General features: G+C 67.0%; 53 protein-coding genes (1 of these 53 only partly in view). 30 read left to right on the forward strand and 23 right to left on the reverse strand.

The window, feature by feature from the left end:
• Nucleotides 1–111: 111 nt before the first annotated feature.
• Nucleotides 112–534, reverse strand: coding sequence for a globin domain-containing protein (locus tag AC3WLC_RS18610; protein WP_493685411.1), 423 nt, complete (start codon nt 532–534; stop codon nt 112–114).
• 104 nt (nt 535–638) lie between these two features.
• A complete protein-coding gene (locus AC3WLC_RS18615; RefSeq protein WP_493685412.1) occupies nt 639–2,048 on the reverse strand; it encodes an MATE family efflux transporter in 1,410 nt (469 codons plus the stop codon).
• A gap of 185 nt (nt 2,049–2,233) precedes the next feature.
• On the opposite strand from AC3WLC_RS18615, the gene AC3WLC_RS18620 reads away from it, so the two are divergent.
• The 5 genes from AC3WLC_RS18620 to AC3WLC_RS18640 all read left to right on the forward strand — a co-directional run bounded on the left by AC3WLC_RS18620 (nt 2,234) and on the right by AC3WLC_RS18640 (nt 8,653).
• Nucleotides 2,234–3,463 carry a M20 family metallo-hydrolase gene (locus AC3WLC_RS18620; RefSeq protein WP_493685413.1) on the forward strand — a complete coding sequence of 410 codons (1,230 nt, stop codon included), beginning with the start codon at nt 2,234–2,236 and terminating at the stop codon, nt 3,461–3,463.
• A gap of 13 nt (nt 3,464–3,476) precedes the next feature.
• Nucleotides 3,477–4,889, forward strand: a complete 1,413-nt coding sequence (locus tag AC3WLC_RS18625; RefSeq protein WP_493685414.1) for an amidase — start codon at nt 3,477–3,479, stop codon at nt 4,887–4,889.
• A gap of 222 nt (nt 4,890–5,111) precedes the next feature.
• Nucleotides 5,112–6,710 (forward strand): ABC transporter substrate-binding protein, encoded by a 1,599-nt coding sequence (locus AC3WLC_RS18630; protein ID WP_493685415.1) that lies wholly within the window; start codon nt 5,112–5,114, stop codon nt 6,708–6,710.
• A gap of 120 nt (nt 6,711–6,830) precedes the next feature.
• Nucleotides 6,831–7,772 (forward strand): ABC transporter permease, encoded by a 942-nt coding sequence (locus tag AC3WLC_RS18635; protein WP_493685417.1) that lies wholly within the window; start codon nt 6,831–6,833, stop codon nt 7,770–7,772.
• 17 nt (nt 7,773–7,789) lie between these two features.
• Nucleotides 7,790–8,653: an ABC transporter permease gene (locus AC3WLC_RS18640; RefSeq protein ID WP_493686083.1), complete on the forward strand. Its 864-nt coding sequence runs from the start codon at nt 7,790–7,792 to the stop codon at nt 8,651–8,653.
• A 285-nt stretch (nt 8,654–8,938) separates the two neighbouring features.
• On the opposite strand, the gene AC3WLC_RS18645 is transcribed toward AC3WLC_RS18640, so the two are convergent.
• Complete coding sequence (locus tag AC3WLC_RS18645; protein ID WP_493685418.1) at nt 8,939–9,238, reverse strand: antibiotic biosynthesis monooxygenase; 300 nt, start codon at nt 9,236–9,238, stop codon at nt 8,939–8,941.
• A 179-nt stretch (nt 9,239–9,417) separates the two neighbouring features.
• On the opposite strand from AC3WLC_RS18645, the gene AC3WLC_RS18650 reads away from it, so the two are divergent.
• The 6 genes from AC3WLC_RS18650 (at nt 9,418) to AC3WLC_RS18675 (ending at nt 14,462) form a co-directional block, all read left to right on the forward strand.
• Nucleotides 9,418–10,350, forward strand: coding sequence for an N-carbamoyl-D-amino-acid hydrolase (locus tag AC3WLC_RS18650; protein WP_493685419.1), 933 nt, complete (start codon nt 9,418–9,420; stop codon nt 10,348–10,350).
• On the forward strand, nt 10,347–11,072 hold the full coding sequence (locus AC3WLC_RS18655; RefSeq protein WP_493685420.1) for a hypothetical protein: 726 nt from the start codon (nt 10,347–10,349) through the stop codon (nt 11,070–11,072). Before AC3WLC_RS18650 ends, AC3WLC_RS18655 begins: the two co-directional genes overlap by 4 nt.
• Before the next feature lie 40 nt (nt 11,073–11,112).
• Nucleotides 11,113–12,276: an amidohydrolase/deacetylase family metallohydrolase gene (locus tag AC3WLC_RS18660; RefSeq protein ID WP_493685421.1), complete on the forward strand. Its 1,164-nt coding sequence runs from the start codon at nt 11,113–11,115 to the stop codon at nt 12,274–12,276.
• Between the two features lie 160 nt (nt 12,277–12,436).
• Entirely contained in the window at nt 12,437–12,931 is a 495-nt protein-coding gene (locus AC3WLC_RS18665) for a GNAT family N-acetyltransferase (RefSeq protein ID WP_493685422.1), read from the forward strand.
• Nucleotides 12,928–13,386 carry a RidA family protein gene (locus tag AC3WLC_RS18670; protein ID WP_476814378.1) on the forward strand — a complete coding sequence of 153 codons (459 nt, stop codon included), beginning with the start codon at nt 12,928–12,930 and terminating at the stop codon, nt 13,384–13,386. Before AC3WLC_RS18665 ends, AC3WLC_RS18670 begins: the two co-directional genes overlap by 4 nt.
• Nucleotides 13,383–14,462, forward strand: coding sequence for an alanine racemase (locus AC3WLC_RS18675; RefSeq protein ID WP_493685423.1), 1,080 nt, complete (start codon nt 13,383–13,385; stop codon nt 14,460–14,462). The genes AC3WLC_RS18670 and AC3WLC_RS18675 overlap by 4 nt, the downstream gene beginning before the upstream one ends.
• A 286-nt stretch (nt 14,463–14,748) precedes the next feature.
• Here AC3WLC_RS18675 and AC3WLC_RS18680 read toward each other — a convergent pair whose 3' ends face one another.
• Nucleotides 14,749–15,714, reverse strand: coding sequence for a Bug family tripartite tricarboxylate transporter substrate binding protein (locus AC3WLC_RS18680; RefSeq protein WP_493685424.1), 966 nt, complete (start codon nt 15,712–15,714; stop codon nt 14,749–14,751).
• A 31-nt stretch (nt 15,715–15,745) separates the two neighbouring features.
• Nucleotides 15,746–16,411: a GntR family transcriptional regulator gene (locus AC3WLC_RS18685; protein WP_493685425.1), complete on the reverse strand. Its 666-nt coding sequence runs from the start codon at nt 16,409–16,411 to the stop codon at nt 15,746–15,748.
• An 86-nt stretch (nt 16,412–16,497) separates the two neighbouring features.
• Between AC3WLC_RS18685 and AC3WLC_RS18690 the strand changes: the two genes are divergently transcribed.
• From AC3WLC_RS18690 to AC3WLC_RS18705, 4 genes are all read left to right on the forward strand, one after another.
• Nucleotides 16,498–17,124 carry a TRAP transporter small permease gene (locus AC3WLC_RS18690; protein WP_493685426.1) on the forward strand — a complete coding sequence of 209 codons (627 nt, stop codon included), beginning with the start codon at nt 16,498–16,500 and terminating at the stop codon, nt 17,122–17,124.
• Nucleotide 17,125: 1 nt separating this feature from the next.
• The gene (locus tag AC3WLC_RS18695; protein WP_493685427.1) at nt 17,126–18,394 is read left to right on the forward strand and encodes a TRAP transporter large permease; all 1,269 of its coding nucleotides are present in this window, start codon (nt 17,126–17,128) and stop codon (nt 18,392–18,394) included.
• A 33-nt stretch (nt 18,395–18,427) separates the two neighbouring features.
• Nucleotides 18,428–19,417, forward strand: a complete 990-nt coding sequence (locus tag AC3WLC_RS18700) for a TRAP transporter substrate-binding protein (RefSeq protein ID WP_493685428.1) — start codon at nt 18,428–18,430, stop codon at nt 19,415–19,417.
• 73 nt (nt 19,418–19,490) lie between these two features.
• Nucleotides 19,491–20,447, forward strand: coding sequence for a dihydrodipicolinate synthase family protein (locus tag AC3WLC_RS18705; RefSeq protein WP_493685429.1), 957 nt, complete (start codon nt 19,491–19,493; stop codon nt 20,445–20,447).
• Nucleotides 20,448–20,582: 135 nt separating this feature from the next.
• Here the strand turns inward: AC3WLC_RS18705 and AC3WLC_RS18710 are convergent, their stop codons facing one another.
• From AC3WLC_RS18710 to AC3WLC_RS18740, 7 genes are all read right to left on the reverse strand, one after another.
• On the reverse strand, nt 20,583–21,347 hold the full coding sequence (locus AC3WLC_RS18710; RefSeq protein ID WP_493685430.1) for a DUF1028 domain-containing protein: 765 nt from the start codon (nt 21,345–21,347) through the stop codon (nt 20,583–20,585).
• 13 nt (nt 21,348–21,360) lie between these two features.
• Nucleotides 21,361–23,163: a gamma-glutamyltransferase family protein gene (locus AC3WLC_RS18715; RefSeq protein WP_493685431.1), complete on the reverse strand. Its 1,803-nt coding sequence runs from the start codon at nt 23,161–23,163 to the stop codon at nt 21,361–21,363.
• Nucleotides 23,164–23,186: 23 nt separating this feature from the next.
• Complete coding sequence (locus AC3WLC_RS18720; protein WP_493685432.1) at nt 23,187–24,056, reverse strand: ABC transporter permease; 870 nt, start codon at nt 24,054–24,056, stop codon at nt 23,187–23,189.
• Nucleotides 24,056–25,000 carry an ABC transporter permease gene (locus AC3WLC_RS18725; protein ID WP_493685433.1) on the reverse strand — a complete coding sequence of 315 codons (945 nt, stop codon included), beginning with the start codon at nt 24,998–25,000 and terminating at the stop codon, nt 24,056–24,058. The genes AC3WLC_RS18720 and AC3WLC_RS18725 overlap by 1 nt, the downstream gene beginning before the upstream one ends.
• A 208-nt stretch (nt 25,001–25,208) precedes the next feature.
• Nucleotides 25,209–26,714, reverse strand: a complete 1,506-nt coding sequence (locus tag AC3WLC_RS18730; RefSeq protein WP_493685434.1) for an ABC transporter substrate-binding protein — start codon at nt 26,712–26,714, stop codon at nt 25,209–25,211.
• Nucleotides 26,715–27,053: 339 nt separating this feature from the next.
• Nucleotides 27,054–28,073 carry a Gfo/Idh/MocA family protein gene (locus tag AC3WLC_RS18735; protein ID WP_493686084.1) on the reverse strand — a complete coding sequence of 340 codons (1,020 nt, stop codon included), beginning with the start codon at nt 28,071–28,073 and terminating at the stop codon, nt 27,054–27,056.
• Nucleotides 28,074–28,078: 5 nt separating this feature from the next.
• Nucleotides 28,079–28,891: an HpcH/HpaI aldolase family protein gene (locus tag AC3WLC_RS18740; protein WP_493685435.1), complete on the reverse strand. Its 813-nt coding sequence runs from the start codon at nt 28,889–28,891 to the stop codon at nt 28,079–28,081.
• A gap of 110 nt (nt 28,892–29,001) precedes the next feature.
• Between AC3WLC_RS18740 and AC3WLC_RS18745 the strand changes: the two genes are divergently transcribed.
• Entirely contained in the window at nt 29,002–30,135 is a 1,134-nt protein-coding gene (locus AC3WLC_RS18745; RefSeq protein ID WP_493685436.1) for a mandelate racemase/muconate lactonizing enzyme family protein, read from the forward strand.
• 8 nt (nt 30,136–30,143) lie between these two features.
• Here AC3WLC_RS18745 and AC3WLC_RS18750 read toward each other — a convergent pair whose 3' ends face one another.
• Both AC3WLC_RS18750 and araD read right to left on the reverse strand, forming a co-directional pair.
• Complete coding sequence (locus AC3WLC_RS18750; RefSeq protein ID WP_493685437.1) at nt 30,144–31,205, reverse strand: LacI family DNA-binding transcriptional regulator; 1,062 nt, start codon at nt 31,203–31,205, stop codon at nt 30,144–30,146.
• Nucleotides 31,205–32,935: an L-arabinonate dehydratase gene (gene araD, locus AC3WLC_RS18755; protein WP_493685438.1), complete on the reverse strand. Its 1,731-nt coding sequence runs from the start codon at nt 32,933–32,935 to the stop codon at nt 31,205–31,207. Before araD ends, AC3WLC_RS18750 begins: the two co-directional genes overlap by 1 nt.
• Before the next feature lie 199 nt (nt 32,936–33,134).
• Between araD and AC3WLC_RS18760 the strand changes: the two genes are divergently transcribed.
• Genes AC3WLC_RS18760 through AC3WLC_RS18780 form a run of 5 tightly spaced genes read left to right on the forward strand, consistent with a single transcriptional unit; the run spans nt 33,135 to nt 37,616 of the window.
• The gene (locus tag AC3WLC_RS18760) at nt 33,135–34,385 is read left to right on the forward strand and encodes an ABC transporter substrate-binding protein (RefSeq protein WP_493685439.1); all 1,251 of its coding nucleotides are present in this window, start codon (nt 33,135–33,137) and stop codon (nt 34,383–34,385) included.
• 25 nt (nt 34,386–34,410) lie between these two features.
• On the forward strand, nt 34,411–35,343 hold the full coding sequence (locus tag AC3WLC_RS18765; protein ID WP_493685440.1) for a carbohydrate ABC transporter permease: 933 nt from the start codon (nt 34,411–34,413) through the stop codon (nt 35,341–35,343).
• Entirely contained in the window at nt 35,343–36,155 is an 813-nt protein-coding gene (locus AC3WLC_RS18770; protein ID WP_159650145.1) for a carbohydrate ABC transporter permease, read from the forward strand. Before AC3WLC_RS18765 ends, AC3WLC_RS18770 begins: the two co-directional genes overlap by 1 nt.
• Nucleotides 36,156–36,158: 3 nt before the next feature.
• A complete protein-coding gene (locus AC3WLC_RS18775) occupies nt 36,159–36,566 on the forward strand; it encodes a carboxypeptidase-like regulatory domain-containing protein (protein ID WP_493685441.1) in 408 nt (135 codons plus the stop codon).
• Between the two features lie 3 nt (nt 36,567–36,569).
• On the forward strand, nt 36,570–37,616 hold the full coding sequence (locus tag AC3WLC_RS18780; protein WP_493685442.1) for a hydroxyacid dehydrogenase: 1,047 nt from the start codon (nt 36,570–36,572) through the stop codon (nt 37,614–37,616).
• A gap of 4 nt (nt 37,617–37,620) precedes the next feature.
• Here the strand turns inward: AC3WLC_RS18780 and AC3WLC_RS18785 are convergent, their stop codons facing one another.
• The 6 genes from AC3WLC_RS18785 to AC3WLC_RS18810 all read right to left on the reverse strand — a co-directional run bounded on the left by AC3WLC_RS18785 (nt 37,621) and on the right by AC3WLC_RS18810 (nt 43,502).
• Nucleotides 37,621–38,496 carry an SMP-30/gluconolactonase/LRE family protein gene (locus tag AC3WLC_RS18785; protein ID WP_493685443.1) on the reverse strand — a complete coding sequence of 292 codons (876 nt, stop codon included), beginning with the start codon at nt 38,494–38,496 and terminating at the stop codon, nt 37,621–37,623.
• 4 nt (nt 38,497–38,500) lie between these two features.
• Complete coding sequence (locus tag AC3WLC_RS18790) at nt 38,501–39,172, reverse strand: SDR family oxidoreductase (protein WP_493685444.1); 672 nt, start codon at nt 39,170–39,172, stop codon at nt 38,501–38,503.
• A 9-nt stretch (nt 39,173–39,181) separates the two neighbouring features.
• A complete protein-coding gene (locus tag AC3WLC_RS18795) occupies nt 39,182–40,372 on the reverse strand; it encodes a Gfo/Idh/MocA family protein (RefSeq protein WP_493685445.1) in 1,191 nt (396 codons plus the stop codon).
• Nucleotides 40,369–41,433 carry a sugar phosphate isomerase/epimerase family protein gene (locus AC3WLC_RS18800; protein ID WP_493685446.1) on the reverse strand — a complete coding sequence of 355 codons (1,065 nt, stop codon included), beginning with the start codon at nt 41,431–41,433 and terminating at the stop codon, nt 40,369–40,371. Before AC3WLC_RS18800 ends, AC3WLC_RS18795 begins: the two co-directional genes overlap by 4 nt.
• 108 nt (nt 41,434–41,541) lie before the next feature.
• On the reverse strand, nt 41,542–42,477 hold the full coding sequence (locus AC3WLC_RS18805) for a hydroxymethylglutaryl-CoA lyase (RefSeq protein WP_493685447.1): 936 nt from the start codon (nt 42,475–42,477) through the stop codon (nt 41,542–41,544).
• An 80-nt stretch (nt 42,478–42,557) separates the two neighbouring features.
• Nucleotides 42,558–43,502 carry a LysR family transcriptional regulator gene (locus AC3WLC_RS18810; RefSeq protein WP_493685448.1) on the reverse strand — a complete coding sequence of 315 codons (945 nt, stop codon included), beginning with the start codon at nt 43,500–43,502 and terminating at the stop codon, nt 42,558–42,560.
• Between the two features lie 194 nt (nt 43,503–43,696).
• Between AC3WLC_RS18810 and AC3WLC_RS18815 the strand changes: the two genes are divergently transcribed.
• The 8 genes from AC3WLC_RS18815 (at nt 43,697) to AC3WLC_RS18850 (ending at nt 53,153) form a co-directional block, all read left to right on the forward strand.
• A complete protein-coding gene (locus AC3WLC_RS18815; protein ID WP_493685449.1) occupies nt 43,697–44,656 on the forward strand; it encodes an SMP-30/gluconolactonase/LRE family protein in 960 nt (319 codons plus the stop codon).
• Nucleotides 44,657–44,763: 107 nt separating this feature from the next.
• Nucleotides 44,764–45,783, forward strand: coding sequence for a TRAP transporter substrate-binding protein (locus AC3WLC_RS18820; RefSeq protein ID WP_493685450.1), 1,020 nt, complete (start codon nt 44,764–44,766; stop codon nt 45,781–45,783).
• A gap of 65 nt (nt 45,784–45,848) precedes the next feature.
• A complete protein-coding gene (locus AC3WLC_RS18825) occupies nt 45,849–46,358 on the forward strand; it encodes a TRAP transporter small permease (protein ID WP_493685451.1) in 510 nt (169 codons plus the stop codon).
• A complete protein-coding gene (locus AC3WLC_RS18830) occupies nt 46,342–47,616 on the forward strand; it encodes a TRAP transporter large permease (RefSeq protein ID WP_493685452.1) in 1,275 nt (424 codons plus the stop codon). The genes AC3WLC_RS18825 and AC3WLC_RS18830 overlap by 17 nt, the downstream gene beginning before the upstream one ends.
• Before the next feature lie 18 nt (nt 47,617–47,634).
• Nucleotides 47,635–48,771, forward strand: coding sequence for a CaiB/BaiF CoA transferase family protein (locus AC3WLC_RS18835; RefSeq protein ID WP_493685453.1), 1,137 nt, complete (start codon nt 47,635–47,637; stop codon nt 48,769–48,771).
• Nucleotides 48,772–48,908: 137 nt separating this feature from the next.
• Nucleotides 48,909–50,174: a 3-oxo-tetronate kinase gene (gene otnK, locus AC3WLC_RS18840; RefSeq protein WP_493685454.1), complete on the forward strand. Its 1,266-nt coding sequence runs from the start codon at nt 48,909–48,911 to the stop codon at nt 50,172–50,174.
• Nucleotides 50,175–50,257: 83 nt separating this feature from the next.
• Nucleotides 50,258–51,586: a malonyl-CoA decarboxylase gene (locus AC3WLC_RS18845; RefSeq protein ID WP_493685455.1), complete on the forward strand. Its 1,329-nt coding sequence runs from the start codon at nt 50,258–50,260 to the stop codon at nt 51,584–51,586.
• Between the two features lie 37 nt (nt 51,587–51,623).
• On the forward strand, nt 51,624–53,153 hold the full coding sequence (locus tag AC3WLC_RS18850) for a malonate--CoA ligase (protein ID WP_493685456.1): 1,530 nt from the start codon (nt 51,624–51,626) through the stop codon (nt 53,151–53,153).
• 111 nt (nt 53,154–53,264) lie between these two features.
• Here AC3WLC_RS18850 and AC3WLC_RS18855 read toward each other — a convergent pair whose 3' ends face one another.
• Nucleotides 53,265–54,029 (reverse strand): MBL fold metallo-hydrolase, encoded by a 765-nt coding sequence (locus AC3WLC_RS18855; protein ID WP_493685457.1) that lies wholly within the window; start codon nt 54,027–54,029, stop codon nt 53,265–53,267.
• Between the two features lie 227 nt (nt 54,030–54,256).
• On the reverse strand, nt 54,257–54,811 hold the full coding sequence (locus AC3WLC_RS18860; RefSeq protein WP_493685458.1) for an NADPH-dependent FMN reductase: 555 nt from the start codon (nt 54,809–54,811) through the stop codon (nt 54,257–54,259).
• Nucleotides 54,812–54,887: 76 nt separating this feature from the next.
• On the opposite strand from AC3WLC_RS18860, the gene soxR reads away from it, so the two are divergent.
• Nucleotides 54,888–55,349, forward strand: coding sequence for a redox-sensitive transcriptional activator SoxR (gene soxR, locus AC3WLC_RS18865; RefSeq protein WP_427364382.1), 462 nt, complete (start codon nt 54,888–54,890; stop codon nt 55,347–55,349).
• 121 nt (nt 55,350–55,470) lie between these two features.
• On the opposite strand, the gene AC3WLC_RS18870 is transcribed toward soxR, so the two are convergent.
• Nucleotides 55,471–55,854 carry the final stretch of a creatininase family protein gene (locus AC3WLC_RS18870; RefSeq protein WP_493685459.1) on the reverse strand. It continues 417 nt past the right edge of the window, so only the last 384 of its 801 coding nucleotides appear in the window; the start codon falls outside the window, past its right edge; its stop codon occupies nt 55,471–55,473.

Below are 55,854 nucleotides of genomic sequence, written 5' to 3' on the forward strand. Positions count from 1 at the left end.
GCCTTCGTCCAGAGCAAGGCCGCCGCGCCACAGCCGCGCAAGGCCGCAAATGGCCGAGCGAGCGACGCCGGATGGGAAGAGTTCTGAGCGGCGGGTGAATGTTACTGCGGATCAGGCCGAGCGCTGGCTCGGCGTGGCGGCGGCGAGCATCGTCGCCGCCATCTGGTCGTAGAGCTCGCTCCAGGCCGCTCGCGCCTGCGCCGTGAAGGCCTCTCCCAACGACGTCTCCAGCGTCCAGATCAAGGCGCTGCGGACCGCCTCGTAATGGGCCGGCCGGACACCATAACCACTATGGCGCTCGCCCAGCCGCGCGAGCAAGGCATTGAGCCCCGTCGGGTCGTTCAGCATGGCGAGCGCGACCGTGAGCGTCTCGATCAGCTTCGCCGCCTGCGCCTCGATATCCGTCTTGAACAGGGCGCGCGTGCCCGGCATCGTGGTGAAGAGCCGCTCATAGAACAGGCATGCCGTCTCAATCTTGCGCCGATGCAGTTGCGCAAAGTTCGACCGGATCAGCGCGATGTCCTGCGGCGTCACGACCTCCCCCTTTTTCGACGTGGCATCACGAGGGATCGTGGCAGGAAGTGTCCGACAGGATGCGCGAAAATGCAACCTGGAGTTAATGAATTGCTACCTTGCCGCTACGAGGCCGGCTGGCCGGCCGGCTTCGTCAGGCCGAGCCGTTCGCGGGCGAACCAGCGCGCCAGCATCAGGGCGGCGACGATCGCAAGGCCGGTCGCGAGCCCGATCCAGATGCCGACGCCGGCGAGCGGAGTCAGGAAGCCGAGCGCGGCCGAGAGCGGCAGACCGATCCCCCAATAGCCGAGGCCGGCGAACAGCATCGGCACGCGTGTGTCGCGCAGGCCGCGCAGGATCGAGACGCCGACCACCTGCACGCCGTCGACGATCTGGAAGATCGCCGCATAGAACAGGAACAGCATGGCGAGCTGCGCGACCTCGGCGGCGCGCGGCTTGCCGGCGTCGAGGAACGGCATGACGAGCCAGTGCGGGATCAGCAACATTAGCAGGGCGGTGAAGCACATGAAGGCGGTGGCGAGCGCGAGCGCCGTCGCCCCGGCCCGGGCGATGCCCTCGCTGTCGCCGGCGCCGAAGGCGCGCCCGACCCGGACTGTCCCGGCCTGGCCGATGCCCATCGGCACCATGAAGCACAGCGAGGCGATCTGGATCGCGATCGCATGGGCGGCCAGTGAGGTCGGGCCGAGCAATCCCATCAGGAAGGCGGCGCCGTTGAAGATCCACACCTCGAAGCCGACGGTGGTGCCGATCGGCAGGCCCATCCGCCAGAAGGCGCGATAGCGGCTCCAGTCCGGCCGCCAGAAGCGGCCGAACAGGTGGTAGCGCCGGAAGCGCCGGTCGAGCGAGACCACCAGCGCGAGACCGGCGAACATCAGCGTCGAGGCCAGTGCCGTCGCCAGCCCCGAGCCGGGCAGGCCTAGCGCCGGAAAGCCGAGCCTGCCGAACATCAGAACCCAGTTGGCGAAGGCGTTGAAGGCAACGGCGAAGAGCACGGTCACGAAGACCCAGAACGGCCGCTGCAGCGCCGCCAGGAAACCGCGCAGGACGAGGTAGCAATAGAAGGGCAGCAGTCCCCATTGCAGGGTGTGCAGATAGGAGGCGGCATTTGCCGCCAGCTCCGGCCTCTGGCCCATCGCCTTGAGGATCGTCTCGCCCTGCCAGAGGCAGAGCCACATCGGCCCGGCCATGGTCGCCGCCACCCAGAAGCCCTGGCGCACGGTGCGGCGCACATCGCGGACCGAATGCCGGTTGCGCCCGAGCTCGATCGCGACCATCGGTGCGACCGCCGCCATCACGCCGATGCCGAAGATCAGGAAGGCCATGTAGAGATTTGAGGCGAGCGCTCCGGCTGCCAGCGAGTCCGGGCCGAGATGGCCCATCATCACGACGTCGGTCGCCGTCATCGCTGTCTGGGCGACATTGGTCAGCACCATCGGCCAGCTCAGCGCCAGCATGGCTTTGACCTCGGTGAGCCAGGGGCTCCCCGAGCGATAGGGCAGGGCGATCTGCGACATGATGGCTGCCTTTTATCTGGGCAGAGTGCTGTTTCACAGCCCCTGTCGCGCTTGGTCGGGCCGCGCCCTGCGCGTGACGCGCCGCCGGTCCGCGCCGCAACGCCGATTCTGCCTCTTGCAAGCGCGGCCCGGTTCCGGCCTGCTGGGCATCTGAACTGATCCCATGCCTACGGAGAGCCGACGCGATGAGCACCAACCTGCGGATCGACGGGGAGCGCCTGCTCTCGCGGCTGGCGGCCCTGTCGCGGATCGGGGCGACGCCGGAGGGCGGTTGCCGGCGTCTGGCGCTGACCGACGAGGACAGAGCGGGGCGCGACTGGCTGGTCGGCGAGTTGAAGGTGCTCGGCCTTGATGTCCGCGTCGATGCGATCGGCAACATCGTCGGCATCCTCAAGGGCCAGGAGGACGGGCCGGCGGTGATCATGGGCTCGCATATCGACACGGTCGGCACCGGCGGACGCTTCGACGGGGCGCTGGGCGTGATCGGCGGCGTCGAGGTGCTGGCGGCGCTGCGCGATGCGGGCGTGACGCCCAAGCGCGACATGGCCGTGATCGCCTTCACCAATGAGGAGGGCGCGCGCTTCCACCCCGACATGCTCGGCTCCTATGTCTGGGCCGGCGGGATGAGCGTCCAAGCCGCCCATGCCGAGCTGGACTCCGAAGGCGCCGTGCTCGGGACCGAGTTGAAGCGCATCGGCTATCACGGGGCGGAGCAGCCCGGTTTCCTGCCGGCGCATGCCTATCTCGAATTGCATATCGAACAGGGGCCGGTGCTGGAGAGCGAGGGTGGGGGCTTGGGTGCCGTCACCGGCATCCAGGCGATCTGCTGGCTCGAGCTGACGCTGACGGGGCGGCCGAGCCACGCCGGCACTACGCCGATGCGGTACCGCAAGGATCCCGGGCTCGCCGCTGCGCGCATCAACATCTTCGCCAACGAGTTGACCAAGACGATCCCCGGCCAGCTCGCCAATTCCGGCGTGATCCGCACTAGGCCCGGCAACGTCAACGTCGTGCCCGAGACCGTGGTGATGACGCTCGACCTGCGCAACCCGCTCGATGCGCCGCTGGCAGAGGCCGAGGCTGCCGTCCGCAAGTTCTGCGCCGAATTATCGGCTCGCGACGACATCGCCATCAGCTTCCGCGATCTCGCTCGCTTCCCGGCGACGCCCTTTGCCGAGGAGCTGATCGCCAGCGTCGAGGCGAGCGCCGCCGAGTTCGGCCTGCCGATCCGCCGGATGATCTCGGGGGCCGGTCACGATGCGCAGATGATGTCGCGCCTCTGCCCGACGGCGATGGTCTTCATCCCCTCGATCGGCGGCCTCTCGCACAACCCGGCCGAGCTCAGCAGCGACGACGACATGGTCGCCGGCGCCAATGTCCTGCTCAGCGCCGCCTGGCGCGCCGCCAACGCCTGACGGGGACTCTTCCATGACGACAATCGCTTCCCTCTCCGCCGCCGAGCTCGGCGATCTCTACGCCGCGCGCGAGCTCTCGCCGGTCGAGGTCGCCAGGGACGCGCTCGCCCGCATCGAGCGCTTCGAGCCGGAGGTGAACGCCTTCGTCGTCCGAGACGAGCAGGTGACGCTCGCGATGGCGCAGGAAGCCGAGGCGCGCTGGCTCAAGGGCGAGGCGCTCGGTCCGCTCGACGGCGTGCCGGTGACGATCAAGGACAATCTCGGCGTCGCCGGCTGGCCGATGCGGCGCGGCTCGGCGCTCGCCTCCGATGCACCGTTCCAGCAGGATGCCCCGGCGACGGCGCGGCTGCGCGAGGCCGGCTGCGTCTTCCTCGGCAAGACCACCATGCCGGAATATGGCTGGAAGGGCGTCGGCGATTCGCCCTTCTCCGGCATCACCCGCAATCCTTGGGATGTCTCGACCGGGCCGGGCGGCTCCTCCTCGGGCGCGGCCGTCGCTGCGGCGCTCAATCTCGGCTGCATCCATCTCGGCACCGACGGCGCCGGCTCGGTGCGCATCCCTGCCGCTTTCTGCGGCGTCTTCGGTCTCAAGCCGACCTATGGCCGCGTACCGGCCTGGCCCGCCTCGGTGATGGGCTTCCTGGCCCATCTCGGCCCGCTGACCCGCACCGTGCGCGATTCCGCCCTCGCCATGAATGCGATCGGCCGCCCCGATGCGCGAGACATGACCGCCTTCAGGGACATGCCGCCCGATTTCACCGCGCAGCTCGATCGCGGCGTGCGTGGCCTGCGTATCGCCTGGTCGCCTCGTCTCGGTGGTGACTCTTTGGTCGATCCGGAGATCGCGGCGCTGAGCCATGCGGCGGCGCTGACCTTCCACGAGCTGGGTGCCATCGTCGAGGAGGTCGACCCCGGCATCGACGATCCGATCGCGACGCTGATGACGCTCTGGTCCGCCGGCGCGGCCTTGGCCTTGCGCAGCACCGATGCGGCCGGGCGGGCGCAGATGGATCCCGGCCTCGTCGCGGTTGCCGAGATGGGCGAGCGGGTCGAAAGCGCGGCTTATGTCGACGCGCTGCTGTACCAGCGCAACGCGCTCGCCTACCAGATGGCGCAGTTCCACGAGCGCTTCGACCTCCTGCTGACGCCGACGCTGCCGCTGCCGGCCTTCGCTGTTGGCCGAAACACACCCGAGCACGGCGGCTATGGCGAGGACTGGACGCGCTGGACGCCGCTGACCTACCCGTTCAACATCACCCAGCAGCCAGCCGCCGCCGTGCCTTGCGGGCTGACCTCGGCCGGATTGCCGGCCTCCCTCCAGATCGTCGGCGCTTTCGGAAATGATGCGCTGGTCATGCAGGCGGCAGCAGCTTTCGAAGCGGCGCGTCCTTTCGCGCGGGTCGATGCGCCGATCAAATCGATTTAAAGAAATCGGCGCAATTTTCTGCGTCGATCTCGCGGGTCGGTGCGTCATTTGTTTGCAAACGATACCGTGAGCCGCAAACCGGTTCCGTCTGGCACGAACCCTGCACTGGCAATTCTCGTCGGTCGCGGCTCGTCAAGCGTGTTGTCAGGGCGGATTTTTCTGCCCACACTCTAGGCGAGGTTGCCCGATCAGAGGTCGCCGTTCCAGGGGAGAGACATTGCGATGGACCGCAGAAGTTTTCTGAAAACCGCCGCCGGAACCGGCGTTCTGGCAGCGAGCGGCGGCCTCGCCATGCCGGCGCTGTCGCAAGGCGCGGCGGCCAAGACGCTGCGCTTCGTGCCGCAGGCCAACCTTGCTAATTTCGACCCGATCTGGGGAACGCAATACGTCGTCCGCAATGCCGCAGCCTTGGTCTGGGACACGCTCTACGGCATCGATTCGAAGTTCCAGCCGCAGCGCCAGATGGTCGAGGGCGAGGAGGTCTCCTCCGACGGCCTGACCTGGACCTTCAAGCTGCGCTCCGGCCTCAAATTCCATGACGGCACGCCGGTGCTCGCCAAGGACGTGGTGCAGAGCCTGAAGCGCTGGCAGGCCCGCGACCCGATGGGCCTGATGATCAAGGCGATCGAGAACGAGCTCGCCGCCGTCGATGACCGCACTTGGACATGGAAGCTCAAGCAGCCCTTCCCGAAGATGCTGCTGGCGCTCGCCAAGAACAATGCGCCCTGCTCCTTCATCATGCCCGAGCGCATCGCCAAGACCGACCCGTTCACGCAGATCACCGAATATGTCGGCTCCGGGCCGATGAAGTTCGCCCGCAATGAATGGGTGCCGGGTGCCAAGGCGGTTTTCGAGAAGTTCGCCGACTACGTGCCGCGCTCCGAGCCTGCCGACTGGCTCGCCGGCGGCAAGAAGATCCTGGTCGACCGCGTCGAATGGGTGATCATCCCTGATGCCGCGACCGCGGCCGCGGCGCTGCAGAGCGGCGAGGTCGACTGGTGGGAGACCCCGCTGTCCGACCTCGTGCCGGTCCTCAAGGCGCACAAGGACATCAACGTCGATATCGGCGACCCGCTCGGCAATATCGGCGCCTTCCGCATGAACCACCTGCACCCGCCCTTCAACAATCTGAAGGTGCGCCAGGCGGTGCTGACGGCGATGAACCAGGAAGACTACATGCGCTCGATCGTCGGCGACGACGACAAGCTCTGGAAGCCGCTGCCCGGCTTCTTCACCCCCGGCACGCCGCTCTACACCGAGGCCGGCGGCGACATGCTGAAGATGAAGAACGTCGCGGCCGCCAAGAAGCTGATCGCCGAGTCCGGTTATAATGGCGAGCCGGTGATCTGCGTCGTGGCGCAGGACATGTCGGCGACCAAGTCGATGGGCGACGTCACCGCTGAACTCTTGAAGAGCATCGGCCTGAAGGTCGATTTCGTCGCCACCGACTGGGGCACGGTCGGCGCAAGGCGCGCCCAGAAGACCCCGCCGAGCCAGGGCGGCTGGAGCATGTTCCACACCTGGCATGCCGGCGCCGACTGCCTCAACCCGTCCTCCTACACGGCGATCCGCGCCAATGCCGACAAGGCCTGGTTCGGCTGGCCGGACGTGCCGGCGGTCGAGACCGAGGTCACCAACTGGTTCAACGCCAAGGACATGGCCGAGGAGAAGGCGGCGATGGACCGCCTCAACAAGGCGGCCGTCGAGAACGTCGTCTATGCGCCGACCGGCTTCTATCTCGGCTACCAGGCCTGGCGGAAGAACGTCACGGGCGTGACCAGCGGCCCGCTGCCGTTCTTCTGGAACGTGGCGAAGGCCTGAGATCGAACCAGCCTAGTGTCCCGGCCTTTTCCGCCGGGGCAAGGCCCGACACGCCCGCCGGACCTATCGGGGTTTCGACCCTGATCGGCCCGGCGCCAGCAGCGGCAACTCAGGATTTCGATGCTCGCTTTCATCGTCAGACGCATCATCTCGACGATCCCCGTCATGGCTTTCGTGGCGCTGTTCGTCTTCTCGCTCCTCTACATCGCGCCGGGTGATCCGGCCGCCGTGATCGCCGGCGATCAGGCCTCGCCCGCCGATGTCGAGCGCATCCGCGCCAGCCTCGGGCTCGACCGGCCCTATCTGGTCCGCTTCGGCGAATGGTTCTTCCGGGTGCTGCAGGGCGATCTCGGCACCTCGATCTTCACCTCGCTGCCGGTGACGCAACTGATCGCCCAGCGCATCGAGCCGACCTTGTCGCTGATGGTGCTGACGCTGATCTTCGCGGTGGTCATCGCCGTGCCGCTCGGCGTCGTCGCCGCCTGGAAGGCCGGCACCTGGGTCGATCGCGCCGTCGTCGGCTTCGCGGTCTTCGGCTTCTCGGTCCCGGTCTTCGTGATCGGCTACCTGCTCGCCTACATCTTCGCGCTCAAGCTCGACTGGCTGCCGGTGCAAGGCTACACGCCGATCTCGCAGGGCATCTGGCCCTGGTTCAAGAACCTGATCCTGCCGGCGATCACGCTCGGCACGGTCTATATCGCGCTGATCGCGCGCATCACCCGCGCGACCATGCTCGAGGTCCTGCAGCAGGATTATATCCGCACCGCCCGTTCCAAGGGGCTCGCCCAGAACAACGTGCTCTATCTGCACGCGCTCAAGAACGCTGCGGTGCCGGTCATCACCATCATCGGCATCGGCGTGGCGCTCCTGATCGGCGGCGCCGTCGTCACCGAGAGCGTCTTCGCCATCCCCGGCCTCGGCCGGCTGACGCTCGATGCGATCCTGCGGCGCGACTATCCGGTCATCCAGGGCGTCGTGCTGATCTTCTCGTTCGTCTACGTGCTGGTGAACCTGGCCGTCGACCTGATCTACACCCTCGTCGACCCGAGGATACGCTATTGACCGCTCCAGCTGCACCACTGCCCCTGGCGGATGAAGCCGGCGCGGCCAAGCCGCCCAGGCGCTCCTATCTGCGCAAGCACCCTTCGGTCGCGATCGGCGGCTTCCTCCTGCTGGCGATGATCTTCATCGCCGTCTTCGCGCCGCTGCTCTTTACGGTCGACCCGACCGCGATCTCGACGGCGCGGCGCACCCGCGTGCCGTCCGAGCTCTACTGGTTCGGCACCGACATGCTCGGCCGCGACATCTATTCGCGTGTCGTCTATGGCGCCCGCGTCTCGCTGATCGTCGGCTTCTCGGTCGCGATCCTGGCTTCGGTCGTGGGGCTCGCGGTCGGACTGTTCTCCGGCTTCGTGCGCTGGGCCGACGGGATCGTCATGCGCATCATCGACGGCATGATGTCGATCCCGCCGATCCTGCTCGCCATCGCGCTGATGGCGCTGACGCGCGGCTCGGTCGGCAACGTCATCATCGCCATCACCATCGCCGAGATCCCGCGCGTGGCACGCCTGGTGCGCAGCGTCGTGCTCTCCCTGCGCGAGCAGCCCTATGTCGAGGCGGCGATCTCGAACGGCGCCCGCGTGCCGCGCATCATCTGGAAGCACATCCTGCCCAACACGATCGCGCCGATGACGGTGCAGGCGACCTATATCTGCGCCAGCGCCATGATCATCGAGGCGATCCTGTCCTTCATCGGCGCCGGCGTGCCGCCGGCGACGCCGTCCTGGGGCAACATCATGGCCGAGGGCAGGGCGCTCTGGCAGGTCAGGCCGCACATCGTCTTCTTCCCGGCGCTGTTCCTCTCAATCACCGTGCTCGCGGTGAACCTGCTCGGCGACGGCCTGCGCGACTCGCTCGATCCGCGGCTGGCGAAGAGCATCTGAAGGCGGTTCGACGTCATGTCAGGCGTGGCTATCGGGCAAGCACATAGCCCGGTCCGTTTGGGGCGAGAGAACCCCTCTCCCTTGTGGGGAGGGGCAGGGGTGGGGGTAGCAAAGCCGGAACGATTGGCTGACGCTCATTGTGCTGCCGCTGCTGCCAGCGCTTTTCTCCTGCCGATCACCAGGCGGCACCACCCCCATCCCCAGCCCTTCCCCACAAGGGGGAAGGGAGGAGCGCGGGCGATCGGCTGGTCGCGGAGGGATCGTGATCGAGCTGACGGCCAGGCGCTAGGCCCGCAAGTCGACGACGACATCTCCGGACACCGCGTCGGTGACGCCGAGGCCGCTGCCGAGGTCCTCGAGCGTGTCGCGGAAGCTGTTCAGCGTCGCGATCATCTGGTCGCGGGCGCCCTTCAGCGCGGCCAGGTCGGCCCATTCGCCGATCAGGCAATAGGCGTGGTCGCCGGTCTTGATGATGTGGCCCCGCGCCAGGCCCGGCCAATTGGCCTTGCCCTGGCGATGGGCATCGAGGAATTCCGCCTCGCGCCCGGGCTTGATGCGGAAGCGGACGACATTGAACGTTGCCATGGCCTTGATCCGCAGCTCGATGCTGCCCCGGCAGCCGCGGCCGGCGGTTCCGGACCGAGCCCAGAGGGAACGCTCGACGGTATTGCCGTAACGGCAACTGCGCAATGGCGCACAGGGATAACCGCGTCCGCCTCGCGCAACATCCTCGCGCAACGATCAAGCACAGCAGGAGTCTTCCGATGCCTCGTATCCTGACCGTCGGCGCAGCCCAGCTCGGGCCGATCCAGCGTGAGGAGAGCCGCAGCTCAGCTGTTGCCCGCATGATCGAGCTGATGCGCCAGGCGAAGTCGAATGGCTGCGATCTCGTCGTCTATCCCGAGGCGGCGCTGACCGCCTTCTTCCCGCACTGGTGGATGGAGGACGAGGCCGAGATCGACAGCTATTTCGAGAGCGCCATGCCCTCGAACGAGACCGCGCCGCTCTTCGCCGAAGCCGAGCGGCTCGGCATCGGCTTCCATCTCGGCTATCCCGAGCTGGCCTTCGAGGACGGCCGCAAGCGCCGCTTCAACACCGCGATCATCGTCGACAAATCAGGCAAGATCGTCGGCAAGTATCGCAAGATCCATCTGCCGGGGCACCCCGAGCATCGGCCTGACGCGGTCTTCCAGAATCTCGAGAAGCGCTATTTCGAGACCGGCAATCTCGGCTGGCCGGTCTGGGAGACCATGGGTGGCCGGCTCGGCATGATGATCTGCAATGACCGGCGCTGGCCCGAGAGCTATCGCGTCATGGGCCTCCAGGGCGTCGAGATGATCGTGCTCGGCTACAACACGCCCAAGCACAACCCGCCGGCGCCCGCTCATGACCGGCTCGGCAATTTCCACAACCAGCTCGTCATGCAGGCCGGAGCCTATCAGAACGCGACCTGGGTGGTCGGCGTCGCCAAGGCCGGGCTGGAAGCCGGCGTCGACCAGATCGGCGGCTCCTGCATCATCGCCCCGACCGGCGAAGTGGTGGCGCAGGCGGTGACAGAGGATGACGAGCTCGTCGTCGCGCGCTGCGATCTCGATCTCGGCAACAGCTACAAGAACTCGACCTTCAACTTCGCCAAGCACCGCGAGCCGCAGTGCTACGGCATGATCGTCGAGCGCAAGGGCGCGGTGATCGCGTGAGCGTCGCCGGCGCATGCGCCGCATTCTCCGGACGCAGCCGAGAACCGGCTCTGATCCGGCCAAGGGCTCCCCGACGCCGCATCCGCCCGTCGGGCCGATGGATGCGGCGCCTCGACAGGAGCGATGACATGGCCGCCGAACCCTTCAACAAGACCTGCTTCGTCTCTGACAACCCGGCCCATCAGGCTGACATCATCCGTCACGACAGATCCGCGCGCGGCCTCTCGAGCGGGCCGCAGAACGGCGGCATGTCGCATGTTCAGCGCGTCCATCTCAGCGTCGGGCAGTACTATTTCCGCTTCTGCGACTCACAGCGTTTCGCCAAGGATTGGAAAGGCGCAGCCGAGGGAGCCTGGTGGGCTGACTACGAGGTCTTCATCAAGGTCAAGCAGGCCGCGCGCCGCCGGGGCACGATCCAGGATTATGCCAACACGGTCCGCTCGTCGCGGCTCGCCTATGCCGCCAAGCTCTTCTTCGCGATTCCCTATGAATGGGGCGATTGCGGTTCGTTGGTGATCGCTCGCCTCAAGGTTCGCCTCGATGCCTATAAGGGGCGTGGCCTGCCCGCTTATCTCGGTGCCGCCGATTCCCGCGACGGCGGCGCGAAATACGTTCCGATCCAGGATCCGACCATCTCGCAGCTCTACGTTCCCGGCCTGCGCGATCACTTCGACGAGGTCTTTACCCTCTTCCAATTGGGCGCTACGGCCAGCTTCGACTGAATGCGACGCATCCGCCGCCCGGTTTCCCCAAGGAGCAGTCATGACTCACGATCTCATCCTCAAGGGCGGACGCGTGATCGACCCGTCGCAGAAGCACGACGGCGTCATCGACGTCGCCTTCACCGGCGGGAAGGTCTCGGGTTTCGGCAAGGACCTGAAGGGAGCCAAGGAAGTCCGTGACGTCTCCGGCTACATCGTCACGCCGGGCCTGATCGACCTGCACACCCACGTCTATTGGGGCGGCACCTCGCTCGGCATCGACGCCGACGAGTTCTGCCGCGCCTCGGGCGTCACCACCTCGGTCGACACCGGCTCGGCCGGTCCCGGCAACTGGCCGGGCTTCCGCAAGCATGTGATCGAGAAGAGCCAGGCCCGCATCCTCGCCTATCTCCACGTCTCGCATGCCGGCATCTACGGCTTCGACCACCGCGTCATGGTCGGCGAGAGCGGCGACCTGCGCCTGATGAACCCGATTGACTGCGTCGAGGTCGCCGACAAGAACCGGGACTTGATCGTTGGCATCAAGGTCCGTGTCGGCCTGCATGCTTCCGGCACCTCCGGCACCGTGCCGCTCAATATCGCGCTGCAGGTCGCCAACGAGGTCGGCATGCCGTTGATGTGCCATATCGACCATCCGCCGCCGTCCTATGAGGAGGTGATCGGCATGCTGCGCCCCGGCGACGTGCTGACCCACGCCTTCCGCCCGTTCCCGAACGCGCCCGCGACCGCGCAGGGCACGGTGAAGCCCGAGGTGCTCGCCGCCCGCAAGCGCGGCGTCATCTTCGACATCGGCCATGGCAAGGGCTCGTTCTCGTTCAAGACCACGCGCGCCATGCTCGCCAACGGCTTCGAGCCCGACGTGATCTCCTCCGACGTGCATAAGCTCTGCATCGACGGCCCGGCCTATGACCAGGTCACCACCATGTCGAAATTCCTCTGCATGGGCATGAGCCTGAACAACGTGATCGCGGCCTCGACCGTGAACGCGGCGATGGCGCTGAAGCGGACGGAATATGGCTCGCTCAAGGTCGGCTCGCTCGGTGACGCGACTGTTCTCACCGTCAAGGAAGGCAAGTTCGATTATGTCGACGTCGTCGGCGAGCACCTGATCGGCGATCGCAAGATCGTCTCCGAAGGCGTGGTGCTGAAGGGCGCCTGGTGGCACCCCAAGCGCAGCAACAAGTTCAGGAAGGTCGAGGCGTAAGGCCTAAGGCGTCATTCTCGGGCGAAGCGCAGCGCAGACACGAGAATCTCATGACGGGAAGGTGCTGATTGGAGCCTTCTCCGGTCTGAGATGCTCGGGGCAAGCCAGAGCATGACGCATGATCGCTCCGATGAGCATGTCCCCCCTATCATGGCGCCCCATGGCCGCCGCCGACCTGCCGGCGGTGATGGCTACGGCAGCTGTGGTGCACCCGGACTACCCGGAGGGGGAGGCTGTTTTCGCCGAACGGCTCGCGCTCCACCCCGCCGGCAGCCTCGTGCTGGCAGGCGGGGAGGGGGTCGGCGGCTATGTGCTGAGCCATCCCTGGCGGCTTGGCCAGGTGCCGGCGCTCGACAGCCTACTCGGCGCGCTGCCTGATGATGCTGACGCCTATTACATCCATGACCTTGCCCTGCTGCCGGGGGCGCGTGGCGGTGGGGCCGCCGCGGCTTGCGTCGGCAGGCTGGCGGCGCATGCCCGCGCCGAAGGCTTTAGCCGCATGGCGCTGGTCGCCGTCGGCAACTCGGCCGGCTTCTGGCGTCGCCAGGGTTTTCGCGAGGCGCATGACGAAGCCCTTGCCCGCAAGCTTGCGAGCTATGACAGTGCGGCCCGCTATATGATCCGCGATCTGAAAGACGATGGGAGAGACGCATGAGTGCCGATGACAAGCTCAAGGAGCTGGGCCTGACCCTGCCGGACGTGCCGACCCCGGTCGCGACCTATGTCAGCTTCAAGCGCGTCGGCGACTTCATCTACCTCTCCGGCCAGGGCCCGAAGCGCGCCGACGGCACCTATCCGACCGGCAAGGTCGGCGCCGATGTCTCGATCGAGGAAGCCTATGAGCACGCCAAGCAGACCGGTCTCGGCCTGCTCGCCGCGATGAAAAAGGCGGCCGGCTCGCTCGACAAGATCGAGGTCGTGAAGCTGCTGGGCATGGTCAATGCCGCCCCGGACTTCTCGCAGCACCCCAAGGTCATCAATGGCTGCTCGGACCTGTTCGTCGCAGTGCTCGGCGACAATGGCCGCCATGCCCGCTCCGCCGTCGGCATGGGCTCGCTGCCCAACAACATGACCGTCGAGATCGAAGTCATCGTCCGGGTGCTGCCGTGACGACCGCGCTCGCAGAAGAGATCGCCCGCGTCTATGGCACGCCGGCGGTCGTCATCGACCTCGACACGGTCGAGGCCAATATCGCCAGGCTCCAGGCCGCCTGCGACGCCGCTGGCGTCGCCAACCGCCCGCACATCAAGACGCACAAGTCGCCCGAGCTGGCGCGCATGCAGGTCGCTGCCGGCGCCCGCGGCATCACCTGCCAGAAGCTCGGCGAGGCCGAGGTCATGGCCGATGGCGGCATCGACGACATCCTGATCAGCTACAACATTCTGGGCGAGGAGAAGCTGGGCCGGCTCGGCGCTTTGCAGCGCCGCGTTCGCATGATCGTCGCGGCCGACAACCCGGTCACGATCGCCGGCCTGCCCAAGGCGGCCGAGATCGCCGGGCGCAATCTCGAGGTCGTGGTCGAATGCGACACCGGCCGCAAGCGCGCCGGCGTCGAGACGCCGGGCGAGGCGGTCGAATTGGCCAAGCAGATCGCCGCGTCCAAGGGCCTGACCTTCGCCGGCTTCCTGATGTACCCGCCGGAGACCGGCTGGCCGGCGACGCAGGACTTCCTCGACACCGCCAATGCCGGCCTGCGCGAGGCCGGGCTGGAGGCCGGCATCGTCTCGACCGGCGGCTCGCCCAACATTCCGAACATCGGCAAGCTCAAGGGCTCGACCGAGCATCGCTCGGGCACCTCGATCTTCAACGACCGCATGCAGATCGCGGCCGGGGTTGCGAGCCTCGAGGACTGCGCGCTGACGGTCTACGCGACGGTGGTCAGCCGGGCCGGGTCGGAGCGCGGCATCCTCGATTCCGGCTCGAAGACGCTGACCAGCGACAAGGGCAATCTCGAGGGCCACGGCTACATCCTCGAATACCCCTTGGCCAGGATCGCGCAGTTTGCCGAGGAGCACGGTTTCCTCGATCTGTCGGGCAGCAATGAGCGCCCGAACGTAGGCGAGGTCGTGCGGGTGGTGCCGAACCATGTCTGCGTCGTCGTCAACATGGTCGACCGGCTGGTGACCGTGCGCGGCGACAAGCTCATCGGCGAGCTGCCGGTGGCGGCGCGCGGGAAGCTGACCTGACAAGAGAAGCGCGAGGAACCCTCTCCTGGAAGGAGAGGGCAGGGTGAGGTGTAGGAGATCAGACCAGTGCCGCGAGCGCTGACCGCGCGGTCAGGTTCAGGCCCACGTTTCCAGTCCGAACACCTCACCCCTACCCCTCTCCTTCCAGGAGAGGGGATCCCGCGCCACTATTCGTCTGAACGACGCCCGGCCTTCGCTACTGCCTCCGAGATCCTCCAGGACGGCGAGCAGGCCGCGCCGGATCAACTCGACATCGTCGACGAACGCTCCGCCGGGCAGCCTCACCTCAGTTGGGCTGGATTCCGCTCGCCTTCGTGACCGCTGCCCATTTGGCGATGTCGTCCTTGACGAATTGCGCGAGGTAGCGCGGTGATTGCCGGTCGGGCGCGACGATGGTCGCGCCGAGGTCCGCGAGTTTCGCCTTCGTCTCAGATGTGGCGAGCGTCTGGACCATCGCAGCGTTGAGCTTGGCGACGATCGCATCCGGCGCGCCTTTCGGCAGGAACAGCGCCGCCCAGGTGTCGGCCTCCAGATTGGCGAAGCCGCCTTCCTTGGCGGTTGCGAGGTCGGGCAGGACCGCCGAGCGTGCACCGGACAAGGTGGCGATCGCCTTGACCATGCCGCTCTCGATCTGCGGCTTGGCGGTGACGACGATCTCGCAGAGATAATCGATGCGCCCGCTCATCAGATCCTGCATCGCCGGGCCGGTGCCGCGATAGGGAACGTGCTGGACGTCGAGGCCGAGCGCGCCATTCATCAGGGCGCAGCCGAGATGGGTGGCCGAGCCGATGCCGGCGGAGCCGTAGTTCATCTTGGCGGCATTGCGCTTCGCATAGTCGACGAACTCGGCCATCGAGGTGACCGGCAAGTCCTTGCGCACGATCAGGACGAGCGGGATTTCGGCGATCAGGCCGACCGGCGCGAAGTCCGTGGCGGCATTGTAGAGCGGCGCTTTGTAGAGATTCTGGGAGTGGGTGTGCGTCGCGATCGTGCCCAGGAGCGCGGCATGGCCATCCGGCTCGGCCCGCGCCACCGCTTGCCCTCCGACCATCCCGCCGGCGCCGGGCACGTTCTCGATGAAGACGTTCTGGCCAAGGATCGGCGACAGCCGCTCCGCCATCACCCGCCCGAACACGTCGATCGGTCCGCCTGCTGCCGCCGCCACCACGATCTTCACGGGGCGCTGAGGCCAGTCCTGCGCCGTGGCGAGGGAGATGGGCGAGAGCAGGGCGGCTGCAATCGCGAAGGCCAAACGTATCATCCTAGCTGTCCCCGCTCTTCGTTCATCCCTTCCCGCGATCTTCCAGGAAGGCGACCAGGTCCTGCCGGACCAGCTCGATATGCTCGACCAGCAGGCCACTGGCTTCTTTCATCGCCCCGGCGCGGCAGAGCCGGATCAGCTCGTTGTGCTCGGTCCGCGCCCGTTCGATCGAGGAGCTGCGCTGCAATTGCAGCCGCGTATAGCGGTCGCTGGTCTGCAAGAGCCCCGAAACGATCGCGAGCGTGCGCGGCTGCGTCGCCCTTGCATAGAGCGCCATGTGGAAATCGGCGTTGAGGACGCCCCAGCGACTGATGTCGCGCGCCGTCATGGCCTCCTCGAACGCGGCTTCCATCCCGGCAACCGCGGCGAAATCCTCCGCCGTCAGCGCCGGCACGGAGCTCGCCAGCAAGCGCGGTTCCAGGAGCTTCCTCAGTTCGAAGACGTCGTTGATCTCATCCAGCGACAGGCCTGAGACGATCGCGCCCTTGTGCGGCACGATCCTGACGAAGCCCTCCGCCTCCAGCTGGAACAGCGCCTCGCGCACCGGGATGCGGCTGACCTCATAGGCCTGGGCCAGCGCGTCCTGCCGCAATTGCGAGCCGGCCGGATAGCTGCCGTCGAGGATCTCCTGGCGGAGCCGGTCGACGATCGCCGAGGACAGGGTGCGGTGCTTCAGGGGAGCGGACATCGCGGGCACCCTAGCTGGTCGCGTCGTGGAAAACCATTGACACGTAGATTTTATACAATCTACAACGCGGCAAGGGGAAGGCAAGAATGAACCAAGAAGCTGTCGCGGCGAAAGGCCGCTCCATGGCCGTGCCGGAGGCAATCGTCGCCTTGTCCGGAGGCCTGCTCCGGGTCGAGCATCGCGCCATCCAGGCGCTGATGTTCCTGCTCTCGGCGCTGATCCTGCTCAACGTCGTTACGCGCTACACCGGCTATCCGATCTACTGGATCGACGAATCCGCGGTTTACAGCGTCGTCTGGCTCACCTTCATCGGCGCTTCCGCGATGACGCGCATGCGGCTCGATTTCGCGGTGACCATGCTGACCGAACGCTTCTCTGAACGTGGCGCGGCGATCTTCCGGGCGATCGCGACGCTCGGCGTCGTCCTGTTCGGCATAGCGCTCGGGGTGATGTGCTGGTTCTGGCTCGATCCGGTGGGCATCGCCCAGGCCGGCTTCGACGCCAGGGAATATGCCGGCCAGTCGTTCAACTTCATCTACACCGAGCGGACCCAGACGCTGAACTGGCCGACCTGGGTGATCTATCTGATCATGCCGCTGTTCGCGCTGTCGATGACGCTGCACGCGCTGGCCAACCTGTTCGAGGACCTCGGCCTCGTCGCCAAGCAGGAACTGCCGGGCTTCGCCGCCAATGCCGACGGGGTGGTGAACTGACATGGCACTAACGATTGGAGCCTTCTTCGGCATCATGCTGGCCGGCGTGCCGATCGCGCTGTGCCTGTGCTTGGGCGCGCTGATCTACATGGCGGCGACCGGCAACATGCAGCTGCTGCCGAACTACCCGCTGCAGATGTTCGGCGGCGTCGACAGCTACGGGCTGATCGCGATCCCGCTCTTCATCCTGATCGGCGAGATCATGAACGGCGGCGGCATCACCCGTCGCATCGTCGACCTCGCCATGGCCTTCGTCGGCTCGCTCAAGGGCGGGCTGGCCTATGTCAACATCCTTGCCAACATGTTCGTCGCCTCGATCCTCGGCTCGGCGACGGCCCAGGTCGCGATCATGGCGCAGGTCATGGTCCCGGAGATGGAGCGCAAGGGCTACGACAAGGACTTCGCCGCCGGCCTCACGGCCTATGGCGGCATGCTCGGCCCGATCATCCCGCCCTCGGTGATGTTCGTGGTCTATGCCGTGCTGGCCCAGGTCTCGGTCAGCGACATGCTGATGGCCGGCATCGTGCCGGGCGTGCTCCTGACCGTCCTGTTCTTCCTGATCATCGCCGGCATGGGCTTCGTCTACAACTACCCGGCCGGTGACAAGCTGACCCTGCGCGAGCGCGTCAGGATCGTGCTGAGCTCGGCCCCGACCCTGCTGATCCCGATCGTCATCGTCGGCTCGATCCTCGGCGGCTTTGCCAATGCGACGGAAGCGGCAGCGGTCGGCTCGGTCGCGGCACTGCTGATCGGCCGCTACTGGACCAGGCAGCTCAAATTCGACCAGTTGCCGCAGATGATGCTGCGCGCCGGCGTCTATTCGGCGATCGTGCTGTTCCTCGTCGCCGCCGCCGCCGTGTTCTCCTGGGTGCTGGTCTACGGCAAGGTTCCGCAGACCGTCGCCGCATCGATCCAGTCGATCGCCAAGGATCCGGTGACCTTCATGCTGCTGGTCAACGTCATCCTGCTGATCATCGGTACGGTGATCGACGGCATTCCCGGCCTGATCATGACGGTACCGATCCTGCTGCCGATCGCGACGGAGGTCTACAATATCGATCCCCGCCATTTCGGCGTGGTCGTGGTGATCAACCTCGTGCTCGGCCTGCTCTCGCCGCCGGTGGGCCTGTGCTTCTTCGTCGCTGCAGCAGTGACCGGCGCCAAGCCCGGCAAGATGTTCCTGGTGACGCTGCCCTTCTTCATCATCTCCTGCGTCCTCCTGGTCCTGCTCTCGATCTACCCATGGCTCTCGCTGGCCCTGGTGAAGTGAACCCGTCCATCAACCAATAAGGGGAGTTCCGTCATGACCATCTCGCGCCGCCATTTGCTCGCTGCCGCCGCGACCCTGCCGATCGCCAAGCCCGCGCTGCTGCTCGCCCAGAGCAAGGATCTGCGCTTGGGCATTCTCACCCCGAACGGCCACCCCTGGAACGTCGCGGCCGTCAAGGTCGGCGAGCGGTTGAAGGCCGAGACCAATGGCCGGCTGAACCTGACGGTCTTCCACTCCGGCCAGCTCGGCAACGAGGCGGCGATGCTGCAGCAGATGCAGTCCGGCGCACTCGACATGGGCTGGATCATGGCCGCCGAGCTCGGCTCGCGCGTCCCGGCGATCGGCGCGATCACCGCGCCCTACATCGTCGACTCCACCGCCAAGATCGCCAAGCTGGTGCGCGACCCCGTCGCGATGAAGCTGTTTGACGTGCTGCCGCGCGAGACCGGCTGCGTCGGCATGGCCTGGGGCATCACCGGCATGCGCGCCGTTTTCGCCGCCAAGGAGATCGATGGCATCGGCGGCATCAAGGGCATGAAGCTGCGCATCAATCCGACGCCGGTCTATCGCGACTTCTACCAACTGCTCGGCGCCGCCCCGACCCCGATCCCGACACCGCAGGTCTTCGACGCCATGACCAATGGTCAGGTCGACGGCCTCGAGGCCGATCTGGAGTTCTCCTGGAACCAGCGCTTCGACAAGGTCTCCAAGACCATCCTGCAGATGAATGCGATCTTCATGCCGGTGATCGCGCTCGCCTCGGGCCGTGTCTGGCAGGGCATGCCGGCGGCTGATCGCGAGCTGATCCAGAAGACGGTCCGCGCCGCGCTCGACGAGCAGATCGACGCGCTCGCTGTCAACGAGCCCAAGCTGGTCGAGCAGTTCAAGGCGGCCGGCGCCAACTTCAAGCTCGCCAACCCGAAGGACGCCGAGGCCGTCATCGCCGAGTTCGACAAGATTTGGCTGCCGAAGGCACCGGTGCTCGCCGATCTGCGCAAGGCCGGCAAGGCGATCACGGCCTGATTTTTTAGGCTATCATCACGGCAGCGGGCGCTCCGCCCGCAGCCGCATTTCCTCCCGTGAGCGGATCCCTGCCATGACCAAGAACATCTTCAGCGGCACCATCCCCGCTTTGATGAGTCCCTGTACCGCCTCGGGCGACGTCGACTACGCCGAGCTGGTGCGCACCGGCCGCCATCTGATCGACGCCGGCATGTCGGCGGTGGTCTATTGCGGCTCGATGGGCGACTGGCCGCTGCTCACCGACGAGCAGCGCATGGAGGGCGTCGAGGCTCTGGTGAAGGGCGGCATACCGCTGATCGTCGGCACCGGCGCGCAGAACCCGAAGCGCGCCGCCGCGCTCGCCGCCCATGCCAAGAAGGCCGGCGCGCAAGGGCTGATGGTGATCCCGCGCGTGCTCTCGCGCGGCTCCTCGCTCCAGGCGCAGCGCGCCCATTTCGAGGGCATCCTGGAAGCGGCCGTCGACCTGCCCTCGGTGATCTACAACAGCCCCTATTACGGCTACGAGACCAAGGCCGACCTGTTCTTCGCGCTGAATGCGCGCTACCCGCATCTCGTCGGCTTCAAGGAGTTCGGCGGCGGCGCGGCGCTGACCTATGCGGCCGAGCACATCACCAATCGCGATCCCAAGCTGACCCTGATGGTCGGCGTCGATACGCAGGTCACGCACGGCTTCATCCGCTGCGGCGCCGGCGGCGCGATCACCGGCATCGGCAATGCCCTGCCCAAGGAGGTGCTGCACCTCGTCGCGCTCTCGCAGAAGGCCGCAGCCGGCGATCCGCAGGCCGAGCGCGATGCGCTCGAGCTGGAGCGGGCGCTCTATGTGCTGTCGTCCTTCGACGAGGGCGTCGACCTCGTGCTCTACTACAAGCACCTGATGGTGCTGGAGGGCCACAAGGCCTATGAGCGCCACTTCAACGAGGCCGACAGGCTCTCCGACGCCCAGCGCAACTATGTCGAGACCGAATGGCGCCGCTTCAAGAGCTGGTACGCCAAGTGGGCGGCTGAGGGGCGGGCTGCCAAGGCGGCGTGAAGCTCGCGCTCCCCTTCTCCCCCTGCGGGAGAAGGTGGCCCGAAGGGCCGGATGAGGGGTCGTTCAGGTCTTTGAGGTTTCCGAAAGCGCGACGCTGAGCAGACGACCAGTGTCGCGCGACCCCCCACCCTCACCCTAACCCTCTCCCGCAAGCGGAGAGGGGACAGGTTGCTCCTGTTCCGGATGCCGCGCATTCCACGCTGCGGCATACTCCGCGCAGAGCCGGTCGAGCTCGGCCCGGTCGGTGACGCCGGCGGGCCGTGCCCGCGAGGGCGAGGCCTGCTGGAACGGCACGGAGCGCTGATGCGCCACGCGCCAGAGCCGGCGCAATTCAACAAGCGGCTCGGCATGGTCGTCGACCCTGATGTCGAAGCTCGGCACCGGCTCGCTTGCCCAGATCCGGATTGCGCAGGATTGCCGGCCGCGCTTGTCGCCGCCTGCCTTCTCGCCGGCTTCGAGCGCCACCAGCAGGCGCTCGTCGAAGTCGAGACCTGAGTTCTCGACATAAGCCTTCAGCGTCTCCTGGACGACCTCCGGCCCGGCGAGCATGTTGCCGGCGACCGAGACCTGCGGCCCGTTCACCGCCCCGCACCAGTCGATGCAGGCATTGCCGGTATAGGACGCGGTGCGGCCGTCGCGATCGATCAGATGGAGTTGCCGATGCGCACGGCCTTCATCGGCCGCGGTCAGATTGGCGATGATCTCGACCGAGGAGCGCCCTTCCTGCAGCAATCGGAGCCCGTCGACGCCGTAGAGCGGGTTGACGAAGGCCTGCGTTGCGATCGCGCCGACCCGGCCGCAGCCATAGGGCACGCGCGCGCCGACGCCGAAGGCGCAGGTCGAGACGGCGACGCCAAAGGCGCCGGTGGCGGCGTCGCGAGCGACGATGGACCATGTCATAGAGGCAGGCCTCCTAGCGCCCGATCGCGTAGGCCTGCATCAGACGCGGGGTCGCTGCCGCGCGCAAGAGGCCATTCGCGCTCTTCTCGGCTGCGGTCAGGCGCCCGACCGTCCAGGCCGGTGCCGTTTCCAGCTTGTGGCCGCGCCGGGTGAGTTCGGCCAGCACCGCCTCGCCGACGCTCTCCTCGACTGCGAGATGGCCCGGCCGCGCCTCGCGCGGATAGAAGGTCGAGGGGAAGTGCTGGGTGTGGAACAGCGGCAGGTCGATCGCCTCCTGCAGATTGAGCCCGTGATGCACCCGGCGCAGGAACATGCCGAGCTGCCATTGCTCCTGCTGGTCGCCGCCCGGCGTGCCGAAGGCGAGACGCGGCTGCCCGTTCTCGAAGGCGATGGTCGGGGTCAGCGTGGTGCGCGGGCGCTTGCCGGGTGCGAGCGAGGAGGGCAGGCCCTCTTCGAGGAAGAAGGCCTGGGCGCGCGAGTTCAACGGGAAGCCGAGCTCCGGGATCACCGGCGAGGATTGCAGCCAGCCGCCCGACGGCGTCGCCGCGACCATGTTGCCCCAGCGGTCGATTACGTCGATATGCACGGTGTCGCCGCGCTGCGAGGAGGCGACCATCGAGGCCAAGGTCGGCTCGCCGACGGTCGCGCTGGTCGTAGCACCATGCTGGCCGGCGATCCGGATATTGGCGAGCGCCTGCGCGACTTGGGCTTCGAATCCCGAGACTGCACCCGGGCGGATTTCGAGCGATGCCTCATTGCCGATCAGGTCGCGCCGGCCGCGGGCATAGTCGTCCGACAGCAGCGTCGCCAGCGGCACCTTCACGAAATCGGGGTCGCCGTAATAGGCCTCGCGATCGGCGAAGGCGAGCTTCATCGCTTCCGCGACGTGATGGATGAACTCCGGGCTCGCCGGACCCATGGCGGAAAGGTCGAAGCCTTCGAGGATCTTCAGCGTCTGCAGGAAGACCGGGCCCTGGCCCCAGGGGCCGATCTTGAAGACCTCCCAGTCATGATAGGTCACGCTCGCCGGCGCCTCGTAATGCGGTGCCCAGCCGGCCATGTCCTGCGCCGTGAGCAGGCCCTTATGCCGGCGGCCGGTCGAATCCATCGGCGCTTCCGTGCGGCAGAAGGCGTCCATCGCCTCGGCGACGAAGCCCTTGTACCAGGCATCGTAGGCGGCCTGGATCTGCTTCTGGCGGTCACCGCCGGCAGCTTCCGCCTCGGCGAGGATGCGCTTGTAGGTCGCGGCCGCGGCCGGGTTGCGGAAGAGCTCGCGCGCCTTCGGGGCATTACCGCCGGGCAGGTAGACGGCGCCGGAGGTCGGCCATTCCCCGGTGAAGAGGTCGCTGAGGCCCGCGATCGTGTCGGAGACGCGCGGCAGCATCGGATGGCCGTTCTCGAAATAGCCGATCGCCGGCTCCAGCACCTCGCGCAGGGGCAAGCGGCCATGGTCGCGCAGCATCGTCATCCAGCCGCCGAAGGCGCCGGGGATCACGGTCGAGAGCAGGCCGTCGCCGGGGATGATGTCGATGCCGAGGTCCTTGTAGGCCTTGATCGTCGCGGCCGCCGGCGCCGGCCCCTGGGCGCAGAGCACTTCGACCTTCTTGGTCTCGGCGGAATAGAACACCGCCGGCATGTCGCCGGCCGGGCCAACCAGATGCGGCTCGACCACCTGCAGCACGAAGGCGGCGGCGGCGCAGGCGTCGAAGGCGTTGCCGCCCTTCTCCAGCATCGCCATGCCGGACGCGGTTGCGAGCCAATGCGTCGAGGTGACGACGCCGAAGGTGCCGAGGATCTCGGGGCGGGTGGTGAACATGGTTGGTTCCTTAGGCGGTAGGATCAGGATTCTTTGGGATCGAGCGCGTCGCGCAGGCCGTCGCCGAGCAGGTTGAAGCCGAGGACCGCCAGGAAGATGGCGACGCCGGGCGCCACCGACATCCACGGCGCCTGCTCCATGAAATTCTTGGCGACGTTGAGCATCTGGCCCCAGGACGGCGAGGGCGGCTGCTGGCCGAGGCCGAGGAAGGACAGGGCGGCTTCGAGCACGATCGCCTGCGCCATGAACAGCGTCGACTGCACGATGATCGGCGAGAGCGTGTTCGGCGCGACATGGCGGAAGAGGATGTAGAGCTTGCCGCCGCCGATGGCGCGGGCGCCGTCGACGAATTCCTCGTTCTTGATCGCCAGCACTTGTCCGCGCACCAGCCGGATCAGGATCGGCGCGAAGGAGAGGCCGATCGCGATCATCGCATTGGTCAGCGACGGGCCGAGCACGGCGGCGAGGGCGATCGCCAGGATCAGGAAGGGGCAGGCGAGCAGCGCCTCGGTGACGCGCGAGATCACCACGTCGATCCAGCCGCCATACCAGCCGGCGATCAGGCCGATCGGGACCCCGACCGCAAGCGCAATTGCGACCGAGATGATGCCGGCGAGCAGCGAGGCCTGCGCCCCGAAGACGAGCCGCGAGACCTGATCGCGCCCGAGCTCGTCGGTGCCGAACCAGTAGAGCTCGGAGGGCGGCTTGCGGATGGCGAGGAAATTCGACTTCAAGGGGTCGGCGAGCGGCAGCAGCGGCGCCAGCAGCGCCATGGCGACGAAGATGAGCACGATCATCCCGCCGATCCGGGCCGAGCGGCTGCGCAGCAGCTTGCGCAACGAGCCGCGGCCCTGGAGGTTTGCGCCAGTGGCGCGGACGGTCATCGCGCCCATCAGCTGTCCCTCAGGCGCGGGTTGACGAGGATGTAGAGGACGTCCGCGAGGAGGTTCATCGCGATGAAGCCGATCGCGGTGCAGAGCACCACGCCCTGGACGACGCCATAGTCGCGGTTGAAGACGGCATCGACGATCAGCTTGCCGAAGCCGGGGATGGTGAAGACCTGCTCGGTCAGCACCGCGCCGGCGAGCAATTCGCCGAACAGGATCGTCGACAGGGTGATGATCGGCACCAGCGCGTTGCGCAACGCGTGCCGGTTGATCACCGCATCCTCGGCGAGGCCCTTGGCGCGCGCGGTCCGGACATAGTCGGACTGCAGCACTTCGAGCATCGCCGAGCGGGTGTGGCGCATCAGCGATGCGGCGAGCCCGCCGCCGAGCACGAAGGCCGGCATGATCAATCGCTCGATCGCGGCGCGCGGGTCAGTGAAGATCGATTCGAAGCCCGAGGCCGGCAGCCAGCGCAGCTCGACCGAGACCAGCAGGATCAGCATGATCCCGAGCCAGAAATGCGGCACCGAGAGGCCGAACAGCGCGACCGCGCTCGCCGAATAGTCTGCGAGCGTATCCTTGCGCCTGGCAGCGATGATGCCGGCGGGGATGCCGATGCCGACCGCGACCAGCATCGAGGCGACGGCAAGCTGGAAGGTGACGCCGAGCTTCTGGATGATCAGCCCGAGCACCGGCTCGCCGGTGCGCAGCGAGCGGCCGAAATCGCCCTGGATCACTTGGCCGAGCCAGGCGAAGAACTGCACCACGATCGGATCGTCGAGCCGGTAGATCTGGCGCAGGCGCGCGATCACCTCGGGGTCGCGCTCCTCGCCGGCGATGACCAGGAACGGGTCGCCCGGCAGCGCCCTTTGCAGGGCGAAGACGAACAGCGACACCAGGAACAGCGTCGGGATCGCGATCAGGAGCCGCCGGCCGATCAGGGCGAGCATGGCGTGCTCTGGCTGATTTCCCCTCCCCCTTGCGGGGAGGGGCTAGAGGTGGGGGGCGAAAAGCCTGGGCGAGCAATCGCGATGAAGGACGGCATGGCCAATGCCAGGGCAGTCGTCCCGATGCCGTGAGCCAAGCGGGACGCCCCCCATCCCTCTCCCTTCCCCGCAAGGGGGAAGGGAAGAGCCTCGATCGGCTGCCGTATCGATGTCACGACCGCTTCAGCCCCGAGAGCCGGATCAGACCGTCGGGGTTGATCACGAAGCCCTGGATGTTGGCGCGCAGCGCGAAGAAGACGGTCTGGTTGTAGAGATAGACGATCGGCAATTCGTCCTGGAGGATCTTCTGCGCCGCGTCATAGCGCTTCTTGCGCTCGGCGACGTCGTAGATCGTGCGGGCCTCGTCGAGCAGCTTGTCGACCTCGGCATTGGAATATTTGCCGTCGTTCTGATTGCCTTTGGTCGTCACGAACGGATGGATGTTGCCGTCCGGATCGATGCGGCCGGACCAGCCGATCCGGCTCATCTGGAACTTGCCCTGCTGCTGGTCGCGCAATTGGCTGGCGAACTCGCTGGAGCGGATCTGGATGCCGATGCCGGCTTCCTGCGCCATCGCCTGGATCACCTGGCCGAGCTGGGCGTCGACCGGGTTGTTGGTGACGAAGAGCTCGACCGAAACCTTGCTCTGCCCGGCTTCCTTGAGCAGCGCCTTGGCCTTGGCGACGTCGCGCTCCGGCACGGGCAAAGCAGCGGAGAGATATTGGTTGCCGGGGTTGAAGGGCTGGTTCATCGGCGCATAGAGCCCCTCGAACACCACCTGGCTCAGCACCTTCCGGTCGATCGACAGCGACAGCGCCTGCCGGACGCGCTTGTCCTTGCCCATGGGCTGGTTGGCGGCGTCGGTGTGGTTGGTGTTGATGGTGATGCCCTGATAGCCGAGATTGGCTGTGCTCTGGACCTTGAGGTTCTTGTCGCCCTGCGCCGATTTCACATCGGTCGGAGCCAGCCGCTCCAGCATGTCGAGCTCGCCGGCGCGCAAATTGGCGAGGCGGACGGTGGTGTCGGGGATGGCGCGGTAGACGATCCGGTCGAACTGGTACTTGTCGGCTTCCCAGTGTCCCTTGAACTTCTCCAGCACGATCCGGTCGTTCTGGACGCGCTCGACGAACTGATAAGGCCCGGAGCAGACCGGCTTGGCCGAGATGTCGGGGCCGAGGCTCTTCGGCGACAGCATCATGCCGGCGCGGTCGGTGAGCTGGGAGAGCAGCGTCGCATCCGGGCGCTTCAGCTTGAAGACGAGTGTCGCGGGATCAGGCGCGCTGACGCTATCGACCGAGGCGAGCTCGGATTTCCGCAGCGAATCCGGCAGCGTCATTGCCCGCTCGATATTGGCCTTGGCCGCCTCGGCGTTGAAGCTCTCGCCGTCATGGAACTTGGCGTCGCTGCGCAGCTTCATCGTCAGCGTCAGGCCGTCAGCTGAGAACGACCATTCGGTCGCCAGCCGCGGGATGATCTTCAGCTCGGGATCGATGTCGACGAGCCGGTCGCAAAGCCCCATGAAGACGATGCGGCCGACGAAGGTGCGCGCCTTGTGCGGATCGAGGACGTCGGGGTCCTCCTGCAGGCCGACGCGCAAGGTCGAAGGCGATTGGGCGAGTGCCGGAAGTGCGGCGAGGCCGAACAAGGCGGCCGACGCCAGCAGGACGATACGTTTCATCGCTGTTCCCCTCATCGTTGTCTTGCTGTGTCGTCAGCCCGTTGGCCGGGCGCCATCGCTCTTGCGGCGATCTCCGGAACTTTGCGTGTCGATCTGTCGTTGGTCCCGTTCGGTACCAAGCTGGCGCATTTTGAGGAGATCGTCGATAGGCTCGGCCTGCTCCCGCACAACCTTGCCATCGCAGGAACAGGCGAAGCTTGCTGCACACGCGGGCGGAGTGTTCGCTAAGCCTTTGAGTTTATTAACCCGCAAGGACTTCGCGCAAATTCGGCTCCGGCCAAAAATGCGGCACCGATCTGATCGGGCGGCATCGATGCGGCACCAGCGGAGAGCGGCGCCCTACGTGGTCCAGTCGACGAGCGAGACCGGCTCTCCCTTTCGCCCGGCTTCCTGAATGGCGAGGCAGAGGGCCACGGCGTTGCGCGCTTCGACGAGGCTGAGCGACGGCTCGCCCTCGCCGGCAAAGGAGGCGAGCGCGAAAGCAAGGTTCTGTTCGAGCTCGAACAGCTCGCCGGAGAAGGCGATCGGGCGCTCGCGGGCATCGCTCTCATCGGCGGCCTGGACCCAGAGCGAGAAGCTCGGATGCTCGGCGCGATCGAAGGCGCCGCTCCAGCTCGTGCGGATCGCGCCCGCGCTGCCGGCGATCTCGAGCAGGGAATGGTGCTGGAAGCCGGCGAGGCACTGTGTCACCAGCGCGCTCGAACCATCCGGCCAGTCGAGCAGGGCCGAGAGCGTCTGCGGCATCGCCGAGCCGTCGCTGGCGCGCGCCGTGACGCGGTCGGGCAGGCCGTTCTCCCTTGCGTACCACATCACGAGATCGACGAAGTGGACCAGCTCTTCCAGGCTGTAGGAACCGACCCGCGCTTCGTCCTGCCGCCAGCCGCCGGAGCCAGGCCGAAAGGGGCGGCGGAACAGCGAGAGATGCTGATGCGTCACGCGCCCGATCTCGCCACCGGCGATGATCTCGCGCACCTGCCGCCATTGCTGCGACACCCGCAATTCGTGATTGACCGCGACCTTGCGGCCGCTCTCCCGCGCCGCGGCGAGGACCGCGTCGCATTCGGCCAGGGTGACGCCGAGCGGCTTTTCCAGGATGACGTGCTTGCCCGCCTTCAGGGCGGCGACGGCGCTGCGGGCATGCAGATGGTTCGGCACGGCGATCGCGACGACGTCGAGCGGCAGCGTGATCAGGTCCTCGAAGCTGCGGACGACCACGGCTTCAGGATAAGCGGATGCGGCAGCCTGCGCCGTCACATCGCCATGGCAGAAGATGGCGGCGAGCTCCGCGCCCGGAAGCTGCGCATAGACCCGCGCATGCATGCGCCCCCAGGCGCCGAACCCTGCGAGCCCGACCCGCATGACGGTCAAGCCTTCTTCGTGGTGATGCCGTCGGCGACGCCACGGAAGCGCGTCGCTGCCGCATCGGCATTGCGCAGGAGCAGCGAGAAGTCGTTGGCGACCGAGACGAAGTCGAAGCCGGAGCGGATATGGCGCTCGGAGATCTCGTCATTGGGCGCGAGTGCGCCGACCGCCTTGCCGAGAGGCCGGCAGCGCCGGAGCCCGTCCTCGATCGCGGCAGTGACGTCGGGATGGGCGGCCTGCCCAGGCATGCCCATGCTGGCGGCGAGATCGCCCGGTCCGAAGAAGACGGCATCGACCCCGTCCACCGCGGCGATCTCCTCGCAGCGCTCGAGCGCTTCCTTGGTCTCGATCTGGACGATGAGGAAGAGCGACTGGCTCGCCTGCACCGCATAGTCCTTGAAGCGCGTGTAACGGCTGGCCCGATGCATCGCGGCGATGCCGCGAATGCCGTGCGGCGGATAGCGCAGCGACTGGACGGCGCGGGCGGCCTCTTCCGGCGTCTGCACGAAGGGCAGCATCAGCGTGGCGATGCCGGCGTCGAGATGCTGCTTGATCAGCAGGGGATCGTTCCAGAGCAGCCGCACGATCGGGATGGTCGGCGTCGCGGCGATGGCGCGGCAATGCGCCATCGCATCGTGCAGCGAGACCGGCGCGTGCTCGCCGTCGACCAGCAGCCAGTCATAGCCGGACCAGCCGAGCGCCTCCGTCGCATCCACGCTGTTCAGCATCGACCAGATGCCCACCAGTGGGCGGCCCTGGCGCATCGCTTCGCGAAAGGGGTTGGGCCGGGTGGCGTGGCTGTCGCTGGCGGTCATGGGCGTCTCTCCCGGGGATGGCGAGGTCGGGTTGGTAGGCGTGAAAAAGCTGGCGCCCGGCCTTCGGGGCGGTCTAAGCCGGCATGAGGACGAGCCGGAGCGCGCTGGACATGGCCTACCCGTCGGATGAGGTCGTCATCACTGCTGTGAGGGCAGTGGCGGTACGCGCGCCGATCGAGACGCATGTGCGGACCTCCTTCGGCATCATGCGCGATCGGCCCGCGGTCTTCGTCGAGGTCGAGGACGACAGCGGCAATCGCGGCCTCGGCGAGATCTGGTGCAACTTCCCCTCGGTCGGCGCCGAGCACAGGGCGCGCCTCGTGCTGGAGACGGCCGGGCCTCTGCTGCAGCAGCTGTCGCCACTGCCGGTCGGCGAGGTCTTCGCGAGGTTGATGGACAGGCTGCATGTCCTCGCTATCCAGTCCGGCGAATGGGGGCCGCTGCGCCAGGTCTGCGCCGGGCTCGACATCGCCTGCCATGATCTGGCGGCTCGGCGCGCGGGGCTGCCGCTCTATGCCTATCTCGACGGGCAGGCCTCGGGCGTGGTCGGCGCCTATGCGAGCGGCATCGGCCCGGAAGCGCCGGCTGAGGTCGCGGCGCGTGAGTTGGCGCGAGGCCATGAATGCTTCAAGCTGAAAGTCGGTTTCGGTACGGAGACCGATATCCGCTCGCTCGATGCGATCCGCGGCGCGATCGGCGATCGCCGGCTGATGATCGACGCCAACCAGGGCTGGAGCCTCGACCAGGCGATCGCGCATGGCAGGCGCTTCGCCGATTACCGGCTCGACTGGCTGGAGGAGCCCTTGCGGGCCGACCGCCCGCTCGATGAGTGGCGCGCTCTGCACGAGGCGATGCCGATCGCGATCGCCGCCGGCGAGAACATGAACGCGGTCGCGGAGTTCGAGGCGGCGATCGCTTCGGGGCTGTTCAGCTTCCTGCAGCCGGACGCTGCGAAATGGGGCGGCCTGAGCGGTTGTCTCGCGGTGGCCCGGGCTGCTCGCGCGGCCGGTCTGATCTACTGCCCGCATTATCTCGGCGGCGGTGTCGGCCTGCTCGCCTCGGCCCATCTGCTCGCGGCGGCGGGCGGCGAGGGGCTGCTGGAGATCGACACGAACCCGAACCCGTGGCGCGATAATCTGATCTCGGGCCTGATGCCCCTCTCCGGAGGCTGGGTGACGCTGAGCCAGCGGCCGGGCATCGGCCTGGCCGACGATCTGGAGGGCATCGTCGCGCGCGCGGCGTAGGGGAGGGCTCACGTGCTGCCCCGCCTCACCAGCTCGAAGCCGAGATCGTGGACGCCGCCGGTCGGCAGGCTGCCGGCGATGCGCTCGCGCAGCACCTCGGCGATCTTCAGGCCGATCGCCCGCCGCGGCAGGCTGACCGTGCTGAGACCGGGCTCACAGGCGGCAGCGAAATCGACATCGCCGACGCCGCAGATTTTAAGCCGGTCCGGCACCGACCAGCCCAGCCGCTGCGCCTCGAACAGGGCGCCGAGCGCGACGATATCGTTGGTGCAGAGCACGGCATCGACATCGGGGTGCCCAGCCATCAGCTCGGCAAAGGCCTTGGCGCCTCTGACCGAGGTCGGCAGGCCGGGGAGCTGCACCTCGGCGGGAGGCTCGTAGCCGATGCTCAGCGCCGTCTCGAAGAAACCGGCGCGCCTGGAATCGGCGCGATAATCGCGCTGGTGCATGGCGCCGACGAAGCCGAGCCGTCTGGCGCCACGCTCCTTGAAATGCCGGGCGACCGCGACGCCGATGTCGCGCTGGGAGAAGCCGATCGCCGTGTCGATCGGATTGTCGGTCAATTCCCACATCTCGACGATCGGCACGTCGGTGTCGAGCAGAGCGCGCATCGCGCCGCGACTGTGCCGGCAGCCAGTGATGACCAGTGCGGCTGGTGACCAAGCCAGCATCGAGGCGATCAGCCGCTCCTCGGTCTCCAGCTCGTAATGGCTGTTGCCGATCAGGAGCTGGTAGCCCGCGCCGGCCAACCCTTCCTCGATCGCTTCGAGCGTCACCGAGAAAAAGGCGTTGATCATCGAGGGGATGATCACGCCGATCGTCTTGCTGCGGGCGCTGGCGAGTGCACCGGCCATCAGGTTCGGCCGATAGGAGAGATGGTCGACCGCGGCTGCGATCTTGCCACGAACCTCGGGAGAGACGAGTTCGGGCTGGCGCAGCGCGCGCGAGACGGTCGCGGTCGAGACGCCGGCGATGCGCGCGACATCGGCCATGCGCGGACGCGCCGTGCCGGAGCGCTCGCGCATGGCGGGCGCCTGCCTGGTCTTCTCCGCTTCCTTGCCGCCCTTCATCAGAAGATGCCCGGCTCGGCCGTGGGTGGGCCGTGCTCGAGGAAATCGAAATCGCAGCCCTTGTCGGCCTGCGTTACCGTGCGCTGGAACAGCATGCCGTAGCCGCGGCCATAGAGCGGCGGCGGCTCCTTCCAGGCGGCCCGGCGGCGGGCAAGCTCGGCCTCACCGACCAGCATGTCGAGGCGCCGGTTCGGCACGTCGAGAACGATCTCGTCGCCGGTCTGGACCAAGGCAAGGGGCCCGCCGACATGCGATTCCGGTGCGACATGCAGCACGCAGGTGCCGTAATGGGTGCCGCTCATGCGCGCATCTGAAATGCGGACCATGTCGCGCACGCCCTTGGCGAGCAGCTTCTTCGGCAGGGCCAGCGCCCCCCATTCCGGCATGCCCGGCGCGCCGACCGGGCCGGCGCCGCGCAGGATCAGCACGCTGGTCTCGTCGACATCGAGATCGGGATCCTCGACGCCCCTGGCGAGGGCGGCGGGACCGTCGAAGACGACCGCCTTGCCGCGATGGACGAGCAGCTCCGGGGTCGCGGCCGAGGGTTTGATCACCGCGCCGTTCGGGGCGAGATTGCCGCGCAGCACGGCGATGGCGGGCATCGCGCTGACCGGGTTCGAGAGCGGGCGGATGACGTCCTCGTCGACGATCCGCGCCCGTTCCAAGGCTTCGCCAAGCGTCTGGCCGAGGACGTTGCGGGCGCCAAGGTCGAGCCGATCCGTCAGCCGCGACATCAGCCCGCCAAGGCCGCCGGCGAAGTAGAAATCCTCCATCAGGAAATTCCCGGCCGGGAAGACATTGGCGAGGATCGGCGTCTGCCGGGCGATCGCGTCGAAATCGTCGAGCGAGATCGACAGGCCTGCCCGCCGCGCCATGGCGATGAGATGGATCGCCGCATTGGTCGAGCCCGACAGGGCGACATCGACATGCAGCGCGTTGCGCACCGAGCCCTGCGTCAGGATTTGCGAGGGCTTCAGGTCCTCCCAGACCATCTCGACGATCCGCTCGCCGCAGGCCGAGGCCATGCGGGTATGGGCCGAATCCATGGCAGGGATGCTGGAGGCGAACGGCAATGTCAGCCCGAGCGCATCGGCGATCGACGTCATCGTCGAGGCCGTGCCCATGGTGTTGCAGGTGCCGGGCGAGCGCGTCGAGATGCCCTCGATCTCGACCAGCTCGGTCTCGCTGAGCTTCCCGGCGCGATACTCGTTCCAGTATTTCATGGTGTGCGTGCCGGCGCCGACGCGCGTGCCGCGCCAGCTGCTGTTGAGCATCGGTCCGGCCGGGCAGAAGATCGCCGGCAGGTCCATGCTGAGCGCGCCCATCAGCAGGCCGGGCGTGGTCTTGTCGCAGCCGCCGAGCAGCACGGCGCCGTCGATCGGGTGCTGGCGCAGCAGCTCCTCCGCCTCCATAGCGAGGAGGTTGCGGTAGAGCATGGTGGTCGGCTTCACCATGACCTCGCCGAGCGACAGGGCCGGCAATTCGACCGGATGGCCGCCGGCGCGGATCACCCCGCGCTTCACCGCTTCGGCGCGCTCGCGCAGATGCGCATGGCAGGGCGAGAGGTCGCTCCAGGTGTTCAGGATCGCGATCACCGGCCGGCCCATGAACTCCTCGCGTCGCAGGCCCATCTGCTGCATGCGCTGGCGATGGGCGAAGGCGCGCATGCCTTCAGCCGAATACCAGCGCGCGCTGCGCAATTCTTCAGGGCGGCGGGACGGCAAGGGCATGAACTCCACGGCGAGGCGACGTGCTAGATGACATCGCTTTCATAACCCTGTCAATCGAATGAAATACGCTGAAACTTGCATAAAAAAAGGAAATTAGCGCCATCGTGAACGCGCCTTGACCGAACGAATGTAACCGCTATCATCGATGTCGAAGCTCGCCCGGAGAGGCGAGGCGCCAGATCATTTCAGGGAGGGCGGCATGGACCGCAGAACACTCATCAAGAGCGGCCTGGCTGCGGCGGGAACGGTGGCGATGCCGGCCTATCTGCGGGCGCAGTCGAACCGCAAGCTCAGCATCCTGACCTGGAACATCGCCGACCAGGAGGCGCTGTTCAAAGAGGAGTTCGCCGACTTCAAGGCGCAGAATCCGGGTGTCGAGATCGAGTGGCTCGACAAGAAGGGGCCGGAGCTGCCGGCCTTCTACCAGACGCAGCTCGTGGCCGGCACGGCGCCCGACATCATCGACCTCCAGGGCGCGATCTGGGTGGAGTGGGCGGCAAACGGCGCCCTGCTCGACCTGACGCCCTATATGCAGAAGGAGCCCGACGTCGCCAAGCTCTACAACCAGGACTACCTGGCGAGCTTCGTCTACGACAAGAAGAACTATGTCGTGCCCTTCTACATCGCCAAGACGCTGCTGTTCTACAACAAGACGATGTTCAAGGAGGCGGGCCTGGCGGATGCGCCCAAGTCCTTCGACGAGATCGTCAATTTCAGCCAGGCGATGGCTAAGGGCGAGAAGACCGGCTTCCTGACGCTGAATTTTGACTGGCTCTATTGGCCGCTGATGCAGATGAACGGCGTCGAGCTGCTGAAGCCGGATATGAAGACGCCGGCCTTCAATACCCCCAAGACGATCGAGGTGCTGGAGAAGCTGGCCAAGGCGACGGCCTCGGGCGGGATCAACAAGATCGCCTGGACCGGGCGCTGGGTCGAGCCCAACGGCGCCTTCGCTTCCGGCAATGTCGGCATGCTGCAGGCCCATTCGGCCTCGTATTTCTTCGTCAAGGGCCAGGCGCCCTGGGTCAACCCCGATACGCTGGGCGCGGCCCAGAACCCCGGCAACTGGTCGACGCCGACCAATCACGGCTTTGCCATCTCGAAATCGTCGAAGAATCCGGATCTCGCCTGGGCTCTGGTCAAGCACATGACCGGCAACAAATGGGCGACCGAGTTCTCGGTGCGCCGGCGCATCCTCACCGGCAACCTCGCCGCCGACAAAATCGGGCTGGAGAAGGTCAAGGCCGAGGATCCGCTGGCCCATGCCGTGCTGCTGACCCAGCTCGAGCACACCGACAAGATGTGCGGCAACTGGCCCTTGCCCAATGATGCGCAGGTCAAGGACGCCTTCTGGGCCGAGATCCAGAACGCCGTGCTCGGCCGCAAGGATGCCAAGACGGCGATGGCGGATGCCGAGCGCGCCGTCACGCGCGTCATGCGTCGGTCCTGAGTGGGGAGCAGTGCCGGTTATGGCAATGGCTATGTCCGCCGCGCCCGAACGGCGGCGTACCTCCTTCCTGCGCAGGGCGACGACGCGCCAGGCCATCCTGGTCTGGTGCTTCCTCTTGCCGTCGCTACTGATCTTCCTGCTCTACCGCATCCTGCCGCTGGCCTGGAACATCCTGCTCTCCTTCCAGGCCTGGTCGCCGCTGAAGCCGGCGGTCTTCATCGGCCTCGAGAACTACGAGGAGATGCTGACCGACGAGGTGTTCTGGCAGTCGCTCTGGAACACGGTCTTCATCATCCTGTCGGCGCCGGTCGGGATCGCGATGGCGCTCGGCCTGGCGCTGCTGGTCAACTCCAACATCAGCGGCCGCAACATCTATCGCACGCTGATCTTCCTCTCCTATCCGCTGATGACGGTCGCGGTCGCGATCATCTGGCGCTGGATGTATGACGAGCGCGTCGGCCTCCTGAACTATGTCGCGAGGCTGCTGCACCTCACCGATACGCCGATCCCGTTCCTGAACTCGTTCTTCTGGGCGCTGCCCTCGGTCGTCGTCGCCAATATCTGGCAGATGCTCGGCTTCTACATGATCATCCTGCTGACCGGGCTACAGAACATCCCGAGCTCGCTGTTCGAGGCGGCCGAGATCGACGGCGCTACTGCCGGCGACCGCTTCTGGCGCATCATCCTGCCGCTGCTGCGTCCCTCGATCTTCCTGTGCTTCGTCATCGGCATGCTGAACTCGGTGACCAGCTTCGACCTGGTCTATGTCATGACCGGCGGTGGTCCCGGCCGCGCCACCGAGATCCTCGTCACCTACATCTACAAGCTCGGCTTCGTGCAGACGCGCTTCGACTATGCGGCTGCGGTGACGGTCGTGTTCTTCGTCTTCCTGATCACGGTCGCCTGGGCGGCGAACCGGCTCTCCGGCGGCAATGCCGGCGCCAGGGACATGGAATGATGCGCCGCTCTCCGACCTGGCCGATCCATCTGGCGCTGATCGCCGTCTGCTTCGTGATGCTGGTGCCGTTCTACTGGGTGCTGAAGACGTCCGTTTCGGGCGAGAACATCTTCACCTTTCCGCCCAGCATCATCCCGCGCAACCCGCACCTCTTCTATTATGTCGATGTCTGGTACGCGATCCCGTTCGCCCGCTACTTCCTGAACAGCGTCATCGTCTCGGTCATCACCATCGCCGCCAATGTCGTCTTCAACGCGATGGCGGGCTATGCGCTGACCCGCGAGTTCCGGGGAAAGGGCTTCATCCTGATCCTGTTCCTGTCCTGCATGATGGTGCCGTTCCAGGCGACGATCATCCCGGCCTATCTGATCACCGGCCAGCTCGGGCTGCTGAATTCCTATGTCGGCCTGGCCCTGCCGCAATTCTCGACGATCATCTGCATCTTCGTGTTCAAGGCGAGTTTCGATGCGATCCCGGGCTCGCTGATCGACGCCGCCAAGGTCGACGGCCTGCCGGAATGGCGCATCGTCTGGACGATCATGCTGCCGCTGGCGAAGTCCGCCATGGCGACCAACGTGATCCTGTCCTTCATCTGGTCCTGGAACAATTTCCTCTGGCCGCTGATCATGACGCGGACGCCGGAGATGCAGACGCTGCCGCTCGGACTGGCGCGCTTCCTGTCCTATCAGGAGGATACGACCGGGGCGCTCTACGCCTTCTGCATCATGGTGCTCGCACCTGGCATCCTTTTGTTCCTGCTGGCGCAGAAGGAGTTCATCCAGGGCCTCACCTCCGGCGCGACGAAGGGCTAGCCGATGGAAGCTTACTCCGGCAAAGGTCCGAGTGGCTGGCGGAAGTGGCTGCTTAACCGCTTCGTCCTGGTCCCGGCCGCCATCCTCGCCGTCGCGGCCGCCTGGAACCTCTATGCCTCGACCCATGATGACGGGCTCGTGCTCGGGCAGGTGCTCGACGCGCAGGGCAAGCCGGTGGAAGGGGCCCAGGTCACGCTCTGGGTCTTCAGCTTCACCACATTCGCCGAAAATCGCAGCGTGAAGACCGGAGCAGACGGCAGCTTCCGCATTACGGGCAATCCGTCGCACCACATCCAGCTCAGCGCGGTGAAGCCGGGCGTCGGCTCGTCCGAGCGCATCCCGATCCGGCTCTTCTTCCGTTCGCAGAACACGACGCTCGCGGCTCCGCTCGTCCTCTCCGGCAAGGCCTGAGGGATGGCGCGCCCGGTCGTCCTGCTCGATCCGCATCCGCGCCGGGCCGGCTCGATTTTCGATCCCGGGCAGATGCGCCGGCTGCATGCGCTGGCCGAGGTGGTGACGGACGACATCGACGGGCGCTTGCCGGAAGTGCTGGTCGAAGCGGCGCTGCCGCGCGTCAGCGCCATTCTGGGTCAAACCGACCTGCCGGCCGAGCGGATCGCGCGGGCGCCGCACTTGCGGGCGGTGATCAATGTCGAGGGCAATTTCCTGCCCAATGTCGATGCGGCGGTCTGTGCCGCGCGGGGCATCGAGATCCTCTCGGTCGCGCCGGTCTTCGCCGTGCCGGTGGCGGAGATGGCGCTGGGCCTGGCGCTCGACCTCGCGCGCGGCATCACTGCCGGTGACCGCGCCATGCGCGAGGGCAAGGAGGCCTATGGCCGCTTCGGCTGTGCCGGCTCGGTCCTGCTGTCGCGGGCGCGGATCGGGCTGGTCGGCTTCGGCAATCTCGGCCGGGCGCTGCGCCGGCTGCTCGAAGGCTTCCGGCCGGAAATCCTGGTGCATGATCCCTGGCTGCCCGCCTCGGCGATCGCCGATGAGGGCTGCCGGGCCTGCGGGCTGGACGAGCTGCTCGAAACCAGCGACGTCGTCTTCCTGCTCGCCGGATCGACCAGGGACAATCCCGGCTTCATCGACGCGAAGGCGCTGGCGCGGATGCGCGACGGCGCCATCCTGGTATTGGTGAGCCGCGCCGCCATCGTCGATTTTCCGGCTTTGCTCGCCGAGGCCGGACGCCTGCGGATCGCGACCGACGTTTTCCCGCAGGAGCCGGTGCCGGCCGGTGATCCCATCCGACGCTCGCCGATGCTGCTGTCCTCGCACCGGGCCGGCGGCATACCCGCCGCCTTCCACGACATGGGCGAGCGCGTGCTCGACGATCTCGCCTTGATCCTGCGCGGCCTGCCGCCGGTGCGGCTGCAGCGCGCCAACCTCCAGACGATGGCGCTGATGCGCAGCACGCCCGGGCGGGAAGGGGCGACGCCGAAGTCGGCGGGCTCAGCCTAGGCCGTCACCCCGCGAACATCGGCTCCGGCAGGCCCTTCACGCCGAGGCCATGGATGGCGAAGAGGTTACCCGCCTGCGGCGTACGGGCCCGCTCCTCCTCGCTCAGCATCGAGGCGGCGCTGGTTACATAGAGCACGTCGAGCCCGTCGCCGCCGAAGGTGCACATGGTCGGATGCTTGACCGGCATGTCGATCAGCCGGTCGAAGCGCCCCTTCGGATCGACCCGGGCGATTTTGCCGCCATGGACCAGCGCGCACCAGTAGAAGCCCTCGGCGTCGACCGTGGCGCCGTCGCAGCGGCCTTCGATCTCGCGGGTCGAGAAGAAGACGCGGCGATTGGAGATGGCACCGCTGTCGATGTCGAAATCATAGGCGAACACGGTCTCGCCCCGCGAATCCGCGAAGTACATGGTGCGGTCGTCGGGCGAGAAGGCGATGCCGTTGGAGACAATGAAGCCCTGGTCCATGCGGCGGGCGCCGAGATCGGGATCGAGCCGATAGAGCGCGCCGCTCGGCTCCTTCAGTGCGCCGTCGCGCGAGCCGCACCAGAACCGGCCGCGCCTGTCGCATTTGCCGTCATTGAGGACGTTGGCAGGCTTCTCCGGCTCGGGATCGACTAATGGTGTCACCGCGCCGCTGGTCAGGTCGACCGCGGCGAAACCGGACTGCAGCGAGGCGATCAGCCCGCCGCCGCGCCGGATGGCGAAGGAGCCGACGATCGCGGGCATCGGCCAGCTGGCGAGTCCCTCCGCCGGATGCCAGCGATGGATCGCCGGCCTGAGCGCATCGACGAAATAGAGCGCGCCTTCGCCACCATGCCAGCATGGGCCTTCTCCGAGAGCGAAGGGGCCGGGCAGGACGGTCTCGATCTCGGGCTTCATGGTATCACCAGGGCAAAGGCTGATCGTGATAGGTCTGGAAGATGCCGGTGTGGTGCCGCCCGGCGCGATGGATCACGCCGCGCATGCCGGCGACGCTCTCCGCGACCGGCACGCGCCCGCCCGGTTCGGTCGCGGCCCAGCCCGGATGCAGGGCAATGACGCTGATATGGCGCGGTGCCAGGTCGACCGCGAGGCCTTTGATCACCATGTTCAGCCCCGCCTTGCTTGAGCGGTAGGCATAGGAGCCGCCGCTCTGGTTCAGCGCGATCGAGCCCATGCGGCTGGAGACGAAGGCCATGATCTTCAGTTCGCTCGCCGCGACGTTCTCGACCAGCGTCTCCACCAGCTTCATCGGGCCGATCAGATTGGTTTCGAGGATGCGCCGCCAATTGGCGTAGTCGGTCTCGCCGAAGGGAGGGTGCGGCCGGCCGATGCCGGCATTGTTGAGGAGGATGTCGACCGGGCGCCCGCCGAGCGAAGCGGCGAAGGCTGCGATGCCGGCATGGTCGGTCATGTCGAGTTTCTTGACCTCGACATCGCCTACAATCGCGCGGGTCTCCTGAGCGGTCTCTGGCGAAAGGCAGGTCGCGTAGACCTTGTGGCCGTCGGCTGCGTATTGCCGGGCGAACTCGACGCCGAGGCCGGTGTCGCAGCCGGTGATGACGATCGTTGCCATGTGATTCCGCTAGAGGCTGGAGGCGAGGGGAGTGGAGGCGCCGCCGGCCGCAGAGCTTTCGAGGCAGGCCATGACGAAGGCGAGGCCGGCGACGCCGTCCTCGATCGAGGGCGTCAAGCGGGCCATGTCGGTGGCGGGCCTGAGCCCGCGCCGCGCCAGGATGAGGTCGGCGAAGCCGCTATAGAGATTGGCGATCGCCTCGATCAGCCCCTCGGGATGGCCGGGGCGCGACAGCCTGGTCGCATCCCGCGCCGCCGCCGAGAGATCGGGGCGGCCGGCGCCGGTCACGACGATGTCGCCATTGAGCCGGCCCAGCAGCAATTCGTTGGGCGCGCCATGGCTCCAGGCGAGATAGCCGGTCTCGCCGAAGACCCGGATGGTGAAGAGGTTCGACGCACCGGCGGCGGCATTGCTGAGTTCGATCCGGCCGCGGGCGCCGCCTGCCTGCCGGAAGCGAATCTGCGCGAGGTCGTGGACCTTGCGGCCGGGCACCAGCGTGCCGACCTCGGCGGAAACGCTCGCCATCGGCTCGCCGGTGACGAAGCCGACGAGATGGTGGGCATGGGTGCCGATGTCGCCAAGGATGAGCGAGGGGCCGCTGATCGCAGGGTTTAGCCGCCAGCGCGCCGCGCCCTCGGGCGTCGCCTCGACCAGCGTTGCATTGCCGCCGGCTAGGTAGTCGATCTGAATGAGACGCACGGCGCCGATCTGCCCGGCCAGGATGCGCGCGCGCATCTCGCGCAGCATCGGATAGCCGGAATAGGTGTGTGTCAGCGCCACTGCGACGCCGCTCTCGCGCGCCAACGCGGCGAGCTCGCGCGCCTCGCCGAGATCGTTGCACAGCGGTTTCTCGACCATGACGTCGAGCCCGGCCGCGAAGGCGGCCTTGCAATAGGCGGTGTGGCTGTCGTTGGGGGTGATGATGGCGAGGGCCTCGACGCCGTCAGGGCGCGCCTTCTCCCGCGCCAGCAGTTCATCGAGCGAGCCATAGCAGCGCTCTTCGGCGAGGCCGATCGCGAGCCCTTCGCGACGGGAGCGCTCCGGCTTCGACGACATCATGCCGGCGACGAGGCTGAAGCGGCCGTCGAGCGCAGCCGCCATGCGATGCGCTGGGCCGATCATCGAGGGCGGGGCGCCGCCGAGAATGCCCAAGCGGATCGGCCGCCCGAGGGCGGTGAAGACGGGATTACCTTCGCTCATGGTTTCAGCCCCAGAATGCGGTCGAGCTCGTCAGGCGGCGCGGCGCGGCGCATGCCTGCGTCGAAGTCGCGCTGCGTGGTCTGGATGATGTGGTCGGCGATGAAGCGCGCCCCCTCGCGTGCGCCGTCGAAGGCGTTCTTCAGGCAGCACTCCCATTCGAGCACGGCCCAGCCGTCATAGCCGTAGCGGGTCAGGCTGCTGAAGATGCCGCGAAAGTCGATGTCGCCGTCGCCCGGGCTGCGGAAACGGCCGGGGCGGTCGATCCAGTCGCCATAGCCGCCATAGACGCCGCGATCCGGGCTCGGGCGGAACTCGGCGTCCTTGACGTGGAAGGCGGCGATCCGCTCGTGCCAGCGGTCGATGAAGCCGAGATAGTCGAGATGCTGCAGCCGCAGGTGGCTGGGGTCGTAGAGCAGCCTGGCGCGAGGATGGTGGTCGACGCGGTCGAGGAAGGCGGCGAAGGTCGCGCCGTCATGCAGGTCCTGTCCGGGGTGAAGCTCGAAGCAGATGTCGACATCAAGGCTATCAGCGTAATCGAGCAGCGGGCGCCAGCGTGCCGCGAGTGCTGAAAAGCCGCGTTCGATCAGGCCGGGCGGGGTGGGTGGGTAGGGATAGAAGAACGGCCAGAGCAGGCTGCCCGAGAAGGTCGCGAGCTTGCCGGCTCCGATACGGGCCGCAAGCGTGATCGCGCGCCGCAATTCCTGTTCGGCGTAGCGCTGGCGGGCGGCCGGATCGCCGCGCAGCTCGGCAGGGGCGAACGCGTCCATGACTCCGTCATAGGCCGGATGCACCGCCAACAACTGGCCGGCGCGATGCGCCGCGATCTCGCTCACCATCAGACCATGGCGCTCGACGATCGCGCGCCAGCTGTCGATGTAACCGCTCTCTTCGAGGCGCTTCGTGTCGATGATCGCCCTGTCGTGGACCGGCACCTGAAGCGCCTTGAAGCCTTCCTGTGCCGCGAAGCGGGAAACGCCGTCGATATCGGAAAAGAGCGGAGCCGGGCCGAGGTATTGAGCAATGAACAGGCTCGGGCCGCGAATGGTCTTCAACGGCGTCACACCCCGATGCCTTGCCATGCTGGCAAGGATGATAGCGCTTACACTGGGGAGGGCAAGCGCGTTGATCGAGGTTTCCCAGGCCGTGCTGCGGGGGAGGCCGCGGCCGGCTCAGGCTGCGCAGGCAGCCGCCGGGCCACCGCCGGCCATGGCCCGTTCGCGCGGCATGGCGAGCACATGGCTTCCCATCGTCTGCGGCGCGAAGGATACGGCGAGCCTGGCCGCATCGAGCAGCTTGGCGAGGTCGATGCCGGTATCCACGCCCATGCGCTCGAACATGTAGACCAGATCCTCGCTGGCGATGTTGCCGGTGGCGCCGGGGGCGAAGGGGCAGCCGCCGAGCCCGCCGGCGGCGCCGTCGAAGGAGCGGATGCCGGCATGGTAGGCCGCCAGCGTGTTGGCGATGCCGAAGCCGGCGGTGTCATGACCGTGGAACGACCAGCGCGTGGTCGGATAGGCGGCGAGCGCGCGCTTCGCCATACGGCCGACATGGTCGGGCAGGGCCATGCCGGTGGTGTCGGCCAGCGTCAGTTCGATGTCGCCACGGATCTTCGCGACCTCGCCGATCGTCCTGAACACGGCGTCCTCGTCCATCGTGCCTGCGAACGGGCAATGGAACGTCGTCGCCAGCCCGACCCGGATGGTCAGCCGGCCTTCGGGGTCGACCTCGGCCAGCGTCGCCTTCAGGTCCTCGATCGAGGCCGCGGTCGGGCGCCGGACATTGCTCATGTTGTGGGCGTCGGACATCGAGATCACGAAGATCAGTTCGTCGATGCCGGCGGCGATGGCGCGGCGCGCGCCCTTGCCGTTCGGCACCAGCGCCACCTTGTGCAGGCCGGGCAGAGGCCCGAGGCGCGCGACCACCTCGTCCATATCCGCCATTTGCGGGATCGCCTTGGGGCTGACGAAGGAGCCGATCTCCATCCGCGTCACGCCGGCATCGACTAGCTTGTGGATCAGCTGGAGCTTCGACTCGGTCGGCACGAAGGCGGCGATGTTCTGCAGGCCGTCCCGCGGCGCGACCTCGACGATTTCGACACTCGCCATGATGTTCCTCCCGGCATGGGCATGCTTCGCGCGTGCCACCTTCGGGCAAGAGACTTAGAGAGCGGCGCGGCTGGCGACCATTATCGATTGGGAAGCGAGCCCTTCGTCGTCGGCAAATGCAGCGGCACGGGGTTGGGGCCGCGCAGATGGTTCAGCAGCAGCTTGGCCGACGCCGTCAGCTTCGGCTCGTCGCGCGTGCAGATCATGAGCCGCCGCACCGACCAGGCGTCGGAAAAAGGCACGCTGCGCAGCCGGTCGTTCGAGCCGTAGATACGCGCGATCCCTGCCGGCACGATCGTGACGCCGAAGCCGTAGAGCACCATCTGCACCGCGGCCGTGAAGGTCACCACCTCGATCCGGTTGGTGATCCGCACCTCGGCCTCGGCGGCCGAATTCACCACCAGGACCTGCAGCGAGGAGCCGGTCTCCAGGCTGATGAAATCGTAGCCGGCGAGATCCGGCAGCGTGATCGAAGGACATGCGGCCAGCGGGTGGTCCGCCGGCATGAGCGCGACGAGGGGGTCACGCTTGTATTCGTAGATCTGCAGCCCGTCCGGCAGTTGCGCATGCTCGGCGAAGATGCCGATGTCGCCGAGCCCATCCTGCATCGACTGGATCACGTTCGGGCTGGTTTCCTCGCGCAGCGCCACCTTGATCTTGGGGTAGGCGGCGCGGAAGGCGGCGAGCTCCTGCGGCAGGTGCTGCACGGCCGCCGACTGGTGCGCATGGATGCGTGCCTGGCCTTCTTCCCCGGCGCTGAACACGCTGAGCTCGGCCGCCATGCGGTTGACGTCGTCGAACAGCCCGGCGGTATGCCGCGCCAGCGCCTCGCCGGCCGGTGTCGCCGTCATCCCGCGGGCGTGGCGGTAGAACAGGGGCGCGCCGATTTCGAGCTCGAGATCCTGGATGCGCTTGCTGATCGCCGAGGGCGCGATGTGTTCGCGCTCGGCCGCCTTGGTCATGTTGCCCTGCCGATAGACGGCCAGGAACATGCGTAGTGTGGTCAGATCCGGCCGGAAGTTCATGCCTGGTCCCGTTCCTTTGGCCGTGTGTTCACGGAATGAGAACGCGGGCGTTCCGATTCACGACTATTCGCCGGCACGACTTCGAATAGGCTCGCACCTCAACGCCGCAGCGAACAGCGGCGAAGCACCATAATGCGGCACCGGCAGCCCGCGGTAGCCGCTCTAGGGTCAGGTCACGTCTGCAGGGAGTCACGATGCTTTCCGTCGATACCAGCACGCTCACCTTCGTGGGCGAGGGGCTTGCGCGCCCTGAGTGCGTCATGGCGACCCGCTCCGGCGACTTGTTCATGCCCGACAAACGCGGTGGCATCGCCGTGGTCCGGGCCAATGGCAAGACCGAGTTGATCAAGGCGAAGAACGGCCCCGAAGGCTTCCTGCCCAACGGTTTCGCGGTGATGCCCGACCGCAGCTTCCTGATCGCCGATCTCGGCCCCGAAGGCGGCGTCTGGCATATGGCGCCGGACGGCACCATGACCCCCAGGCTGATGGAGATCGAAGGGCGGCATCTGGAGCCGACCAATTTCGTCGGGCTCGACGCCAAGGGCCGGGTCTGGGTCTCCGTCTCGACCAAGCTGATCCCGCGCGAGCAGTCGATGAAGAAGGGCCATGCCGACGGCTACCTCATCCTGATCGACGACAAGGGCGCCCGGGTCGTGGCCGACGGCATCGGCTTCACCAACGAGGCGATCGTCGATCCCAGCGGCGAATGGCTCTATGTCAACGAGACCATCGCCCGGCGCACCAGCCGCTATCCGATCAGGAGCGACGGCTCGCTCGGCCCGCGCCAGACCTTCGCGCAATACGGCGCGGCCAGCTTCCCCGACGGTTTCGCCTTCGATGCGGAAGGGGCGGTCTGGACCGTGACCGTCGTTTCGAACCGCGTCATCCGCACAACCCCGGACGGCGTCCAGCAGGTGATCTTCGAGGACAGCGACGCCGACGACAATGCCGCCGTCGAGGCGGCCTTCCAGGACGGCTCCTATACCCGAGCCCATCTCGACATGGGCGGGCGGCGCCCGGCCGGCAACCTCTCCGGCATCTCCTTCGGCGGGCCGGACCTGAAGACCGTCTATCTCGGCTCGCTCTTCGCGCCGCATCTGGCGAGCTTCCGCTCGCCGGTCGCCGGCGCCCCGCCGGTGCATTGGGGATTCTGACGCGCCTGCCGTCGTCATTCTCCGGCGCGAGACCCGGGCATGGCGAGACCAACAGCAAGAAAACGGGACCGGGGCAACGAACCCCGCCGATATGAGGGAGGAAGACAATGAACGGGATCGACCGCCGGACCCTGATGGGCGGCGCACTCCTCGGCGGCGCCGGCGCCGCCATCGGCATGCCCAGTATCGCGCGGGCCCAGGCCAGGCAGCTCAAGATCGCGACCATCGCTTTGGTCAACAGCCCCTGGCACAAGGCGCTGAACCGCTTCAAGGAGGTGGTCGAGGCGGAGAGCGCGGGCCGCTATACCGTCGCCGTCTACACCGATGGCCAGCTCGGCGACATCGCCCAGCTGCTCTCGGCGATGCAGCTCGGCACCGTCGATTTCTCCTATTTCGGCCTGTCCTCGATCTCCTTCGTGCGCGGCGCCGAGGCGTTCAACGTGCTGTATGTCCCCTATCTGTTCAAGAACGGGGAGTGGGGCGAGAAGATCCTCAACACCGATCCCGAACTGCTCGGGATGTTCGACAAGGTGGCGACGAGCGCGGGCGTGCGCGTCTTCGGCGCCTGGGGCCAGCGCTCGCCGCGCGCCATCCAGAGCACGCGCGGACCGATCATGAAGCCCGAGGACGTCAAGGGTCTGCGCCTGCGCATCCCGGCGATCCCGATGCTGCGTGCGACGTTCGACCGGCTCGGCGCCCAGTCGACGCCGATGGGCATGCTCGAGATCTACAGCGCGCTCTCGCGCGGCGCGGTCGACGGCCAGGACAACGGCTTCGACCTCTCGATCCCGCCGCGCTTCCACGAGGCGGCGAAGTTCTGGTCGGCCACCGACCATGTCAACGAGCTCGTCGGCTTCTTCGTCTCCGAGCGTCTCTGGAAGGGGCTGAACGAGGCCGACCGCGAGATCTTCCGCAAGGCCTCGAGGGCGGCCGGCGAGGTCACCACCCAGCTGACCAAGGAGCTCGACACCGAGGCGATCGACATCCTGAAGAAGGCCGGCTGCACCTATGTCGTCCCTGATCGCGACGCCTTCCGCAAGGCGGTCGCAGGCGTCGAGGACGAGCTCGACGGCAAGATGTGGCCCAAGGGAATGGTCGCCCGCCTGCGCACATTGCAGGGCGCCTGATGGCTCTCTCGGATGCCGGGGCGGGAGGGCGGACGGCTGCGTCCGCTCGCGGGGAGGGCGTGCGCATGCTGGTGGTGCCGGTCCGTATCCTGGAGACGCTGGTCAAGGTTCTCGTCGTGCTGGCGCTCGTCGTGGTGCTGACCTTCACTGTCGGGCAGGTGGCGGACCGCTACGTGCTGAAGACGCAGTTCGACGCGCATGACCAGATCGCCCGCATCGGGATGGTCTGGATGGCTTTTCTCGGCTTCGCGCTCGGCGTCCGCGACCGCATGAACATCAGGATCGAGCTGATCCAGCATTTCTTGCCGGAGAAGGCCCGGCGCGTCGCCGGCGTCTTCCTGGACGGGGTGATGCTGCTCATCGCGCTCGCCTTGCTGGTCAATGGCTGGCAGCTGCTGGAGGTGGGCTCGTTCCAGGCGATCATGGGCACGCCCTTCTACTACGACGTCATGTACGGGGCGCTGCTCGCCGGGCTCGTCCTGCTCGTGATCTTCCTCCTGCTGCGCATGGCGGACACGCTGCTGGGCGGCCGGCTCGGCGTCGATACGGTGAGCGACCATGCTGATCATCATTAGCACGCTCGTCTTCTTCGGCCTGCTGGTCGCAGGGCTCGATGTCGGCTTCGCCATGATCCTGGCCGCGATGATCGGCATGCTCATGCATGGCGGCATCGACCTGGTCATGGCTCCGCTGACGGTGGTCTCCGGCGTCGACAGCGCGGCGCTGATCACCGTGCCGCTCTTCGTCCTGGCCGGCGAGATCATGAACCGCGGCGGCGTCACGCGCCGCCTGATCGAATGGTCCACCGCCATGGTCGGTCATCTGCGCGGCAGCCTCTCGCAGGTCGCGCTGATGACCAACCTGATCATGGCCGGCATCTCGGGCTCGGCCGTCGCGGACGCCACGGCGACCGGCGGCATCCTGATCCCGGCGATGAAGAAGGAAGGCTATAAGCCCGGCTACGCCGCCGCCGTCATCGCGGCCGGCGCGATGCTAGGGCCGATCCTGCCGCCGTCGATCCCGCTGATCATCTACGCGATCATGGCCAATCTCTCGATCGGCAAGCTGTTCCTGGCGGGCGTCGTGCCCGGGCTGCTGCTCTTCTTCGGCTATATGGCGATCTGCGCCTGGGTCGCGCGGCGGGAAGGCTATGCCGCCAAGGAGGCGGCGACCTGGATGGAACGCGCCGTCGCCACGCGCGGCTCGATCTGGGCCCTGCTGGTGCCGGTGCTGATCATCGTCGGCATCCGCTCGGGTGTCATCACCGAGACCGAAGCCGCGGGCGTGATCTGCGTCTACGCCCTGATCGTCGGGCTCGCGATCTATCGCGACCTCAAGATCCGCAGCCTGGGCGAGGTCTTCCTTGCCGCCGGCAAGACCTCGGCGGTCATCCTGTTCCTGCTGGCCGCAGCCGGGCCGTTCTCCTGGCTGCTCAACGAGTCTCACATCGCCACGCGCATCTCGCAGGGCATCCTGTCGCTGTCGAACGATCCTTTGGTGATCCTGCTGATCGTCAACCTGATGCTGTTCGTGGTCGGGATGATCCTGGAGCCGCTGCCGGCGCTGGTCATGTTCGTGCCGACCCTGCTGCCGATCCAGGCGCAGCTCGGCCTCGACCCGATCCAGTTCGCCATGATCGTGGTGCTGAATCTGATGATCGGCATGCTGCATCCGCCGATCGGCCTATTGCTCTTCGTCACCGGCGCGGTCGGCCGCGTCCCGCTCTGGCCCATCGCCGTCCAGCTGCTGCCCTTCCTCGGCTGGTCCTTGCTGGTGCTGGTGCTGATCTCCGTTTTCCCCGGCATCGTCACCTGGCTGCCGAATTCCTTCTGATCTGCGAGAGGCTGCATAATGCCGTTGACCGGCCTAAGAATCGTCGATCTCACGCGCGTCATCTCCGGCCCGTTCTGCACGATGCTGCTGGCGGATCTGGGTGCCGACGTGATCAAGGTCGAGCCGCCCGAGGGCGATCCGCTCCGTACGCAAGGCTCCGGTCGCGACGGCCTGAGCTGGTATTACGCCTCCTTCAACCGCAACAAGCGCTCGGTCGTGCTCGACCTGAAGACCGCCGAGGGCAAGCGCGGCCTGGAGCAGCTGCTCGCCACGGCCGATGCGGTGATCGACAATTTCCGGCCCGGCGTGATGGGCAGGCTCGGCTTCGACGAGGAACGCCTGCAGCAGATCAGGCCGGGCATCGTGGCCTGCTCGATCACCGGCTTTGGGGCCGACGGCCCCTATCGCGACCGGCCGGCCTTCGATTTCATCGCCCAGGCGATGAGCGGCTTCATGAGCGTCAACGGCGCCAAGGACGATCCGCCGCTGCGTTCCGGCCTGCCGATCAGCGATCTCGTCTGCGGTCTCTATGGCGCGCTCGGCGTCACCGCCGCTTTGCTGGGCCGCGAGCGCAATGGCGGCGCCGAGAAGGTCGATGTCAGCCTGACCAATTCGATGGTCAGCCTGCTCGCCTATACCGCCTCGCATTATTTCGCCACGGGCGAGGTGCTGCCCAAGACCGGCAACGATCATCCGATCGCCTCGCCCTACGGCCTGTTCAGGACCCGCGACGGCCAGATCGCGATCGCGCCCAGTGACAACGCCTTCTTCGGCCGCCTGATGGATGCGCTCGGCCTGCCGGAGGCCAAGGCCGATCCCGAATTCGCCGATAACTTCCGCCGCGTGAAGCACCGCGCGCTGCTGCAGCGGCTGGTCGAGGAGAAGCTGCGGGAGCGCGACTCGGCCGACTGGATCGAGCGGCTCAACGCCGCCGGCGTGCCGTGCGGACCGATCTACGATCTCGGCGGCGTCTTCTCGGATCCTCAGATCGAGGCGCAGCAGATGGCGATCGACGTGCCGACGCCAGGCCACGGCACCGTCCGGATGCTCGGCTTCCCGATCAAGCTGCGGGACCGTGCCTGTCATGTCCGCCGTCCGCCGCCGCGCCTGGGCGAGCATACGGCCGAGCTCGTCGACAGCGGCACGAGCCGTTGAGCTGACCCGCCGCAGCCCGCATCTGCATGGCGGCGGCGCGACGTGGGGCTGTCGCCGTCCGCATCGCTTCTGGTATGCAAGATCTTGCCGGGCACCGCGCACAGGGTCGTGGCGGTGCGCCAAGGAAAGGTCTGACGATGCTGCTGGGTGTGATTGCCGACGACATGACGGGCGCGACCGACGTCGCCCTGATGCTGAACCGCGCCGGGATGCGCACGGTCCAGGTCATCGGTGCCCCCGCTGCCGGCGCCGAGCTGCCCGAGGCCGACGCCGTCGTCGTCGCGCTGAAATCGCGCACCAATCCCGTCGCCGAGGCCGTGGCGGATTCGCTCGCCGCCTGCGAGGCGCTGCTCGCGGCCGGGGCGCGGCAGATCCTGTTCAAATACTGCTCGACCTTCGATTCGACGGCCAAGGGCAATATCGGCCCGGTGGCGGACGCTCTGATGCAGCGCCTCAATGCCCATCAGGCGATCGTCTGCCCGGCCTTTCCGGCCAATGGCCGCTCGATCTTCCAGGGCTATCTCTTCGTCGGCGAGGTGCCGCTGCACGAGAGCTCGATGAAGGACCACCCGCTGACGCCGATGCGCGATTCCAATCTGATGCGACTGATGGGCGCGCAGACCGCGCATAAGGTCGGGCTCGCCTCCTATGCCGCCGTCAATCAGGGCGCCGCTGCCGTGCGCAAGCGCCTGGCCGAGCTGGCGACTGACGGCGTGCGCTATGTCGTCACCGATGCGCTCGACAACGGCCATCTGATGGTGCTGGGCGAAGCCATTTCCGAGCATGTCCTGCTCACCGGCGGCTCCGGTATCGCCATGGGCCTGCCCGAGAATTTCCGAAAGGCGGGGCTGCTGCCCTGGCGTGAGACCGCGACGCATCTCTCAGCGTCGGCCGGCCGCGCCGGCATCATCTCCGGCAGCTGCTCGACCGCGACGCGCGGCCAGATCAAGGCTGCGCTCGCGGCCGGCATTCCCGCGCTCAAGGTCGACCCGCTGGCGCTGGCCAGCAGCAAGCAGACGGCGAAGGAACTGGCAGATTGGGCCTTGGCGCAGCCGGCCGACAAGCCCTTCCTCGCCTACTCCAGCGACGACCCGGCCGAGGTCGCCTCGGTGCAGGACAAGCTCGGCCGTAACAAGGCCGGCGAGATCGTCGAGCACGCCTTCGCCGAGCTGGCGCGGTTGCTGAACGCTGGCGGCGTCACTCGCCTGCTCGTCGCCGGTGGCGAGACTTCCGGCGCGGTCGTGCAGGGGCTTTCCATCCGCACGCTGGAAATCGGCCCCGAGATCGATCCCGGCGTGCCGTGGACCCGCGTCGTCGACGGGCCTGACATGGTGGTGGCGCTGAAGTCGGGGAATTTCGGCGCGCCTGATTTCTTCCTCAAGGCATGGAGCTTGCTGAAGTAGCGCGATCGTGTCGCGGCCTGTCGCGTTTGCACTGCGGCAAAGTCGTATAGGATAGCGCTGGCAGCAGGCTTTTGGGGGTGCAGATGGCGTTTCTTGGCGATCTCCTGACCAGCGTCGCCGATCGCGGCCGGGCGCTGATCAATTTCGAGCGCTTCGCTTCGAATCGCCGGCGGCCGCTCGACAAGCTCTGCGAGGACCTGCTTTCGGGGCGGGGCGAGGCCTCAGGTATGGCGCTGGCGCAGGCGGTGCTGGAGGATTGGGAGCGGCTCGACGATGTCGGCAGGCTTGCCTTCTTCCGCCTGCTGCAGGAGCGCTTCGGCCCTGATCACGAGCGGCTCGATGCCGCCCTGGAGCGCTATCGCGACAATCCCGACGCCGAAGCGGTCGGCCAGCTCCATCTCGCTTCCGAGCCGCGCCGGCAGGAACTCTTCCGCCGGCTCAACCTCGCGCCGGGCGGCACTCATGTGCTGGTGCGCATGCGCGAGAGCCTGTTCGAGGCGATGAAGCAGGAGCCCGAGCTCAAGGCGGTCGATGCCGATTTCCGGCACCTGTTCGGCTCCTGGTTCAATCGCGGCTTCCTGGTGCTGCGCCGCATCGACTGGACCACGCCGGCGAATGTGCTGGAGAAGATCATCCGCTACGAGGCGGTCCACGCCATCAAGGACTGGGACGATCTGCGCCGTCGGCTCGAGCCGGCCGACCGGCGCTGCTTTGCCTTCTTCCATCCGCAGCTGATCGACGAGCCGCTGATCTTCGTCGAGGTGGCGCTGACCCGGGAGAGCCCGAGCCGGATCGTCGACGTGCTGAGCGAGGACCGCGAGGTGCTGCCGGCGTCTTCGGCGACCACGGCGGTGTTCTATTCGATCTCGAACTGCCAGGAGGGCCTGCGCGGCATCTCCTTCGGCAATTTCCTGATCAAGCAGGTCGCCGAGGATCTGAAGCGCGAGCTGCCCGGGCTCGACGTCTTTGTCACGCTCTCGCCGGTTCCCGGTTTCGCGCGCTGGCTCGGGCCGACGCTGGCGGAGCCGGCCGAGCTCGGCCTGACCAATGAGGAAGCGGCACTGCTGATGCAGGCCCCGGCCGAGGTCGCGGCGCAGGATGAGGTCACCCGCGCCCGCCGCGACAAGCTGCTCGGCCAGATGATGGCGCAGTACATGCTACGGGCGCGGACATCCTCGGGCCGCGTGATCGACCCGGTCGCGCGCTTCCATCTCGGCAATGGCGCGCGGCTGGAGCGCATCAATGTCGGCGGCAACCTCTCCGACCGCGGCCTGCGCGAGTCGCATGGCGTGATGGTCAATTACCGCTATGAGCTCGACGACATCGAGACCAATCACGAGGCCTTCGCCACCCGCAACACTGTGGTCGCTTCCTCCTCGGTGAAGAAGCAGTTGCGGCCGGCGACCAAGTGACCAAAGACAACGGAAACGCCTGAAAGGACCCGAAATCATGGGCAATCATCTGTTCGACCTGATCAAGGCCCGCATGCCGGCGCCGACCGCGCCCTTCGCGTTCCTCGATGACGGCCGGACCTATACTTACGCCGACATGGTCGCGCTCTCTGCCCGCTTCGCTAATGCGCTGGTGGGCCTCGGCGTCAAGCCGGGCGATCGCGTCGCCGTTCAGGTCGAGAAGAGCCTGGAAGCCTTGATGCTCTATCTCGGCACCGTCCGCGCCGGCGCGATCTTCCTGCCGCTCAACACCGCCTACACCCCGGCCGAGATCGAGTATTTCCTCGGCGATGCCGAGCCGGCCGTCTTTGTCTGCGACCCCGCCAAGGTCGAGGCGCTGAAGCCCTTCGCGGAGAAGGCCGGCGCGAAGCTGGAGACTCTCGGCGTCGGTGCCGGCAGCCTGCTCGACAAGGCTAATGCGGCTGCGGCCGTGTTCGCGGATGTCGCGCGCGGGGCCGATGATCTCGCCGCCATCCTCTACACCTCCGGCACGACGGGGCGCTCCAAGGGCGCCATGCTCAGCCACGACAACCTCGCCTCGAACGCCTTGTCGCTGGTCGACTACTGGCGCTTCACCAAGGATGACGTGCTGCTGCACGCGCTGCCGATCTTCCACACCCACGGCCTCTTCGTCGCGACCAACACGATCCTCCTCGCCGGCGCCTCGATGATCCTGCTGCCGAAATTCGATCCCGAGCAGGTCTTCAAATACCTGCCCAGGGCGACCAGCATGATGGGCGTGCCGACCTTCTATGTCCGCCTGCTCCAGGATGTCAGGCTGTCGAAGGAGGCGACGAAGCATATGCGCCTCTTCGTCTCCGGCTCGGCGCCGCTGCTGGCCGAGACGCATCGCGAATGGCGCGAGCGCACCGGCCACGCCATCCTCGAGCGCTACGGCATGACCGAGACCAACATGAACACCTCGAACCCCTATGACGGGGACCGGGTGGCCGGCACGGTCGGCTTCCCGCTGCCGGGCGTTTCGGCCCGCGTCACCGATCCGGAGAGCGGCAAGGAGCTCGCCCGCGACGAGATCGGCATGATCGAGGTCAAGGGCCCGAACGTCTTCAAGGGCTATTGGCGCAATCCGGAGAAGACGGCGGCCGAGTTCCGGTCGGACGGCTTCTTCATCACCGGCGATCTCGGCAAGATCGATCCGGCCGGCTACGTCCATATCGTCGGGCGCGGCAAGGACCTGATCATCACCGGCGGCTACAACGTCTATCCCAAGGAGGTCGAGGCCGAGATCGACGAGATGCCCGGCGTGATCGAAAGCGCCGTGATCGGCTGCCCGCATCCGGATTTCGGCGAGGGCGTCACCGCCGTGGTCGTGGCGAAGGCCGGTGCGGATATTTCGGCTGCCGGCATCGCCAAGGCGCTGGAGCAGCGCCTCGCCAAGTTCAAGCAGCCCAAGCAGGTCTTCGTCGTCGCCGACCTGCCGCGCAACACCATGGGCAAGGTCCAGAAGAACCTGCTGCGCGAGCAGTACAAGGACATCTACGCCAAGCAGCTCAAGGCGGGGGAGTAGGGGCGAAACCCGTCATTGCGAGGAGCGCAGCGACGAAGCAATCCAGGAGCGGCAGAGCCCTACGTCCCTTTGGATTGCTTCGCTCCGCTCGCAATGACGGACCGTGCCTGCTCAGGCGTGCGCCGGCGCCTTCAGCTCGATCGTTTCGCCATCGGCCGGGATCAGCAGCCGGTCGCGGCCGATGCCGCGGGAATCTGCCGCCTCGCGCAGCGCCTGCCGGCTGACGCTGGCATGGTCGAGCGCTTCCATATGGACGGCGACGATGGTCGCCTGCGGCGCCTGCTCGGCGAGGTCGAGCGTCTGCTGCGCATCCATCACGATCAGCGTGCCATCCCAGAGCGCGCCACAGGAATGGGTGACGATCACGTCCGGCTCAGCCTTGGCGACGGCCTCCTGCAGCGGCGGATAGAGCACGCTGTCGCCACACCAGTAGACCGACGGCTCGCCCGGTGCTTCCAGGGTGAAGCCCATCACCTTGCCCATCACCTCGACGACCGGCCCGGTGCCGTGCTCGGCCGGCTGCGGCTTCACCACGATCGAGCCGATGCGGACGAAATGGTCGAGCGGCTCGACATTGCCGAAGCCGGCTGCCCGGATCGCCTCTTCATTGCCGGGCTGGCAGATCAGCGGGATATCCTTCGGGATCCGCGCCTTGGCGACCTCGTCGAAATGGTCGGCATGCAGATGCGAGACGATGACGTGGTCGACGCCGGCAAGGATGTCCTCGATCGGCTCGGGTAGGTCGACCATCGGGTTCTGCGACTTGCCTGCGATCGAGCGGCGGCTGAGCTTTTCGCCGAGATCGGGATCGATCAGCAGGGTCTTGCCGGCATAGCTCAGCTTGAGCAGGGCGTTGCGCAGGAGTTTGAGCTGCATGGCGGCTCCGCAGAAGGAGGGATCGGTCCGTCCGATCCTCCCTGCATGCCGCCGCCGCGACCAGTTCGAATTTGTGAAGCAAACTGCATCGCGGCGTTAGATGCCTGTGTTTTCGGGGAGATTTTCCACTCGCAGACGTCCGGGCGATGCATTCGCCTCCGACAAGCTACTGACACGAGGAAATTCCTGCGAGCGAACCACCCGGATTTTGTCGTGCCGGGTGCCACTCAAGCCGCAAACTGGCCGTAAGGCACGGTGTTTCGCGCCGTCCTGAGCGCGCTCGCCCACCAGTGGAGCTGCCCGAGCATGGTCGCCATCGCCCGCTCGGCCCGGTCGGCATCAACAAGCCGGCCGGTCTCATCGAACTGGTCCCAGGCATTGGCGAAGCAGACGCCGTCGCGGATCGTCGCGGCGTGCAATTCGGCGAAGACGAGGCGCAGCTGCTCGACGGCGCGCAGGCCGCCGGAGATTCCGCCATAGGAGACGAAGGCGACCGGCTTGCCGCGCCATTGCGCGCCGGTTCCGTCGATCAGGGCCTTCAGCGGGGCAGGGAAGCTGCGGTTGTACTCGGGCGTTACCACGATGAAGGCATCGGCCCGGCCGAGCCGTTCCGCCTGCTCGGCGAGATCATGCGCGCCGGGATCGACGCTCTCGACCGAGAAGGGACCGTCGCCCTCGATCTGCGCGATCGTCCAGCCGGCGACCTTAGTGCAGAGACGCCCCTGGCGCGTGCTGCCATAGATCACGGCGACCTTGATCTGGGGGATGAGCGGGCGATGCATGGGAAGGCTCCAGAGGGCTGGCGGTGAAGAGGAGCGATCTCTATAAGACCTCAACTAAGGTTAAGGTCAAGCGCCCATGAAGCACCCCGCCCGCAATCCCTTCGCCGACGATCTCAGCGTCGGCCAGGTCGCGAGCCGCAGCGGCATTGCGGTCTCCGCACTGCACTTCTACGAGGCCGAGGGGTTGATCCGCAGCCGCCGCAATGCCGGCAACCAGCGCCGCTATCCGCGCGAGGTCTTGCGCCGCGTCGCCATCATCAAGGTGGCGCAGCGCACCGGCATTCCGCTGAAGACGATCCGCGAGGCCTTCAAGGCGCTGCCGCAGGAGCGCACGCCGACGGCCGAGGACTGGAGTCGGCTCTCGGCCGCCTGGAAGGAGGAGCTGGAGCATCGCATCGACCGGCTGACGCGCCTGCGCGATCATCTCACGGACTGCATCGGCTGCGGCTGCCTGTCGGTGAGGAGCTGCCCGCTGCACAACCCCTGGGACGAACTCGGCAAGCAGGGTGCAGGGCCGAGGTTGTTGGATCCGGATTGACGCCGTAGGCGTCATTCTCGGGCGGAGCGCAGCGCAGACCCGAGAATCTCATGACGAGAACGCGCTGGTCGGCGCCTCATCCGGCCTGAGATGCTCGGGTCAAGCCCGAGCATGACGCATGTCAATTGGCCTTGTGCAGCTTCGCCAGCGGGAAGCGCGCCACATCCGCCAGCAATTCGACGAAACCCGCGGCCTGAAACTCGGCCGTCGCCTTGCCTTTCTCGGCCGTTGCGAGGCTGGCATCGCCCGCAGCGCCTGACGCGTGCACATCCTGGGCCATCCAGGCGAAGGGATGCGCGCCGGTCGGCCGCAGCCACTTGTAGCCCTCATCCGCCATTTCGACCGTGCGCGGCACGAAACGGCCGGCCTGCCTCATATCGACGAGGTCGGGCCGGAAATGCAGCATCAGCGAGGTCTCGATGTCGCCGGCATGGATGCCGTGCCTGGCGTCCATCTCGTCATAGAGCTCCGGCGGCAGGCCGAAGCTGCTCCAGGAGGTCGAGAC

The sequence above is a fragment of the Allobosea sp. GW821-FHT03A12 genome, from assembly GCF_058986765.1.

Excerpts from the sequence above, each read along its gene's own strand:
- araD (WP_493685438.1), bottom strand. The coding sequence starts at position 32,935 with ATGCCCTTGCCGTCCCGCCGCCCTGAAGAATTGCGCAGCGCGCGCTGG.
- AC3WLC_RS18700 (WP_493685428.1), top strand. The coding sequence starts at position 18,428 with ATGACCATCTCGCGCCGCCATTTGCTCGCTGCCGCCGCGACCCTGCCG.
- AC3WLC_RS18620 (WP_493685413.1), top strand. The coding sequence starts at position 2,234 with ATGAGCACCAACCTGCGGATCGACGGGGAGCGCCTGCTCTCGCGGCTG.
- AC3WLC_RS18855 (WP_493685457.1), bottom strand. The coding sequence starts at position 54,029 with ATGCAGCTCAAACTCCTGCGCAACGCCCTGCTCAAGCTGAGCTATGCC.
- AC3WLC_RS18670 (WP_476814378.1), top strand. The coding sequence starts at position 12,928 with ATGAGTGCCGATGACAAGCTCAAGGAGCTGGGCCTGACCCTGCCGGAC.
- AC3WLC_RS18665 (WP_493685422.1), top strand. The coding sequence starts at position 12,437 with ATGGCCGCCGCCGACCTGCCGGCGGTGATGGCTACGGCAGCTGTGGTG.
- AC3WLC_RS18815 (WP_493685449.1), top strand. The coding sequence starts at position 43,697 with ATGCTTTCCGTCGATACCAGCACGCTCACCTTCGTGGGCGAGGGGCTT.
- AC3WLC_RS18615 (WP_493685412.1), bottom strand. The coding sequence starts at position 2,048 with ATGTCGCAGATCGCCCTGCCCTATCGCTCGGGGAGCCCCTGGCTCACC.
- AC3WLC_RS18760 (WP_493685439.1), top strand. The coding sequence starts at position 33,135 with ATGGACCGCAGAACACTCATCAAGAGCGGCCTGGCTGCGGCGGGAACG.
- AC3WLC_RS18650 (WP_493685419.1), top strand. The coding sequence starts at position 9,418 with ATGCCTCGTATCCTGACCGTCGGCGCAGCCCAGCTCGGGCCGATCCAG.
- AC3WLC_RS18685 (WP_493685425.1), bottom strand. The coding sequence starts at position 16,411 with ATGTCCGCTCCCCTGAAGCACCGCACCCTGTCCTCGGCGATCGTCGAC.
- AC3WLC_RS18730 (WP_493685434.1), bottom strand. The coding sequence starts at position 26,714 with ATGAAACGTATCGTCCTGCTGGCGTCGGCCGCCTTGTTCGGCCTCGCC.
- AC3WLC_RS18645 (WP_493685418.1), bottom strand. The coding sequence starts at position 9,238 with ATGGCAACGTTCAATGTCGTCCGCTTCCGCATCAAGCCCGGGCGCGAG.
- AC3WLC_RS18745 (WP_493685436.1), top strand. The coding sequence starts at position 29,002 with ATGGCCTACCCGTCGGATGAGGTCGTCATCACTGCTGTGAGGGCAGTG.
- AC3WLC_RS18625 (WP_493685414.1), top strand. The coding sequence starts at position 3,477 with ATGACGACAATCGCTTCCCTCTCCGCCGCCGAGCTCGGCGATCTCTAC.
- AC3WLC_RS18830 (WP_493685452.1), top strand. The coding sequence starts at position 46,342 with ATGCTGATCATCATTAGCACGCTCGTCTTCTTCGGCCTGCTGGTCGCA.
- AC3WLC_RS18735 (WP_493686084.1), bottom strand. The coding sequence starts at position 28,073 with ATGCGGGTCGGGCTCGCAGGGTTCGGCGCCTGGGGGCGCATGCATGCG.
- AC3WLC_RS18740 (WP_493685435.1), bottom strand. The coding sequence starts at position 28,891 with ATGACCGCCAGCGACAGCCACGCCACCCGGCCCAACCCCTTTCGCGAA.
- soxR (WP_427364382.1), top strand. The coding sequence starts at position 54,888 with ATGAAGCACCCCGCCCGCAATCCCTTCGCCGACGATCTCAGCGTCGGC.
- AC3WLC_RS18860 (WP_493685458.1), bottom strand. The coding sequence starts at position 54,811 with ATGCATCGCCCGCTCATCCCCCAGATCAAGGTCGCCGTGATCTATGGC.
- AC3WLC_RS18705 (WP_493685429.1), top strand. The coding sequence starts at position 19,491 with ATGACCAAGAACATCTTCAGCGGCACCATCCCCGCTTTGATGAGTCCC.
- AC3WLC_RS18785 (WP_493685443.1), bottom strand. The coding sequence starts at position 38,496 with ATGAAGCCCGAGATCGAGACCGTCCTGCCCGGCCCCTTCGCTCTCGGA.
- AC3WLC_RS18845 (WP_493685455.1), top strand. The coding sequence starts at position 50,258 with ATGGCGTTTCTTGGCGATCTCCTGACCAGCGTCGCCGATCGCGGCCGG.
- AC3WLC_RS18635 (WP_493685417.1), top strand. The coding sequence starts at position 6,831 with ATGCTCGCTTTCATCGTCAGACGCATCATCTCGACGATCCCCGTCATG.
- AC3WLC_RS18810 (WP_493685448.1), bottom strand. The coding sequence starts at position 43,502 with ATGAACTTCCGGCCGGATCTGACCACACTACGCATGTTCCTGGCCGTC.
- AC3WLC_RS18780 (WP_493685442.1), top strand. The coding sequence starts at position 36,570 with ATGGCGCGCCCGGTCGTCCTGCTCGATCCGCATCCGCGCCGGGCCGGC.
- AC3WLC_RS18715 (WP_493685431.1), bottom strand. The coding sequence starts at position 23,163 with ATGTTCACCACCCGCCCCGAGATCCTCGGCACCTTCGGCGTCGTCACC.
- AC3WLC_RS18770 (WP_159650145.1), top strand. The coding sequence starts at position 35,343 with ATGCGCCGCTCTCCGACCTGGCCGATCCATCTGGCGCTGATCGCCGTC.
- AC3WLC_RS18820 (WP_493685450.1), top strand. The coding sequence starts at position 44,764 with ATGAACGGGATCGACCGCCGGACCCTGATGGGCGGCGCACTCCTCGGC.
- AC3WLC_RS18825 (WP_493685451.1), top strand. The coding sequence starts at position 45,849 with ATGCTGGTGGTGCCGGTCCGTATCCTGGAGACGCTGGTCAAGGTTCTC.
- AC3WLC_RS18720 (WP_493685432.1), bottom strand. The coding sequence starts at position 24,056 with ATGGGCGCGATGACCGTCCGCGCCACTGGCGCAAACCTCCAGGGCCGC.
- AC3WLC_RS18725 (WP_493685433.1), bottom strand. The coding sequence starts at position 25,000 with ATGCTCGCCCTGATCGGCCGGCGGCTCCTGATCGCGATCCCGACGCTG.
- AC3WLC_RS18750 (WP_493685437.1), bottom strand. The coding sequence starts at position 31,205 with ATGAAGGGCGGCAAGGAAGCGGAGAAGACCAGGCAGGCGCCCGCCATG.
- AC3WLC_RS18765 (WP_493685440.1), top strand. The coding sequence starts at position 34,411 with ATGGCTATGTCCGCCGCGCCCGAACGGCGGCGTACCTCCTTCCTGCGC.
- AC3WLC_RS18795 (WP_493685445.1), bottom strand. The coding sequence starts at position 40,372 with ATGAGCGAAGGTAATCCCGTCTTCACCGCCCTCGGGCGGCCGATCCGC.
- otnK (WP_493685454.1), top strand. The coding sequence starts at position 48,909 with ATGCTGCTGGGTGTGATTGCCGACGACATGACGGGCGCGACCGACGTC.
- AC3WLC_RS18835 (WP_493685453.1), top strand. The coding sequence starts at position 47,635 with ATGCCGTTGACCGGCCTAAGAATCGTCGATCTCACGCGCGTCATCTCC.
- AC3WLC_RS18660 (WP_493685421.1), top strand. The coding sequence starts at position 11,113 with ATGACTCACGATCTCATCCTCAAGGGCGGACGCGTGATCGACCCGTCG.
- AC3WLC_RS18690 (WP_493685426.1), top strand. The coding sequence starts at position 16,498 with ATGAACCAAGAAGCTGTCGCGGCGAAAGGCCGCTCCATGGCCGTGCCG.
- AC3WLC_RS18630 (WP_493685415.1), top strand. The coding sequence starts at position 5,112 with ATGGACCGCAGAAGTTTTCTGAAAACCGCCGCCGGAACCGGCGTTCTG.
- AC3WLC_RS18790 (WP_493685444.1), bottom strand. The coding sequence starts at position 39,172 with ATGGCAACGATCGTCATCACCGGCTGCGACACCGGCCTCGGCGTCGAG.
- AC3WLC_RS18775 (WP_493685441.1), top strand. The coding sequence starts at position 36,159 with ATGGAAGCTTACTCCGGCAAAGGTCCGAGTGGCTGGCGGAAGTGGCTG.
- AC3WLC_RS18805 (WP_493685447.1), bottom strand. The coding sequence starts at position 42,477 with ATGGCGAGTGTCGAAATCGTCGAGGTCGCGCCGCGGGACGGCCTGCAG.
- AC3WLC_RS18695 (WP_493685427.1), top strand. The coding sequence starts at position 17,126 with ATGGCACTAACGATTGGAGCCTTCTTCGGCATCATGCTGGCCGGCGTG.
- AC3WLC_RS18850 (WP_493685456.1), top strand. The coding sequence starts at position 51,624 with ATGGGCAATCATCTGTTCGACCTGATCAAGGCCCGCATGCCGGCGCCG.
- AC3WLC_RS18710 (WP_493685430.1), bottom strand. The coding sequence starts at position 21,347 with ATGACATGGTCCATCGTCGCTCGCGACGCCGCCACCGGCGCCTTTGGC.